Source organism: Brucella sp. GW823-FHT04E01, assembly GCF_058796175.1.
In genome coordinates, this window is sequence record NZ_JBXAIK010000002.1 from 970,816 (window position 1) to 1,028,486 (window position 57,671).

The following is a 57,671-nucleotide window of genomic DNA, read 5'->3' on the forward strand; positions in this document are numbered from 1 at the left end:
TACGGTTCGCGAGAATGTCAATCAGGACGAAGCAAAACGTCTGTTGCACGCTCATCGTATTGAAAAGCTTCTCGTTGTCGACGATCAGGGTCGTTGCGTTGGTCTTGTTACCGTCAAGGATATTGAAAAGTCGCAGCTCAATCCGAACGCCGCCAAGGACGCTCAGGGACGTCTGCGCGCTGCTGCAGCAACGAGCGTCGGCGAGGATGGTTACGAACGCGCCGAACGTTTGATTGAAGCCGGTGTCGATCTTCTGGTGGTGGACACGGCGCATGGCCATTCGCAGCGCGTTCTTGATGCAGTGGCCCGTATCAAGAAAGCCTATCCGAATATAGCAATTCTTGCAGGTAATGTGGCAACGACCGCTGGTACACAGGCACTGATTGATGCCGGTGCGGATGCGGTCAAGGTTGGTATCGGGCCGGGCTCGATCTGCACGACGCGTATTGTTGCCGGTGTCGGCGTTCCACAGCTTTCGGCCATTATGTCAGCCGTTGAAGCAGCGCAGAAGCAGAATATCCCGGTAATCGCTGATGGCGGCATCAAGTTTTCGGGCGATTTCGCCAAAGCGTTGGCCGCTGGAGCAGTCGCGGCAATGGCTGGTTCGCTGTTGGCCGGTACGGAAGAAAGCCCCGGCGAAGTCTATTTGCATCAGGGCCGCTCGTTCAAAGCCTATCGCGGTATGGGTTCGGTCGGTGCCATGGCGCGCGGCTCGGCTGATCGTTATTTCCAAGCGGAAGTGCGCGATGAGCTGAAGCTCGTACCGGAAGGCATCGAAGGACAGGTGGCTTACAAGGGGCCGATTTCCGCGGTCCTGCACCAACTTGCAGGCGGTTTGCGCGCTTCCATGGGCTATGTAGGCGCGAAGACGCTGGAGGAATTCCGCGAGAAAGCGACTTTTGTGCGCATTTCCAACGCCGGGTTGCGGGAAAGCCATTCGCATGGCGTTGCAATCACCCGCGAAAGCCCGAACTATCCCGGCGGCATGTAAACCTGTCTCATGGTATTCATGATAGGGCGGCTTTAGGCCGCCCTTTTATTTTGTGAATGCTGCCAGTTCCTTTGAACGAATGAAAAGCCCATTGGCGCTTTCCACGATACAATCACCAAGCGCCTGAAAATCTTTTCGGCGCATACTCTGTCGCCGCCAGAATAAGGCGATTTCCCGCTTTGGTTGCTCGCCGTCAAAGGGCACGATGCGCATATGATTGCTGCGTGCTTCCGCGCGCACCGCGATTTCGGGAATGAGAGTAAGGCCCATTCCATGACTCACCATTTGTAAAAGGGTGGTCATGCTGGTGGCACCATACTTTACGAGCTGGCGCTGAGAAGGCAGCGAACAAACAGCCAATGCCTGATCCCTCATGCAATGCCCCTCTTCCAACAGGAGTAAACGGTCGAGAGCGACGTTGTCCTGTGTCATAGGCGAAGCGAGAACCGTTTGATCATTAGTTGAGGTCGCAATCAGGAAGCGGTCATCGAACAGCTTTCTTTGGGCAAGCCGCTCATCATCAATGGGAAGGGCAGCGACAATTGCATCGATTTCACCCGCGTGCAGTTCATCAAGAAGTTTCGCGGTTACGCTTTCTCGCAATTGGAGGCGGAATGACGGATGCCGTTCGCGCAAAAGAGGGATGAGAACCGGGACCAAATACGGAGCAACAGTCGGAATGATGCCCAGCCGCAGCCGTGTTTGTAACAATCCCCGGCTTTGCGCGGCTATTTCCTCAAGTGTGTGGAGTTCGCGCAAGATGGTCTGGATACCCGGATAAAGCTGCTTGCCGAGCTCCGTCATGATCACCTGTCGCTGCGAGCGCTCGAAAAGGGGCGCGCCTGCAAGAGCTTCCATTTCCGCGATCTGGGCCGAAAGGGCCGGCTGGGACACGTGTGCCAGTTGCGCGGCTTTGCGGAAATGCAGCGTGGCGGCAAGCGCTTCGAAATAGCGCATTTGACGTACTGTAAACATGATAAGAAAAACTTATCGAAAATAATCGGAAAAGCAATTGGAGATTATGATTGGAATAGGTCTAATCTGAGCCAGTTACCTAGCCACGGCGCGACACGGACGAACTGTGTCGTGCTTATAGCAAGGCTAGTTGTATTCCAATATTGGCTTTTCAGGAGGGAATTCCCATGACAGATCGCCCAATTATGACGACGAGTGCAGGCGCTCCGATACCGGACAACCAGAATTCCCTGAGCGCAGGTGAGCGCGGCCCGCTTTTAATGCAGGACTATCAGCTCATTGAAAAACTAAGCCATCAAAACCGCGAACGTATCCCGGAACGTGCCGTTCATGCCAAGGGCTGGGGCGCTTATGGTACGCTGACCATCACCGGCGATATTTCGAAATACACCAAGGCCAAGGCACTGCAGCCGGGTGCCCAGACGCCGATGCTGGCGCGTTTTTCGACCGTTGCCGGCGAGCAGGGTGCTGCTGATGCCGAGCGCGACGTGCGCGGCTTTGCTCTCAAGTTCTATACGGAGGAAGGTAACTGGGATCTGGTCGGCAACAACACCCCTGTGTTCTTTGTACGCGACCCGGTCAAGTTCCCGGATTTCATCCACACCCAGAAGCGTCATCCCAAGACGAACCTGCGTTCGGCGACCGCTATGTGGGACTTCTGGTCGCTTTCGCCCGAAAGCCTGCATCAGGTGACGATCCTAATGTCCGATCGCGGCTTGCCAACCGATGTGCGTCATATCAACGGTTATGGTTCTCACACCTATTCGTTCTGGAACGATGCCGGTGAACGCTATTGGGTCAAGTTCCATTTCAAGACCATGCAGGGCCACAAGCACTGGACCAATGCTGAAGCCGAAGGTGTGATTGGTCGCACGCGAGAATCCACGCAGGAAGACTTGTTCACTTCCATCGATAAGGGCAATTTCCCGAAGTGGAAGGTTCAGGTGCAGATCATGCCGGAACTCGACGCCGACAAGACACCGTACAATCCGTTTGATCTTACCAAAGTCTGGCCGCATGCGGACTATCCGCCGATCGATATCGGTATCATGGAGCTGAACCGTAATCCGGAAAACTACTTCACCGAGATTGAAAATGCGGCTTTCTCGCCGTCGAACATCGTGCCGGGTATCAGCTATTCACCCGACAAGATGTTGCAGGCGCGTATTTTCTCCTATGCGGATGCGCATCGTCATCGCCTTGGTACGCATTACGAAAGCATTCCGGTCAATCAGCCGAAGTGCCCGGTTCATCACTATCACCGTGATGGTCAGATGAATGTCTATGGCGGTATCAAGACCGGCAATCCGGACGCCTATTACGAGCCGAATTCGTTTAACGGCCCGCTCGAACAACCGTCGGCCAAGGAACCGCCGTTGCGCATTTCCGGCGATGCCGCCCGTTATGACCATCGTGTGGGAAACGACGATTACTCGCAGCCGCGGGCCTTGTTCAATCTGTTCGATGACGGACAGAAACAGCGTCTGTTCTCCAATATTGCGGCGGCAATGGGTGGAGTTCCGGGCTTCATCGTCGAGCGTCAGCTCGGCCACTTCAAGCTGATCCATCCCGACTATGAGGCTGGTGTGCGTAAAGCCTTGAAGGATGCACATGGTTATGAAGCCAACACGATTGCTACAAATGAAGAGGCAACGGCAGCCGAATAAACCGTGTTTATAAGACAGAAAGAAAGCCGGAGCTCGTTGCTCCGGCTTTTTTGTTTTGATTTGCCGATTGCCTTTTCCCTGCAAGGAAGGCTATGCCCGAGCAGGCATTCGAGAAGGAGACACAATGCGGCTTGGCGGACGCCTGCAGGCGGCTATCGAGGTATTGGATCAGATTGAAGCGGGTACACGCCCGGCTTCTGACGTGCTGAAGGATTGGGGCGCTTCCCATCGTTTCGCAGGTGCGGGTGACCGCGCTGTGATCGGCAACATCGTCTATGATGCGCTGCGCCGCAAATTATCCATCGCATGGCGAATGGATGCCGATGACGCACGCGCTCTGGCTTTTGGCGCACTATTGGCCGACGGCGGCATGGATATTGCGACCATCGACGCCGCTCTCGATGGAGACAAGTTTGCGCCGAAAGTGCTGGAGCAGCCGCGTCGTATTGCTTGGGAAAGCAGGGATGTCACTGAAGCGCCTGCCCATGTTCAGGCGGATGTGCCCCAATGGTGTGCATCGTCGCTTGAGGAACTTTTCGGCGCGCGCTGGGTGGATGAAGGCAGGGCGCTGGCAACGCGACCGCCAGTCGATCTTCGTGTGAACAGTTTGAAGGCGACGCCGGAAAAAACGCTCACAGCACTTGAAAAGGCTGGTGCTGCACCCGCGCCGTTCCTTGCGCAGGCGCTACGCATCCCGCCGATTGAAGCACTTGGACGCCATCCGAATGTGCAGGGCGAGCAGGCCTTTCTCGACGGCTGGTTCGAGGTCCAGGATTTGGGGTCACAGCTTGCTGCCCTCTTTGCCGGTGCCAAACCCGGCCAGCAGGTACTGGACTATTGCGCTGGAGCTGGTGGAAAGACATTGGCTTTGGCCGCTGCGATGCAGAATAGCGGTCAAATTCATGCCTATGATGCTGAACGTGCGCGGCTTTCGCCCATGCATGAGCGGCTACAGCGTGCTGGGGTGCGTAACACGCAGGTCCATGGAAATCTCGATGCACTGGACCCACTGACAGGGCAGATGGATCTCGTGCTGACCGATGCGCCTTGCACTGGTTCCGGCACATGGCGCCGCCGCCCGGATGCGAAATGGCGGTTGAACGACCAGCAGCTTGAGCGGCGTGTTCAAGACCAGAAGGAAGTGCTGGAATCTGCCAAGCATTATGTGAAGCCGGGCGGACGTCTGGCCTATATTACCTGTTCATTGTTCGCAGAAGAAAACACGAGACAGATTGCACAGTTTCTCACAGGGAATGCTGATTTTACGGAAGTTGCGCCAGAGGCTTTGTGGGATACAATTGTAGCGGACGCTGGTGATGTGAAGCCAGTATTCTCGTCGCACGGCGCGGTATTCTCGCCATTGTCCACTGGCACTGACGGGTTTTATGTGAGCCTTCTGCAGAGATCAAACTAAAGCATTTCCAGCAAAAGTGCGAAGCGGTTTTGCGTTGGATAATGCGTGATAATAGATGGAAAGAACGGGGGGACGATGTCAGCGCATCGTGTAGCAGAACCGGATTTCAAAGAGCGCGTCGAGGAAAGTTTTGGTCGGCAGGCAGCCATGAAACTGATAGGCGCTGAACTGACACGGTGTGAGCCCGGTATCGTTGAAGTTGAGATGCCGTTTCGTGAGGAGCTGACGCAACAGCATGGCATTCTCCATGCGGGTATGATTTCTGCCGCTCTCGATTCTGCTTGTGGCTATGCGGCACTGACGCTGATGCCTTCCGACGCGGCTGTACTGACCATTGAGTTCAAAGTGAATCTGCTTGCTCCGGGCAAAGGGGAACGGTTCCTCTTTCGTGGCGAGGTCACCAAACCCGGGCGAACGATCATGGTTAGTGATGGACAGGCATTCGCCGTAACCGACACGGAAGTGCGCCTGATCGCAACCATGACCGGAACAATGATGGTCGTGCAGGACAGAAAAGGCCTGCAGGGATGATTAAAACTGTCGCCGGAAAGCGTCTCCTCTACGTCATGGCAGTGGATGCCGAATATGGACGTCATTTGGCGAAACTCTTTACGCCGGTCATGATCGGGGTAGGGCCAGTCGAGGCGACTGCCAATCTCGCATATGCTCTTGCAGGTCTGGCGCAGGCGGGAGAAAAGCCCGACCTCGTGGTCTCGCTTGGCTCAGCAGGCTCGGCCAGATTACCGCAAGCTGAAGTGTTTCAGGTATCTTCCGTATCCTATCGCGATATGGATGCTTCACCTCTCGGGTTTGAAAAAGGTGCAACGCCTTTTCTCGATCTTCCCAAAGTGATCGAGCTCCCGGTTTCTGTACCGGAAATCCCTGTTGCATCGCTCTCTACAGGTGCCAATATCGTTTCTGGCAAAGCCTATACGACGATTGATGCGGATATGGTCGATATGGAAACCTATGCCTGTCTGCGCGCATGCCAGCTCGCAGGAATTCCGCTTCTTGGGCTTCGCGGTATCTCCGATGGTGCAAGCGAGTTGCAGCATGTGGGGGACTGGACACAGTATCTGCACATTATCGATGAAAAACTGGCCCATGCTGTCGAGCGATTGGAGGCTGCAATTGCGGATGGTCTCCTGTCGGATCCTGACAATGGTATGTCAGTATAGGTCGATTTTTGGCAACGCACTTGTTGAGCACGATGCCTATAACCCATATAGGCATTGCATCCCGGTCACTTTTTAAATAGATGCTGCACATGAGCACCACGGCACATCCCGACACAATCCTAATCATCGACTTTGGCAGCCAGGTTACGCAGCTGATTGCGCGTCGCGTGCGCGAAGCCAGTGTCTATTGTGAAATCGTCCCTTTCCAGTCTGCGGAAGAGGCTTTCAAGCGGCTGAAGCCGAAAGGTGTTATCCTTTCAGGCAGCCCCCATTCGACGACTGATATTGGGTCGCCGCGAGCGCCGCAGGCCGTTTTCGAAGAAGGCATTCCGGTCCTCGGCATCTGCTATGGTGAACAGACGATGTGCGCCCAGTTGGGTGGTAAAGTCGAAAGTGGCCATGATCGCGAATTCGGTCGTGCTTTCTTGGATGTGCAGGAAGATAGCCCTCTCTTCGAAGGCATCTGGGCCAAGGGCACCCGTCATCAGGTCTGGATGAGCCATGGTGACCGTGTTACGTCGTTGCCTGATGGTTTTACCATTATAGGCACTTCGCCAAACGCACCTTTTGCGGCTATCGCTGACGAGAAGCGCAAATATTACGGCGTGCAGTTCCACCCGGAAGTCGTGCATACGCCGGACGGTGCAAAACTTCTTCAGAACTTCGTTCATCGTATCGTCGGTGTGAAGCCGGGCTGGACCATGGGCGCCTATCGCGAACAGGCAGTTGAGGCGATCCGCAAGCAGGTTGGTAGCGGCAAGGTTATCTGTGCGCTTTCCGGCGGTGTGGATTCTTCTGTTGCAGCACTCCTGGCGTATGAAGCCATCGGCGATCAGCTGACGTGTATTCTGGTTGATCACGGGCTGATGCGTAAAAACGAAGCTAACCAAGTCGTTGAAATGTTCCGCGAGCATTACAACCTGCCGCTCATTCTCGTTGATGCTGCTGATCGTTTCATCGGCGAGCTGGAAGGCGAAACCGATCCTGAAAAGAAGCGCAAGACGATTGGCCGTCTCTTCATCGAAGTGTTCGAGGAAGAAGCAAAGAAGCTCGGCGGTGCGGATTTCCTCGTGCAGGGCACGCTCTATCCGGACGTTATCGAAAGCGTTTCGTTTACCGGCGGTCCTTCTGTCACGATCAAGTCGCACCACAATGTAGGTGGTCTGCCGGAGCGCATGAAGATGCAGCTCGTCGAACCACTGCGTGAACTGTTCAAGGACGAGGTACGCTTGCTCGGCAAGGAACTCGGCCTGCCGGATAGCTTCATCGGCCGCCATCCGTTCCCGGGACCGGGTCTCGCTATCCGCTGCCCGGGCGGTATTACGCGCGAGAAACTCGAGATTCTGCGCGAAGCCGACGCGATCTATCTGGACGAAATCCGCAAGGCTGGTCTCTATGATGCCATCTGGCAGGCTTTTGCCGTTCTGTTGCCAGTCCAGACCGTCGGTGTGATGGGCGATGGTCGTACCTACGAATTCGTCTGTGCGCTGCGTGCTGTGACATCGGTGGACGGCATGACTGCTGATTTCTATCACTACGATATGAATTTCCTCGGCAATGCGGCAACTCGCATCATCAACGAGGTACGCGGCATCAATCGTGTTGTTTATGACGTGACGTCAAAGCCGCCCGGCACGATCGAGTGGGAATGATTTGGGTTCGCCTATCACACCAAATGTGATTTAAATCGCCGAAAACCCTTTGGATTTATGCCCGTCAGTTCTTGCTGGCGGGCATATCATTTTTATAGCTCAGCGTTGGCCGCTCCTGATCAGAACAACAACGACGCGATTAAAACTATGAGCGTTTCAAGTTCTGGACCGCGTAGGGATCGAGAGCAATCTTGGCGAACTGAGCGATGCTGACAGTCTGAGGCTGTGACGTGATGTTTACCAGCCAGAATTCTTGCTCCGTTGCAAAGGCCAGAACGTGGTCAGGCCGCGACGAAATAAGCTGCCGCCATTTTTTTCCTGCAAGCCGGGACAATATTTTTATCGTGGTGAAGAGTGGACGTTTCCCACCTGTGGGTGTCGGTTCGCCTTCATCTGCAGTAAGTCCGAAAGGTCCGGTGAGGGCTGAAAGCGTCAGGCTGTCAAGGCCAGCATTCAGCACAGATATGGCATATGCCATCGCGAAGCTCGCAGCGAATTTTCCATTGTGGCGAGGATCGCGATTGGCCATAGCAATGCGCTTGCCATTCGGGTTTTCCATCGTTCTGCTGCCATAAGGATTCTGGCGCATGGGGATGGTAGACGGCCCGATGCGATAGGGCTTATCGCCGTAGATCGCCCGCACCGAGCGGGTAATGAAAGGCAGAGCTTCCAGTGTTTGCATAACACTCAGGTCGTCCGCTGCATGGACAATCGGATTCGTGCAATGAGTGACGAAATCAAGATGCTCGCCCGGAACACGCTTGCGATTAAGCTCGGTGAAATAGCTCAGCATTCCGCCGCCAAGCTGCGCATTCAGGAATGCTGCTCTTGCTGCCGCATAAACATCTTCAAGCGGCGGGCAGGGCGGCCATTCGCTGCCGGGCGGTGTCGACTGCCGATCTATAGCCGGTGAAACAATGACCGCATCCGGGGTAAAGCCAGCCGCTTTCATGTCAGAAGCGATTGCTGTCGTCTCTTCGATGAGCGATTTCTCGCAAGGCAATGCAATTTCGAGCGAAACACGGCCTTTATGTCGGGCTGCAAGAGCTGCAAAGTCGGCAAAGGCTGAACCTTTGTGCCCTGCCAGTGGATCGTAATGAAATAACAAATCCTGCGGGCCAATTTCCTGCAACAGATCAATTGCGGCAAGGCTTGCTTTGGCTTCTTCCGGTGTGATGATGATGCCGATATTTGGCAATGTGCCGCTTGTGTCACCAAGCGTGATGCTCACCGGCTCTGCATACCGGGTGTTATTTGGTGTCGCCGCGCGCGTGTCGGAAATGTTGAGGACGATGCGCTGATGCTGGGGTTTGGCGGCTTCGATCTGGTAAGGCCATGGCAAAGCCAACGGACGTACATAGGTCTTGTAAGATGCATCGGACCAGTTGCGCTGATCTTCCATCTCAAAGGTATCGCCTTCCATGCGGCATTCGACCGTAACGCCGGGCATGGCCTCATGGGTGATCGCACGCATATCCTTGAAAGGCTGCCACGGTTCGATCAGATCGGGCAGGCGGGTCTTGTTGAGTGTGCCGTCTACATGCTCGACCCTCACAGGGGAGCCTGCCACGCCGACGATTGGATGCAGGATGCAAAAGCCGCAACGGTTGGTTTCAAAGCCTGTCGCTGTATTCGCTACGGCTTCGAAAGTGAGCGTACCACCAACACTCTCTGCCTGAATGCGGACATCAATGGTGAGTTTGGTCGCATCCGGGCCTTCGCAACGTGCCTGATAGGTGACGATGAAACCGCTGTCGCTTTGCTCGACGTTCAGATCATGGATTTGCGGATTATAGGTCCCCCAGTCGCGATCCCGCACCAGATAGGAGACGGCACGCAGAACTTCGACACCGTCGTAAGTGATGGTGCGAAGATTGCCGTCGTTCAAATCCAGGCTAAGCAAGCCCGCTTTCAGATGCGTCGGCTTAGCTTCGGTTTCACGCGTTCCATAGAGCAGGAAAAAATCGACGCTGCTCATTTGAGCAGCGCCGTAATGTCGACGCGGTTGCCGCTTGCGGCACTGTCATAGGCGGCTTCGACAAGCGCGAAAGTCTTGAGATTATCCGCACCCGATGTTGAGGTTTCTTCGCGAGTTTCCAGCTTGTCCACCCAATGCTGCTGAATGGCAAAGACGCTTTCCTGAATATTGTGCCATGGACGTGTGGCCCATGAGAGCAGTTTTGGTGAAACGTCGGAAACCGTGGTGCCGTTCGGCGTAATCACTTCAAGGCGATAACCCTGATAAAGACGGATAGAGCCTTCGGTGCCATCAATTTCAACGAGTGTTTCCGGGAAAGGATCGGTTTGGAGCTTGGTGGCGTAGCTCACATCGACAATGGAAGTAGCGCCATTTTCATGGTCCATGAGAATGGTGGCTACATCCTCGCCCTTGATTTTCGGGTTGACGCGCTTGGTGCGTGCGACGAGGCTTGTGACGTCGCCCAAGATAAAGCGCGCAATATCAAGCGTATGAATGCCTAAATCTTCGATGATGAAGCGTTCGCCTTCCGCAAGATAAGGCTGGCCGGAGAAAACATCAAAGCCCGAGCGGAAGGAAAAGCGTCCCCAGAACGGCGCGCCTATGACGCCGCTATCGAGCGCTTTACGCACGGCCTGAATAGGTGTCTGCCAGCGAAAGTTTTCATGCACCATGAGCGGAATGCCTGCTTCACCGCAGATCTTCACCATGGCCTTTGCATCATCAAGCGTTTTGGCAAAGGGCTTCTGGCAGATTGCTGGCACCTTGTGGGCGGCGGCAAGCTCCACCAGAGCACGATGGCTTGAAACTGTGGTGGCGATATCGACAAAGTCGATGCCGTCATCTGCAAACAGCGCCTCAGCATCTGTGTAGCGTCGTTCGATGCCGAACTGGTCGCCGACAATCTTCAACCGCTCAGGATCGCGGTCGCAGATCGCCACAATTTTGGCACCCGAAACGTCGTTCCATGCGTGCATCTGATTGATCGCGAAGAAACCACAACCGATGAGAGCGCCATTCAAGTCTGCCATTTTTATCCTGCTTTTGCCATTTGCATGAGTGTAACGCGCTGCTGGAGGCGGCGCTGTGCCTGATCAACTACCACGGCGATGATGATGACAAGGCCCTTGATGACCATCTGCCAGAAGGACGATACGCCCATCATGACCAGACCGTCGGAGAGAATACCGATGACGAATGCACCGATGATTGTGCCGCCAATGGTGCCGCGCCCGCCCGACATCGAAGTACCGCCGAGAACGGCTGCCGCAATGGCGTTCAGCTCGAATGAGTTGCCTGTTGCCGGATGCGACGACATTAGTTCGGATGAGATAATAAGCCCGGCGATCGCAGCACAGAAGCCGGAAAACATGTAAACGAACATCTTTACGCGGTCGACGCGGATACCCGACATGCGTGCCGCACGTTCATTGCCGCCGACTGCGAAAATCTGGCGACCAAGCGGTGTGTATCGCGCAATATAGGCTGCGGCCAGTGCGACGACGATCAGAATCCAGATCGAGACCGGAAGACCGAGAATGCTGCCCGATCCCAGGAAGGCGAAGCCGGTTGTGCCCAGGTCTTCACGGCCCACGAGGTTCGGGAAGGTCTGGCCGTCCGAGGACAGAAGAGCCAGACCGCGTGCCACATAAAGCGTGCCGAGTGTCGCGATGAAGGGCGCAACATTCAGTTTGGTTATCAATAGCCCGTTTATGAAGCCGACTGCGACACCAACGGCCAATGTGATCAGCGAGATTTCGATAATGTTGAAATAGATCGTGTAGCCGATGCCAAGATCAATCCCGTAGATCAGAAGACCGCCGGCAACCATGCCGCAAAGCCCGACAATGGAGCCGACCGAAAGGTCGATGCCGCCTGTGATAATGACGAAGGTCATGCCCATTGCAAGAAATGCATTAAGCGCAACGTGCTTCGACATCAGGATCAGGTTGGCGGCTGAAAGGAAGTTTGGTGCTGCGAACGAGAAGAAGATGAACACCGCGAAAAGCGCGATGAAGGTTCTCAGTTTCATCAGCGTCAGCAGGGCCGAGCCGCTGTTAAAGGTTGAGTCAGTGGCGGCCGTCGTCGTGTTGGCTGTCATGACGCGAGTTCCCTTGTTTGTTTGTTGTGGTCGTTGTCATGTGTGTGTCCGTGGCCCTTGGCCGATGCGGCAACAATGTCGGCTTCCGTCGCTTTATCGCGGTCGAATATGGCAATCAGCTTCCCATTGCTGAGCACCGCGATGCGATCGGAGAGCGCCATGACTTCTTCCAGATCAGAGGTTGAAAAAAGAATGGATAGCCCTTCGGCAGCAAGCCTACGCATGGTGCGGAAGACATCGGCCTTCGCACCCACATCGATGCCGCGCGATGGCTCATCCATCAGAAGAACTTTTGGATTGGTCATCAGCGCCTTGCCGATGACGACCTTTTGCTGATTGCCGCCTGACATCGAAGTGACTTCGAATTCGGGGTTTGGTGCCTTGATCGAAAGGTCTTTGATCGCCTGTTGAATGGCCTGTTTTTCACGCTTTGGCGTGATGTGGAAGACGCGAGCCAGACGGTCGAGACTTGCCAGTGTCAGATTGCTGGCAATCGACAAGATCTGCACCAGACCTTCGCGCTGACGATCTTCCGGTATGAGGGCAAGGCCGCGCCGGATGCGACGGGTCGTATCGCGTTCCTTCACTTGCCTGCCATCGATATAGATATGGCCGGTGGAGTGCCCATGCTGGCCCATCACACATTCGAAAAACTCAGAGCGCCCCGCGCCCATAAGGCCGTAAATGCCCAGAACCTCGCCCGCGCGCACGGTCAGGGAGACATCATCAACTGCAAGCCCGCCGGTTGCCCGGGGCAGGGTGATGTTTTCAGCACGAAACCGTTCGGCGCCAATCTTGTGGGTAACAGGCTTGGCAAAATCCTTGGCATCGGAGCCGATCATCGAACGCACGATCCATTGCGTATCGATATTTTTGATCTCTTCCTGGCCGGTGATTTTTCCGTCGCGCAGAACCGTGATGTAATCGCCAATCCGCATCAGTTCTTCAAGACGATGCGAAATATAGACGATTGCAACGCCCTGGCTTTTCAGCTCGGCAATCACCTTGAACAGAATATCGACTTCGGCTGCAGAAAGGGCCGATGTCGGTTCATCCATGATGACGATGCGTGCATCGAGCGAAATAGCCTTGGCGATTTCGACAAGCTGCTGCTGACCGATTGGCAGATCGGCGACGAGCGTAGTTGCACTGATGCCTGCGTCAAGGCGGTCGAGATATTCATTGGCCTTGACGACCTGCGCCTTGTGATCAATGCCACGCAAACCGCGTGTAATTTCGCGCGTGGCAAAGATATTCTCGGCCACCGTCATGTTTGAAAACAGGTTCAGTTCCTGAAAGATCATCGCAATGCCGCGCTTTTGCGCGTCGGCAGGGCTGTCGAATGACACTTCCTCGCCATCGAGAATAATCTTCCCCATGGTCGGACGCTCAACGCCCGCGATGATCTTCATCAGCGTTGACTTGCCAGCACCGTTTTCGCCGACAAGCACATTGACCGAACCACGGCGCAATTCAAGATTGGCGCGCTTGACCGCGACAATGCCTGAATAGACCTTGGAAACATCCTCAAGCTTGAGGACGATACCGTTTTTCTCGTTCAATTCCGTCTCCATGGCTTATTTCTCCAGAGAGATGGAAACAGGCGTCACAAGAGGAAGCTGGCCCTTCGATGGCAACGGGAAAGCACCTTCGGCCTTCAACTTCATGCCAACCAGATCCTCGCGCGGGAGCTTTGAAAGAACATCATCATTGACGCGGGTGTTGAAAGCCTTGCCAAATTGCGCCCAGTCGATCTGGTTGCGGAACTCGTTGAAGTTCACAAAGGACAGGCTGTCACGGATTGCGCTGCCGCGAACGGTCGGCCCGATCTGCACGCGTGCATCGGCCTTGCCATCGCCATTGCTGTCGACATCAACATAGGCTGCGCGCGACTTTGTTTCAGCGGCGACCACTGTGCCTTCAAGCTTGGCTGCAAAGGTCCAGGGGGCATTGCCCTGCTTTTCGCGATGACCGTATTTCGCTCCGGCTGCATCCGCATCTGTATTTGCAGCCTGCATCACTTCATCGAGCGTTGCAGTTTTCTCGGCAAAAAACGGCTTAACTTTTGAATCCCAGATGTCGGCAACCGAACGATCGGGATTGAAATTATCGCCGCGTGCTTCTGCGGCTTCTTCTGCTGTCGGCGTCTTGATGATTTTGCAACCCGAAAGCGCGACACCGCAGGCCAGCAGGATAATGGAAGCTGACTTCAGCACTGACATGAATTTATCCTCGGTATTAGGAGCATTTCGGGAGCGCTAATATTTGTCGGCGCTCCCGATGTCGCAAGCCTTGGGAGTTAGTCCTTCAAAGCGAAAGTTTCGAGCTTGTCTGCGTTGTCAGGATTGATGAGGACGCAGTCCATCAGCTGCTTTTCTTCAGCAGGGCCCTTACCGGTCTTGATGAATTCGTCAGCCTGAACGACAGCCATCTGTGCCTGAGCATAGGCTGGCTGAAGAACCGTTGCCTTGATGCCACCGGCCTTGATGGAGTCGCGGACATCGTTGGAGCCGTCGAAGCCGACAACGATGACGTCCTTGCGGCCTGCAGCTTCAAGCGCTGCCCACGCACCCATGGCCATGGTGTCGTTGCCGGAAATCACACCTTTGATGTCAGGATTTGCCTGCAAAATGCTCTGCATTTTGGAGAAGGCTTCGGTCTGGCTCCAGTTGGCCGACTGCTGCGCAACCATCTTCATGTCTGGATATTCATCGATGACGTCGTGATAGCCCTTGGAGCGGGTGCCAGCGTTGAGGTCGGATTCACGACCGAGCAGCTCGACATAATTGCCAGCTTCGCCCATTAGCTTCACGAATTCTTCCGCACCGAGCTGTGCGCCCTGATAGTTGTTGGAAACAATCTGCGACACTGCAACGCCTGAGGCATTGATTTCACGGTCGATCAGGAATGAAGGGACTTTGGCATCCTTGGCCTTCTGAACGGCGGCAATCGATGCTTCCGAGCCAGCATTGTCGAGGATGATTGCCTTTGCGCCACGACCGATGGCCGTATCGACAAGCTGCGACTGCTTGGTTGGATCGTCGTCATGCTGAAGGATCAGTGTTTCGTAGCCGAGTTCCTTGGCTTTGGCTTCAGCGCCCACGGCTTCAGCTTTGTAGAATGGATTGTCGTGCGATGGTGTGATGATTGCGATCAGATCAGCGGCCCATGCTGGCATGACAACACCGCCTGCCAATGTTGCCGAGATGGCTGCAATCGCAAAACCGCCCGCAATTGTCCTGCGTGTAAACTTCATATTTTCCTCCCAAATCAAGCCCCGTTTCCCAAGAGGCGGTAAAAAAGGGGAAGGCGCATTACGCCCTCCCGGATAACGTCACGTAATGCGACGAATGCTTTCTGCGATTTCTTCCGGTTCGAAAACGTTTTTCCAGTCGTCGCGCATCAGCGCAGGAATGCCGAATTCGATTGCCTTGTTGCAGGCATCGGAGAATACGCCCTGGACTTCGCCAAAGATGACGGCGCCGAGAACATTCATGTGGCCGAGCAGGAAGTCGCGCGCTGCTTCTTCAGGAACGCCGCGACGAACGGTTTCATCCATGGCCTGCTTCATGACAACGAGAAGCGAAGCTGCAACGGTTTCCGAAAGACCCGGTTCGAGGATTGCGAGTTGCTCAACGGTTACGCGATGCGAGCGCATCACTGGTGCCCAGATGACCTTGGCGATTTCTTCGCCCAGTGCATAAGCTTCTTCCGGTCCCTGCATCAGAGCCGAAACGATGTGCTGCTTTGCAAACAGACCGCCGAAGTGGTCCTTCTTTGCTTGCATATCCGTTTCGTCGTTGAAGATCGGCGGATGGCAAGGATGGGTCACGAAATAGGTGAGGTCTGCACGTTCTGGCAGATGGCCGGCAAATGGCGCGGCTGCGTCGAGTGCAACAACCATCGTGCCCGGCTTCAGCTTGTCAACGATGGATGAAGCAACTTTACCGATGATGGTATCCGGCACAGCCAGAATGACGACTTCTGCGCCTTCAAGACCCGCATCAACATCGATGGTGTCGATGCCGAGGTCGTTCTTCAGGCGTGCCTTGCCTGCGTCGCTGACTTCGATGTGACGGACGTCAAAGCGCGAACCTTTGAGGTTCTTGGCCAGACGGTAGCCCATCTTGCCGCCCGCTCCGAACAAAGCGATAGCTGTCATGATTGTAGTTCCTTCCCAGACTTTTGGTAGCTTAACTGGTATAACCAGTCAATGAGTATTCCAGATTCAAGCGGTCAGGCCGTCGCGAATCTGACTGAAATAACCGTCAGAACCGACCTGACCGCCCTTGAGGGCAATCTGGAGGCCGTTGGTGGCGGCGTGAGCGCCGTGTGCCGTGCAAAGCGGCGACCCCGGAGTTTGTGGAAGCGGCAAAAGCGTGGTGAGTGCATCGACATGCAATTCACGCAATGCGTGGCTGGAAGTGTCGCCGCCTGCAATGACTGCGCGGGTAAGACTTTCGCGCTCAACAAGGCTGCGGAGGATGAAGCCGAGGCTGCGGGCCAGCTGGTGGCGGCTGCCTGCAATCTTATCGATTTCTGTACCGCGATCAGCCGACGGACCAAGGGCGGTGTTGAGGATAACGCTGTTGCCCTGCTGGAGCGCTTTCTGGCCGTCAGCAATGGCAGCTTCGATTGCCTGATTGCCATTCTCACCCAGAAGATCGAGTGGGTTGAGATCAATGCCGGTAAAGCCCGATGCGGTCGCGTGGCGGATCTGACGTTCCGTCGTCGGTGAGACGCTTCCTGAAACGACCGCAATGCGGTCAGCCTTGCCGGGAAGCGGAAAATCTTTTTTCGTGCCGATCAGTTCGGCCTTGGCCCATGCGGCCAGAAGCGCATATTCAACGCCCGACGAGCCTGCAACGAACCAACCCGCATCAGGACGCAGACGCCAAAGCTGTTCACCTGCCTGCAACTGGCTTTCATGGCTGTCGACGTCGAACAGCAACATGCCGTCAGCATTTTTGGCAATGGTGTTTACGCGATCATTTGCATCTGCGGCTGAAAGCGCTACGAGATCAGCAAGCACTGTTTTCAGTACGGTCTGCTTTGCCAGATGCACGCGCAGGTCTGCTTCATGCATGGGCGTGACCGGATGGTGGCTCATGACCGGATGGCGGTCGATGCGGTAGGTTTCGCCCTGATAGGCCGCAAAGAGATTGCCGAAAGCGGTGTAACGCTTGAGCTGCGGCGCACCGACAATCAACGGCACATAGGCCTGATTAAAGATCGCTTTGCCGATTTCAACAGCCTTACCGATATTGCCGACATGTGGTGCGGAATCGAATGTCGAGCAGACTTTGTAATGCGCAATCGCAGTATTCAGGCTTTTAAGCCAGTTGAACGCTGGCGTGAGATTTTCCTGCATCCATTCCGGCGTTTCGCTGCGGCTGGTGCCTGCAAGACCGATAGCCTTGCAGTGTGAAAAGCGCGAAAGAAGTTCTTCATCCGGCACATTCATGAACAGTACAGTGTCGACGCCGTTGGAAGCCATGGCTTCCATAACATCGGTCGAGCCTGTGAGGTCGTCACCGTAATAAGACAACAGCAGTTCGTTGGAAGCCTGTGACATTACTCGCCACCTTTCCCGAATTTTGCGAGCGAGGCTGCAAGTTCGGGGTGATCTGCGGCGTAAGTTTCAAGCGGGATACCCGCAACTGCTGCTTCCCATGCTTGCTGCACAGCGCGAACACCGGCAGCTGGGCCACCTGGATGGCTGACAATGCCGCCGCCGCACAGATAAAGCAGGTCTGTCGTGCGGCCCGTGCGCTCATAGGTTTCAGGCGCCTGTCCACCCCATTGCCCGGAACCGGCGACAGGAAGCGGGCAATCTGACGGGTCGAACAGCGGCGTGCTGACAGCCTTGAACGAATTGACGAAGCTTTCGTCCGGCTCCCAATATTTGACGCGGATGCCGTTGATCTGGAACTGATCGACGCCGAGCAGCCGCCAGAACTGCTGATAAACGCGGAAATCCATACCGGCGCCCGGATTGCGGGTCAGGATGTCCCAACCGTTGCGATGGGCATGAAGCACGAGGCCCGAGCGCTTGCGCAAGAAGCTCATGCCCCCAAAGCCAACCGAGTTGATGTTGACCACAGCGCAATTGCCGCCAGCCTCTAGCACCATGTCGTGGTTGCGCATCATGACGTCAGGATCGGCATGGGAGATGCCGAAAGCATACATCACCTTTTTGCCGGTCTTCTGTTCGTGATTGAGAATGAGCGGCATGATCGCGGCGATGCGCTCTTTAAGCGGCGAGTAGGCCGGGCTCATCAGCTTTTCATCGTCCTTGATGAAATCGACGCCCGACTCAATGAGTTCGCCTACGAGTTCTGCTGTCTCATGTGGACGCAGACCGAGTGCTGGCTTGACGATGGTGCCGATGATCGGGCGCTTTTCAACGCCTGTCAGACGACGGCTTCCGGCAATGCCGAATTGCGGACCCGGATGCGCGCTTTTGAAGGCTTCCGGCAGCTTCATATCGACAACGCGGATGCCGGTCATGCCCTTGATCGAATAGACGCCGCCAACGGCAATTGTCATCAGCGCTGCTAAATCGGTGCCGATAGCATCAAGCGGAAAAGCAATATCGACGTCAGCGCGCTTGATCGGCCCGTGACCTGGCTCAAGCTCCGGCCATGTAGGCACCATTGCGTCTTCAAGCGGGCGAATTTCGAGAACACGTGCTGCAACCCGCGCCTTCAGTTCTTCCGTCTCACCCGGAACGGCGACGAAAGTGCCGGTCGACTGATCGCTCGCGATCTTGGCGGCCATCTGTTCGATGCTGCCGGTTGTCTCAATGCGATAGGTCAAACAGATGTTCATCGGAATTGTCGTCACTCACGGTTTTCGTTGCGCCTACAATAAGCGCATGGTGTTTGAGTGCGAACTGGTATAATGAGTATTCCAATATCTGCAAGCGGAAAATTGTTAACCGGTCGCGAGAGTGTGGGTAACGGCTTTCCTCAGAGCATTTGAAGATGCATAAGGGAGAAAAGCTCATGAGCAGTGAGACGCAATGACCCAAGCAATTGAACCCATCATTCGCCGCAAACTATCCGACGAAGTTTTCGACCGGCTCGAAAACATGATTACTTCCGGTGAATTGACGCCGGGCGACGAGATGCCGTCCGAGCGCGTTCTGATGGAGCGTTTTGGCGTCGGACGTCCCGCGATCCGCGAGGCGATGCAGTCACTTGCCAAGATGGGACTGGTCAGCATCTCGCATGGTGAGCGTGCCAAGGTTTTGAAGTTGACGGCAAAGTCGATTTTTCAGCAGGTGGATCCGACTGCGAAGATCATGATTGCGCAATCGATGGACACGCTGGAAGATTTGAAGAGCGCGCGAATTTTCTTCGAGCGCGGTATTGTTCGCGAGATTGCACAGAAGACAACGGAAGATGATATCGCCGAGCTGCGGGAGATCATCGAACGGCAGCGGAAATCGCTCGGTGATGCAGACGCATTCATCGCTGCCGATATGGAGTTTCATGTCCGGATAGCTAGAATTGCTGGCAATCCAATATTGGTCGCAGTAAGCGAAGCTATGCTGGCTTGGCTGAAAGAGTATCACACTCATATGCTTATCTGGACAGGCAAAGAGAAATATACCCTTGTTGAACACGAGGAAATATTGGATTGCTTGTCGGCTAAGGATGCGGACCGCGCCGAGGCTGCCATGCTCCGACATCTTGAGCGGTCGCGCACGCTATACAAGAAAGAATAGAGCTTCTCGCCTGAAAGCTATTGTCGTTTCATCAGGCAGTAGACCAAAAGCGAGGAGGCGATGGCCACGATTGCAGAAACCAGAATTGCAACCGAGAAGCCGGCAGAATAACCTCGCATGGCAAGTTCGGTTGCGGCGATCCTCGCTGAAGGTGCGACCATACCAAGTGCGTTGGGCAAGTCGCCCGCGACTATCGCGTCAGCAAAATTTTCACGGCATGTCGGATCGTTGCAGCCCGCCTGCATTAAGTGAGTCCGGACAGCACTTGCAAGCACTCCGCTCAGGACCGCGAAGCCGAGCAGAATGCCGGTAAATCGGGCGGTTGTGCTGATGCCCGATGCCATCCCGGCACGGTCGCGTGCAACGGTACTCATGATCGCTTTCTGGGTTTCACCATTCAGCAAGCCGCCACCGCTCCCAATCAGAAACATACCGGACATAACGATAGACCAGGCGCCGGAATGTGCGCCGAAGCTTGTCACAAGACTACCGATACCCACGATCATGAGTCCAAAGGACAGAATTTCCCGTGACGACATTCTCTTTCCGAGAAAACGCCCGACATTGGGGAAGATCAGCATCGCGCTTGCAAATGGAAGCATAGCAAAACCAGCTTGCAATGGCGGCTGACCGAAGCCGTTTTGAAGGAATAGCGGCAGCATGGACGCCATCACTTGAGCGCAGGCTGCATAGGCAAACATCGCCCAAACCCCGCCTATAAAGCGAGGATTGCGAAATAGGCTGAGATCGAGCATCGGACGCTGCTGGACAGTCTCCGCAACCAAGAAAATAGCCAGACCGGCCAAGCCGCCGACAAATCCTGCAATCGCGGTTGAAGAGGTCCAGCCATGTGCCTGTCCATTGATAAGTCCCCATGTGAGGCCGAACATTGTACTCGCAAATGCAACGATGCCGATTGGATCAACGCGCCGCGCATTTTCATCTTTTGAATCGGTGATGGAACGCAGCGTAGCCAGTGCCAACACAATGCCGATAGGTATGTTTATGTAGAATGCCCAGCGCCAGCCGAGACTATGGGCGATAAGGCCTCCGATAATCGGTGACAGCACCATGGTCAGGCCCATGATGCCGCCCCAGATTGACCATGCACGGTTACGTTCCTCATCGCGATGGAACGTATGGCCAATGATCGCGAGCGCAGGCGCGAGCTGGAAGGCGGCACTGGCGCCTTGCAACGCGCGAGCAAGGTAAAGTGAAGTGGCTGAATCTGCTACACCACAAAGCCAGGATGAGAATGCGAACGCACCAATTCCAATCAGAAAGACAGTGCGACGCCCGAACCGGTCGGCTAGAGCGCCAGCTGGCAAGAGCAGCGACGCGAAGCAAAGGACATAAGTGCTGATGACCCACTCTACGTCAGCAAAACTTGCCGAAAATTCCCGTGCAATGGTCGGTAGGACCATCGCGACAACATTTGTGTCCAGCACGGTCATTGCGCAACCGGTCGAGGCTGTCAGCAAAATGAAAGTTGAATTGGTAACGCGCGGCGCGGATGCGAGAACAGTTGTCATTTGATTGTCAATGCTGCTGCACCAGCCTTCGCAATCTGCTGGTCATGATCGGTTGTGTCGGCTGATACGCCAATGGCGCCAACAATCGTACCATTCACCGTGATTGGAACTCCTCCGCGCATGAGTACGAAACCGCGCGCCGTGATAGCGGCAGGGCGAGCCCCGTTGATAGCATCCTCGAGAGCGCCGCTTTCCCGACGGAAAAGCGCGGCTGTGCGAGCTTTGCCGGGCGCGAGCTCGACGCCAGCGGGTACTGACGCGTTATCCATGCGTATCGTGAGGATCGGCAGACCTTCTGCATCGACGACTGAGATCACGCAGGGCCAGCCGTTCGCTGTCGCTTCTTTTTCGGCAGCAGCTACGACGGAGCGGGCAGCTTCAAGGGTAAGATAAGGCTTTGTCGGCAATTCGATTGCCAATGCCGGGAAGGCTGCGGCGAGGGTCATCGTTGCGGTCAACGAGGCGAGGATTCTGACAGAATGGGCGGACATTGGACTTCCTTCATTACATTTGAGGTGCCAATAAACAGGATGTTTGAATTTCTTTCATTCGTGGTGTTTTGAGATAATATTAGTTTTTACCTAATTATTGGAGCCACTCATGGACCTCAGGCATCTTCGTTATTTTTTGACACTCGCTGAGGAGCTTCATTTTTCCAGAGCGGCAGAACGGTTGAACATTGCGGCTCCGACGCTCACGGTTCAGATACAGGAAATCGAGCGGCGGCTCGGTACGAAACTTTTCTTCAGAACCAAACGCTCAGTCGCAATCACTCCCGCGGGTGAGGTGTTTCTGAAGGAAGCGAGATTGGTGCTGGATCAATTCAATAAGGCGGAAAGTGTCGGCCGCAGAGCTGGACGAGGGGAGATCGGGCGGATCGAAATTGGCTATGTCGGCTCGGCGGCTTATGCCGGAGCCTTGCAGATGCAAATCAGTCGTTTCTCGCATGATTGGCCCCAAGTGGAGCTTCATTCGCGCGAATTTCCGATGGAGGATCTACCGAAGCTCATTGAAGGCGGGCATCTCGACATTGGCTTCGTCCGTATGCCGATGACGCTCCCACCGTCACTCGGCGCCTATGTTTTGCTACGAGACTATTTTTGTCTGGCGCTGCCCTCTGACCATCGGCTTGCGGTTGCTGAGGTGGAGAACCAGTACGCTTTTCTTGCAGAAAGCCGGTTTATTCTGCCGGAACAGGAGGCGGGCACATATGAAGTCGCGAAACGAGGAAGCTTCACTCCGAGGATTATTGCAAAGCCGGGCGGTCTTCTTGCTGTCCTGACACAGGTATCGCTGGGTGCCGGTATATCGGTCATACCGGGCGTGGTGAGAAACGTCGTGCACATGCCCAATACGGTTTTCCGTCCAATAATCGGAAAGCCGATCATGTCGGAAGTGGCCGCCATTTTCAGAAGTAAGGAATACGCGGTCAGTGTCAAAAATTTCATCGACCAAATATGCGCTTCGCCACCGATCCAGCTTGACTATAAGCGAAATGAACAAACAGTGTGAAATATATTTCATACACTGAATTATATTGACAGTCGCGTTTCTTTGCGATTAGCTATCAATACTGGTCTTCGAGGAGGAGGGCCGGTCTTCATAAAGATCAACGGCGTTTTTTGGGACGCTTTCCGCGCGTTTGGGAGGGGCTTTGGCCTCGAGGAGGACACTTGCGCAAATTTCTGAGCACGACCGCAATGGCGGTTCTTGCGGCAACGCTTCTGGCCGGTTCCGCAACGGCAGCCGAGACCGAGAATCCGTTCCGCTGTAAACCGGGCGAAAAATATGTGATGAACGTCATGGTTTCTGGCGTTGAATACTGGTTTCCCGTCTATGAAATGTTCAAGCAGGCTGGCCAGCAGTTCGGCTGCGAGACGGAATATACTGGCACACCGGAATATGACGTGAACAAGCAGATCGCCACGTTCGATCAGGCGTTGGCGCAGAATCCAGCTGGTATTCTTGTTCATCCGATGAACTCCGACCCGTTCATCGAGCCCATCAACCGGGCGATCGATCAGGGTACGGCGGTCGTCACATTTGCAGCAGATTCTCCGTTGTCGAAGCGTGTGTCCTTCATCACCTCGGACAACACACGAGAAGGCACCTATGCGGCCGATGCCATCGCCCAGAAAATGGGCGGCAAGGGCGAATATGCTGTTCTTGAAAATCCGGGGCAGGATAATCACGACAAGCGCATTGCGGCTTTCATCGCCCGCATGGAAGAGAAGTGGCCTGACATGAAGCTGGTTGGTCGTGCTGCTTCCAATCAGGACCCGACGAAGGCGTATCAGGGACTGTCGAGCCTCATTCAGGCCAACCCGAACCTCGGTGCGGTTTTCATGCCGGAGGCCAACTCCGCAATTGGGGCTGCTCAGGCGAACAAGGAAGCCGGTGGCAAGGTTCTCGTCATGTGTGCCGACGTCAACGCCAACATCCTCGACATGATCAAGGCTGGTGAAGTCTTCGGTTCGATCAATCCGAACCAGGGCATGCAGGGCTATATGGGCTTCATGCTGCTGTGGCTTGCCAAGCATCCGGAACTGATCGACCCGATGAATGACGCCAAGCGTTCCGGCTTCAACCCGATGAGCATTCCCGTTGTCGATAATGGCCTCTCGATTGTGACCGCAGAAAACGCGGACGACTTCTATTGGGACAAATATCTGAAGCGTCGCGGTACTAAGGGCATTGAGGAATAGGCTCCGTTCAAGAAGCCATCCGCGCCCTGTGGTGCGGATGGTTGGAATGGAGAGGGAGGAAAAAGATGGCTGAACCGGTGCTTACCATCCACGGTGTAACCAAGCATTTCGGAGCGGTGAAGGCGCTGACGCAAGTGGATTTCAGGCTTGAACGTGGTGAGGTCCATGCGCTCTGCGGCGAGAACGGTGCTGGTAAATCGACACTGATGAGCATTATCGCTGGCGTTTTGCAGCCGACTGAAGGTGAGATACGCATTGACGGCAAAACCGTTCACATTGCCTCCCCCGCCGTGGCGCAATCGCTTGGTATCGGTCTGGTGCATCAGGAAATAGCGCTTTGTCCGGACGCTACAGTGGCCGAAAACATGTTTATGGCGACGACCAATCGCCGTCGTTCGCCGTTCATGAATTACCGCGCGCTGGAACGTGATGCGCAGATCGTGATGAACCGCCTGGCGGCTATCGATGTTCGGCAGAAGGTCGCCAACTTGCCGATTTCTAGCCAGCAGCTCGTGGAGATCGCCAAAGCGCTGACACTCGACTGCCGTGTGTTGATTCTGGATGAACCGACGGCTGCGCTCACCGAAACCGAGGCACAGCAGCTCTTTTCGATTGTCCGTGATCTAAAGGCGAATGGCATTTCCATCATCTATATCAGTCATCGTATGGCCGAGATTTTCAGCCTCTGCGACCGGGTGACGGTTTTCCGCGATGGTCGTTATGTATGCACCGATCGCATTGCAGATGTGAAACCCGACGATGTGGTGCGTCGGATGGTAGGACGAGAGATCACGCAGCTCTACCCAGATAAGCTTGGATCACACGAGGCGGCAGGCGAAATTATTCTCGAAGTCGACGGCATTGGCGATGGCGTGCGCTTTAATGACGTAAGCTTTGCCGTTCGCAAAGGTGAAATTCTTGGTGTCGGTGGCCTTATCGGATCGGGGCGAACGGAGATTGCCGAAGGTATCTGCGGCCTTCGTCCACGCACCGCGGGAACAGTTCGCCTCCATGGCAAGACACAGAAGATCAGTTCATATTCCGACGCAGCCAAGGCCGGCATTGTTTATCTTTCAGAAGACCGCAAAGGTTCTGGCGTATTCCTGGAGATGTCCATCGCGCAGAATATTTCCGTGCTGGACCTGAAATCATTGACCAATGCCGCCGGACTTCTGAACGGTCGAGCCGAGGCTGCACTTGCAGAGGATTTTGCGAAACGGCTTTCCGTGCGCATGGGTGGCATCGAAGCGCCTGTGAAATCACTTTCAGGCGGCAATCAGCAGAAAGTGGCAATCGCCAAGCAACTGGCGGTAAAGCCCAAAGTCATTCTGATGGATGAACCGACACGGGGCATTGATGTCGGCGCAAAGGCGGAAATTCATCGCCTGCTGCGGGAGCTTGCGCGTTCCGGTATTGGCATCATCGTCATCTCGTCGGAAATGCCGGAACTGCTTGGTCTTGCTGACCGCGTGCTCGTCGTTCGGGAAGGGCACATCGCGGGAGAGCTTTCTGCGGACACCATGTCGGAAGAGGCAGTGATCCTTCTTGCTTCAGGCGTTGGCGCGGAACGGGCATCGCATCATGCCGCATGAAAAGAAAATGGGAGAGGGTGAAATGGCAATCGACACAATGGCAGCGGCTGCGCCAAAAAATTCGTCGATAAGGCGCATCGGAACCATGCGTGAAGCCGGTTTGATTGCGATCATTCTGGCATTGGCCGTGGTGATGAGTTTTGCGTCGCCGCATTTTCTGACGCTCGGCAATTTTCGTGCGATGTTGATGAGTTTCTCAGTGGAAGGCATCGTCGTGGTGGGGATGACGATCCTGTTGATTGTCGGGGGCATCGACCTTTCGGTGGGCTCGGTGGTCTGTTTCTCCATGGTCCTTTCCGGCGCACTCTTTCTGGCTGGGCTCGATCCATGGACGGCTTCGCTTGTAGGCATTGCGGCGAGCGCAGCCATCGGCGGTATTATGGGTTTCTTTGTAACCGTCGTTGGCCTCAACCATTTCATCACGTCGCTGGCAGCCATGGTAATTGTGCGTGGCCTCTGCCTTATCATCACCAAAGGAACGCCGCTGTCGCTTTTCACGCTGCCGCCAAGCTTTAAAGCGGTGGGGCAGGGCACATTCTATGGCATCCCCTATGTCATTTTGATTTTCGTCGTCGTCGTCATTCTGTTCGACTTCCTGCTCCGTCGCGCCACGGCCTTTCGCAAGGTGTTCTATACCGGCAGCAATGAGAAAGCGGCGCTCTATTCAGGCATCAAGACGAACCAGGTCAAATTCTGGGTTACGGTGTTGTGCTCGACGCTCGCCGGTGTTGCAGGCGTCATTTATATGTCCCGCTTCGGTGCTGCTACGCCTACTTTTGGTGTTGGCATGGAGCTGAATATTATCGCTGCCGCAGTCATCGGCGGTGCATCGCTCAGCGGCGGTTCAGGTACTATCCTTGGCGCTATTCTCGGCATGGCTCTGCTTTCGCTGGTCACATCCTCGCTGATCCTTCTCAATGTTTCGGTGTACTGGCAGGACATGATCAAGGGCTGCATTCTTCTTGCCGCTGTTTCGATCGACCATTTCCTGCACAAGCGGAAGGCGTCCTGATATGCCCATTGCTAAACTGAAACCAAGAACAACAGCGCCACGTGAGGAAATCGTCGTTGCCCGCCAGATGCATCAGGCTCTCGTCCTGCATTTTCTGGAAGGGTTGACGCAGGCGCAGATTGCGGACCAGCTCGGGATTTCTCACGCAACTGTCAACCGGCTCATCAAACGCGGCCGCCAGCTTGGCCTTGTAGAAATCAAGATCAAGTCGCCGGTTGAGCCTCTTATCGATCTGGAAGAACGATTACTGGCGCTTGGTGGCATTAGCCGCGCCATTGTTGTGCCGACCGCATCCGACAACCCGCAAACGGCTTTGCTGGCGGTGGGGGAAGCCGCTGCCCGCCTGCTTCTTGAAGAAATCGCCGATGGTGACACGATCTGCATCACTGGCGGAAAGGGCGTGAGTTCCGTGGTCGCTGGAATTCAGACCCCACGCCGTTTCGATGTCGAGGTTATTCCAGCAACGGGCTGTGTGCAGGGAAAGCACTATACTGACGTCAATCACGTCTCGACCTTGATGGCCGAAAAACTCGGAGGGCATTCCTATCAGATACATGCGCCCTTGTTCGCAGATGATGCTGCGCAGCGCGCTATGCTGATGAACATGCGCTCTGTCGCTGACGTGTTCCAACGGGCGAGGGAGGCCAAGGTGGCCATCGTCGGTATCGGCTCTATCGTCAGTACGGATTCGACCTATTACGATCTGCACCCGTCGTCGAGTGAAGACCGGACGGCTATCGAGCATTCCGGTGCCAGTGCGGAACTTCTCGCCCATCTGCTCGATGTGGAGGGACGGATTTGCAACTATAGCCTCAATCGTGCGCTGGTCTCGCTTACGCTGAATGAGTTTGCGCACATCCCGACGAAGATCGGTGTCGCCAGCGGATTGAACAAGGCCGAATCTATCCTGAGTGTTCTTCGCGGCAATCATCTCGATACGCTCGTCACCGACGAAGCGACTGGCGCCCGCATTCTCGAACTTGCATCCCAAGAAGGATATTTCGCATGAGCGGCGAACAGTTGATCCGCGAAATCGGGCGCTCCGGCGTCAGGGCGTCCGCAGTCGGTCTCGGTACATGGGCTATAGGCGGCTGGATGTGGGGCGGAACGGATGAAGCCCAATCCATCACAGCTATCCAGGCATCGCTGGATGCTGGCGTGACGCTGATCGATACGGCGCCGGCCTACGGCCTCGGACGATCTGAGGAAATTGTCGGCAAGGCAATTGCCGGATGCCGCGACAAGGCGGTGATCGCGACCAAATGCGGCCTCGTCTGGCATACCCGGAAAGGTAAGCACTTCTTCGATCAGGATGGAAAGCCAGTCCATCGCTATCTGGGGCGGGATGCGATCATCCACGAGGTGGAAGAAAGTTTGCGCCGCCTTGGTACCGATTATATCGATCTTTACATCACTCATTGGCAGGACCCGACGACACCAATCGAAGAGACCGTCGCGGCGCTTGATGACCTGAAACAGGCAGGCAAAATCCGGGCTGTTGGTGCCAGCAACGTCAATCGGTCGGAACTGGAGCACTATGTCCAGACTGGCGCGCTCGATGCGATCCAGGAGCGGTTCAGCATGATCGATCGGGAGATCGAGCAAGACTTGCTGCCGCTTACCACTGCAAACAATGTATCGACGTTGAGCTATTCCTCACTCGCGCTTGGTCTTCTGTCTGGCATGATCGGACCGGAACGTGTGTTTTCCGGGGACGATCAACGTAAGGACAATCCACGCTTTTCCGTTGCCAACCGGCAGAAGGCAAAGGATTTTGCGACGGCTATAAAGCCGGTCGCCGATCGCCATGGCGCGACGATAGCCCAGATCGTGATTGCTTGGACGCTGGCGCAGCCGGGAGTGACCTTCGCACTTTGCGGGGCGAGAAATCCAGCGCAGGCGCTCGACAATGCGCAGGCAGGAAGGCTCCGGCTTTCGTCCGATGACCTTGCGGCTATCGACACGGCCATTTCGGCACAACTGGTTAACATGGACGGATAACGGACGGCCATCATGAACCGAAAAGAGATATTAGACGGGCTCCGCCAGAGCCCGAAGGTGGACGTTTGTGTCGTCGGCGGTGGCATTAACGGGCTCAGCGTTTTCCGTGAGCTTGCGCTGCAGGGCGTGAACGTGCTGCTGGTTGAGCAGTCCGATTATTGTTCGGGCGCCAGCGCTGCGCTTTCACGTATGGTTCACGGTGGTTTGCGTTATCTGGAGAATGGCGAGTTCAGCCTCGTGAAGGAATCCCTTGTCGAGCGTGACAGATTGCTGCGCAATGCTCCCCACTATGTCGCGCCGCTACCGACAACCGTTCCGATCTTCGACATTTTCTCGGGGTTAGGAAATGGGATTGTACGTTTTCTGGGGCTTACGCGCCGTCCGAGCCGGCGTGGTGCAATCGCCATCAAAGCAGGATTAGGTATCTACGATTTTCTGACGCGCAAACGAGCGCTTATGCCAAAACACCGTTTTCGCAGTCGCAAAACGACACTTGCAAAATGGCCTTCGCTCAATCCCGCGATCCGCAGTTCCGCTACCTACTTCGATGCTTGGGTCAGCCATCCAGAGCGGATTGGGGTCGAGCTTCTGCGCGACGGCCTTTCAGCTGGACCGAATGCCAAGGCGCTGAACTATGCGGCAATTTGTGAAAGTGGCGGTGGTGATTTTCAGTTATTCGACGGTATTTCCAGCGAAACACTCTCTATCCAGCCGCGGCTGGTCATCAACGCGACGGGTGGCTGGATCGATATCGCGAATGGCACACTGTTTCCGAAAGAGGCACAACCTGCCCCGCTGATGGGGGTCACCAAAGGCTCGCATCTCATTGTCGATAATCCCGCTCTCAGTGACAGTCTTGATGGGCACATGATCTATTACGAGAACGAGGACGGACGCATCTGCATCCTGTTTCCCTATCTCGGCAAAGTTCTCGTCGGCTCGACGGATATCCGCGTCGACGATCCCGGCACCGTGCGCTGCGAGGCAGACGAACGGGACTACATTTTGCAATCGCTCGCTTTCGTGCTGCCAGAGATCAAAATACGTCCTGAGGAGATTGTCTTCCAGTTCGCAGGCGTGCGCCCGCTGCCAGCCAGCAACGACAGTTTTACGGGCCGTATCCCACGCGACCATTTCTGCACGGTGCTTGAAGGGCAGGATAACCGTCCTCCCGTACTCTGCATGATTGGCGGAAAATGGACAACTTTTCGCTCCTTTGGCGAAATGGCTGCTGACATGGCGTTGAAGCGGCTGGGGTTGTCGCGACGGATCGACACGACGGAACGTGCCATAGGCGGTGGACGCGCATTCCCGAAAGATCGTGCAATCTGGATCGAAAAATTGACTACCGCCACCAGACTTCCCGCAGACCGCGTTGAAATACTTTTCAAGCGCTACGGTACGGGTGCCACCGAAATCGCCCACTTTATCGCGGAGGGGTCGGATTATGCCTTGCCCAATGCCGCCTACAGCAGGCGGGAGCTTTCATATCTTATCCGTACCGAAGCGATCGAGCATCTCGATGACTTGCTTTTGCGGCGCACGACATTGGCGATTTCCGGCGAACTGTCTCTCGCCATGACCGAGGCCGTGCTTGATTTGCTGGCGACGGAGAAAAACTGGTCGCCAAAGTACCGCGACGCAGAGTTGATGCGATTTCTAACCCTCATGCGCGAGCGCCACGGCGTCGCCGCAGAAACCCTTTCCGCAAGGAACGAACAAAGGAGTGAATTATGCGAGAAAACCGCAAAGTCCGGATGAACCGGCTGTTCGGCAACGGTCGCTGTCTGGATGTGGCTGTCGACCACGGCGTGTGCAATGAGCCCTCTTTTCTCGACGGCTTGGAGAATATGCCAGCTGTCATCAAGGCATTGATCGACGCAAAGCCTGATGCCATCCAGATGAACTATGGTCAGGCCGATCTGCTGCAGGATGTTCCCGGCAAGGATAAACCGGCTCTGGTTATGCGTCTCGATATGGGCAATCCCTATAACCGCATTCGCCATCGCGACATGTGGGCTGTGCTGCAGAACGAGGCCGATCCGCTGATCGGAGCGTTGCAGATGGATGCGGCCTGCGTGGTGGTGAACCTCTTCATGCTGCCGGACGAGCCAGACCTCTTTCGTCAATGCGTGCAGAACATTTCCCGCGTCCGGGCAGATTGCGAAAAATACGGTATGCCGCTGATGATCGAACCGCTCGTCATGCAGCCAGTCACAGAGCGCGGCGGCTACATGGTCGATGGTGACGCCGACAAGATCGTGACGCTTACGCGGCTTGCCCGCGAAATGGGAGCTGACATCATCAAGGCAGATCCGACAACAAATGCAGAGGATTTCCATCGTGTCGTAGAGACGGCGCGCTGTCCGGTGCTGGTGCGTGGCGGCGGTAAGGAAGATCTCTCCGCAGTGTTTGCAAAATCTGCAGCCTTGATGCAGCAAGGTGCAATGGGCATGGTCTATGGACGCAACATATATCAGCATGCCAATCCAAGCGCCGTGGTGCGTGGGTTGATGGCGATTATTCATAAGAATGCGAGTGGCGAGGAGGCCTACTCGCTTTATCAGCAGGGCTGAGTTACTGGATTAGTTGGACCTTGGGAGGGGTTCTTCATGCAAAAATATCTGTTGGGGCTCGATGCGGGCAACACTGTCATCAAGGCGGTGGTTTTTGATCTTTCGGGACGGGAGCTCGCCCATGCAGGTGAAGAAGGACATAGCCGCATGCCACATCCCGGTCACGTCGAGCGTGACCTTGGCGAGCTCTGGTCCAATGCCAAGCGGGTTATTCGGGCTTGCCTTGATAAGGCGAGGATAACGGCGAGTGATATTGCCGCTATCGGCTGTGCCGGACACGGCAACGGGCTCTACGCGCTCGACCGGGAGGGAGATCCGCTCATAGGTATCCAGTCGCTCGACACCCGCGCGACCGGTCTCGTTGAAGAGTGGACGGCAAAAGGGGTGGGCGCAAAGACCTATCCGATAGCACGCCAGCGTCCATGGCCCTCCCAAACCCCGACGCTGCTTGCCTGGCTGAAGCGCTACCAGCCTGAACTGTTTGACCAGATAGGCACGGTATTTTTCTCCAAGGACTTCGTGGTCAATCGCTTGACGGGCAAACGTTTCAGCGAAGTTTCCGACATGTCGGGGGCGGGCTTGCTCGATCTTGCAACGCGCCGTTACGACAGTGCTTTGATGGAAGCTTACGGTTTGGGCGACTGTATGGATATCCTGCCACCGCTCATCGAAAGCGACAATATTGCAGGCAATGTAACTGAGGCTGTGGCGCGGGAGACCGGGCTTGCGGCGGGTACACCTGTTGTTGGAGGTCTCTTCGATGTCGTAGCTTCGGCGCTAGGTTCTGGTGTCTCACGCACAGGAAGTGCATCGATCATTGCGGGTACGTGGAGCATCAACCAGATTATTGTCGACGGCCCAGATCTCAAGGGGCCGGTCTTCATGACCTCTACTTTTGATCGCAGCCGTTACATGGCTATGGAAAACAGCGCTACCTCTGCGGCGAATCTTGAATGGCTGGTGCGGGAATTTTTTGAAGGAGACCATCATGCTGATGTCTCGCCATTTGATGTTTGTTGCAGTCTCGCCGCAGCCATCGAACCTGCAAGTGATGATCCGCTTTACCACCCTTATCTCTACGGAGCGCAACAGGACGGCCACGCCCGCGCAGGGTTTTACGGTATTGCGGGCTGGCATACGAAGGGGCATCTGATACGCGCTTTGCTTGAAGGCGTTGCCTTCGGTCATCGCCAGCATGTGGAAACCATCCGAAAAGCAGGCGCGACCTTCGAGGAGGCTGTGCTTTCCGGTGGCGGCTCACGCAGCCGTTTATGGCCCCAGATATTTGCCGATGTACTCGGCGTGCCAGTTTCTGTTGCCGTCTCACGAGAAACAGGCGCACTTGGCGCAGCCATTGCGGCGGGGACCGGTGTTGGGCTGTTCTTCGATTTCGCAGAAGGTGCCAATGCCATGGTGCGCACCGATCGGCATTACAAGCCGAACGCCGCGCTGGATGGACACTATAATCGCCGTTACGCGCTTTATGGAGACATCACAGCTGCAATGACGCCTCTATGGCGCCAGATACAGGCTAAACCGGTACAAAGCGTCCAGTTAGCGGAGACTGTTTAGTCAATCGTGAGTCAGGTGGGAATTGCCCAAGCTGCTTTACCCACCTCTTGGCTCGCCGAAACTGGTATAAATATCCGCTCTCGTCTGCGGCACAGCGGAAATGCCGCGTTTGCGTTTTGAAGCCACGGTCTGGTTAATCTGGACGGTGCCTCTCTCAAATGCCAGTGAACATCCCGCAAGATAGAGCAACCAGAGACGCGCTTTTGGATAACCGATTTCGGCAACGGCCTTGTCGAAATTGGAATAAAGTCGTTCGCACCATAACCGGCAGGTGCGGCCATAATGTTCGCGCAGATTTTCGACGTCGTGGACTTCGAACCCGCGCCCTTCGAGGTTTTCTACCGTCATCCCAAGATGATCGAGTTCCCCACCGGGGAAAATATACTTCACAAGCGCCTTATGTTCTGCACTTTTGCGTTTGAAGGATTTCTTGTCCTTCTTCATGCGCCGTGTGATTGCGTGGTGCATGTAAAGCCCACCGGGGCGCAGAAGCCGGTTCACGGCACTGAAATAGCTGTCGTAATTGGCGATACCAACATGCTCGAACATTCCAACAGACGAAATTTTGTCGAACTGCCCGTCAAGCTCTGCATAGGATTTGACGTGGATGGTGATCCTGTCTTCGAGACCTGCCTGCTTGATCCTCTCTCGGGCAAGTGCCGTTTGTGCCTCCGACAATGAAACGCCGGTTCCGATGACGCCAAAGTTTTGCACTGCATAGATCAGGAGGGCACCCCAACCGCAACCGATATCCAGAAGACGGTCACCTGGTTTCAATCGTAGTTTTCGGCAGATGAGTTCCAGCTTGTCCTTCTGGGCCTGATCGATATCATTGGCCCAGTCCGTGAAGTAGCCGCATGTGTAAACCATTCGCTCATCGAGGAATAAGCGATAGAACTCGTTGGACACATCGTAATGATGGGTAATTGCCTCCTTGCTCGACCCACTGACGAAAGGCTCCTTACCGTCAAGAACCTCGCGCGCATCGGTTTTGCCAGCGAGCAGAAGAGCCGGAAGATCCTTGAGTAGTTGCCATTTTGGCAGCTCTTTCAGCCTGTTCTTCACACTTCCATCGGTTTTGGCATTTGCGAGGTCGAAGATCGTACCATTGCTGATATCCACACGACCCGATGTCCAGATATCGATCAGAGAATCATAGTTGGGCTTGAGGAGAAGCTGTCGAACGATTGTCGGATCGTTGATTACCAATGATGGGCCATCGAATGCACCGATGCGCGTGCCGTCCCATAACTCCACGTTGAACTGTGGGCGCAGTGTTTCAACAACTGTCCGAATAATGCGAACGGACCTGGTTTCAACCGTCATGCCATGCCTCTCTATTGAGGTTTCAGAAGATAATCTTCCCGCGCTGACCCTAACCGAAGGCATCTGCGATTGCAGTCATAAAATCGTGACAGTTACTGCTATGCCTTCAACAGGAACAGCACCTGATATGCAGGATTGCTTGCGCGTTGCGTTTCGGTCAAAACAACGCCGTTGATTTACGATTCAGGAAAAGGAGCAGCCGATGGGTAAACGTTCGAATACAATTCGATGGCTTGTAATATTCTCGGCCATATCTTGTATTCTGAGTTTTCCAGCGGACTTGCACGCGCAACAGGCACCAGGTGCTGAGGTGTCGGCAGGGACTGAAGAGACATCGCATCATTCTGCACCGGCAACCGACACCTTTGGTCAGACCCAGTTCGTTCTGAGTGGCGATCCCGTTGTCCCCCCGCGCGATTATGCCAAAGGGCTGGAGATACCAAATCCTGATGAGTATGATCCTATCGAGTCCGGCACGATTTTTGACATCGTTTATTTGGGCGTCGCCGATGGCAGAATGTGTTTCGAGATTCGCGGTTATACCGCGACTGATCTGCAAAACCCGGATACGGGACAAACAGTCGATTTTCCGGTCGAGCAACAATCTATCGAAATCAGGAATATCCGGATTGACGTGGAGGCTGCCGAGTCGGGAAGCCTGATTTACAAGGCAAACAGGTTTTCTGAAACTTCAGGAAATTAGTTCTCTGATGTATCCCAACCTGGGTAGACGCCCGAACGTAAGTTGCCCCAGGTCGGATCAATGTCGTGATACTCGTGATAAAGTCTGATAATGATGGCAGTCACAAGGAAAACTGCGCATAAAGCCAGTATGATTTTAAAGAATAAGTCCGGCTTCAAGCTCTGCCTCGCCCATTGCTAAATGTAGCCCTCAGCGTTTTATATCCGTGCAGATCAATGTTTTCCGTTAACGGGTGCTGTCGAACGAAAATTTCGTTCAATGCGGCATTGTTGAGAAGTGCCTGCTATATTGAATTGTGAAACGATAGAAACAGCGGGTAACAGCTTGCGATTCGACGAGCCGAAATTTTTGCGCATTGAACCACGTGAAGAGGCAAACGGCATGGAATTTCCCCGTGATATTGAAGATGCGGCCAGAAATTTGTGGCTCGAAGTCTCAGAAGCGAACGAAAAAGTTGCACCCATCGATATAATCGCACTTGCTATCCTGAGGGAGAGGCAGCGATGTGCGACAATTGCGCTTTGCGTATTTGATGATGAAGAATGGTCGGATGAATACCGCATGGCAGGTGGATTGGCTGCGGATGCAATACTTGCAGGCAATAGCAATATTTCAGATTAAGCGGTGGCATCGCACGTGAAGCCTGTCGCATAAAGAAACGGAATGAAATGGTATTCGAACGTTTAGGGGCAGGGATTGCTGGCCTGCTGTCAATGACTTTGGTTGGATGCACGACATCGCCGCAGAATTATGCGTCTTCGCTTTCAATTCAGGATCCCAAATGGCAGTCGCCACAGTGCGAAGAAATTCGTGCGGAGGCCGCGAATTATGAGGCGAGAGAAAAGAAGGTTTCCGACCTGGCTCCCGGACTTCTCATCGGCCCGTATGGGCTGGGTATAGCGGCGGCAATAAAGGAGAATGACGAGAAGCGGCGAAAAGTGTTCGTTCGCGAGATGCACCTGCGCTGCTCAAGTTTGCCTCTTCCGAGAGAGCTCGAAAATACACAAAACGAAACGAACCAATCAAAACCAGCTGATACATTTCGATAGTTTGCGTACTTCTTCACATAATTCCGATCCGCAATAGCGACGTCAACAGCGAGTTAATGACGATGCCCGAATTTGTACCTGTCATCGCGTTGCATGGCGGCGCTGGAACCATTCTTAAAGCCAATATGACGCCAGAGAAGGAAGCAGCCTATCATGCCGGCCTGCGGGAATGCCTGCAGGCTGGACTGGATGTTTTGCGTAAAGGTGGCAAAGCACTCGATGCCGTGACGGCATCTGTGATTGCCTTGGAAGAAAATCCGCTTTTCAACGCCGGGCGTGGAGCCGTTTTCACGACGGATGAAACGCATGAGATGGATGCGGCCATCATGGATGGTGCAACGCGGGCATGCGGTGCCATCTCCGGAATTTGCGGGCCACGCAATCCTGTTCTGGCGGCACGTGCAGTCATGGAGCAGACCGAACACGTATTTTTCGCAGGCGAAGGGGCAAAGCGTTTTTGCGAAGCTGCCGGTCTGGAAATGATGGTGCCGGAATGGTTCTCGACGGAACAGCGTCGCAAGGCCTTGCACGACGAAATGGCACGTCGTCGCAGTGGTGTCGCCGACGATGGCGATCCTGCCCGCAAACATGGCACTGTCGGAGCAGTTGCACTGGATCGTTTCGGTCATCTGGCGGCAGCCACATCCACGGGCGGCATGACCGCCAAGACACCGGGACGCGTTGGCGACAGCCCGGTCATCGGTGCTGGAACCTGGGCGGATGACGAGACGGTAGCGCTTTCCGCCACAGGTCACGGAGAATATTTCATTCGCTGGGCGGTGGGTCACGAAGTGGATGCACGGATGCGCTGGGCAGGGCAATCGCTCAATGAAGCGGCTGGCGCGGTTGTCCGCGAGCTGGGTGAAATCGGTGGCTCTGGCGGTCTTGTTGCGGTGGATCGCAAAGGCAATGTCAGCCTGCCGTTCAACAGCCCAGGCATGTATCGTGCATGGTGCGGTTTGGACGGGGAGATAAATACGGGTATATATAGATAGGGTCGAAGCGCTTGCCTGTTTTTAACAGGGCTTGTTCAACAAGCGTCAGCTTTTCTATTCCATATTGGAATGGCAAGTCTAAAATTGCATTGGCCAAAGCCTAAATTTGCTGCCTATAAATTTCAAATAATAAAATTGACGGTCAAGGGAGATTACTCCTCGGCTTTTCTTCAAGCTCTTGAAAAAGCAAGAAGATTGGCTTCGGGTAACGATGGCTGGTGCGCCTTTCAAACGAGCGCGAAAATGGGGAAATGAATGACGGAAGCCAAGCGCGTTCTGGAGGGGAAGATTTACCCTTCTGACGAAAAGGCGCAGCTATTCAACAATATGGAGCCGCAAAGCAGTGCCAGTGGAGCGGCAAGTCTTGCGCAACCAGTGCAGGAATTTCGCTTGCCGGTCAGCGACCTGCATGAACTTTCCGTTTTGGAATATGGTAATCCAAAAGGGATCCCAGCTGTCTTTCTACATGGCGGTCCCGGTGCGGGTGTCTCGGCCAAGCAGATTGCCAGTTTCGATCTCAACACTTATCGTGTCATTACCTTCGATCAACGCGGTGCGGGCCGTTCCACCCCTATCGCGGAAATTGTTGAAAACACCACACAGCATCTGATCGCGGACATGGACACCCTGCGCAAAAAACTGGGTATCAAGCGCTGGCTTGTGGCCGGAGGCTCTTGGGGATCATGTCTTTCGCTTGCCTATGGAATAGCGCATCCGCAGCACTGTCTCGGGTTTCGGCTGCACGGAATATTTCTGTGCGGGCAGGAGGATGTTGACTGGTGGTTCCATGGCTGCCGTGCCATTTTCCCGGATCACTGGCAGGAATTCGCCGAATTCGTACAGGAAAGTGAGCGCGCCGACCTGCTCGCCGCCTACTATACGCGGCTAACGTCTGGGGATCCGGTACAAGAACAGACGGCGGCCCAGAGCCTGCGCGGATTTTCGGCGCGCACGCAGACCTTCGAACCGGACACGAACCACGTCTCCGAACTTCTGAAGCCGGAAGCGGCCTTGGCCGTATCACGCATTTTTACCCACTATTGCATCAACCGCGCTTTCTTGCCGGAGAATTATCTCATCGGGAGTATTGATCGTATTCGTCACCTGCCAGCCGAAATCGTGCAGGCGCGATACGATACGGTGACGCCGATGATGACGGCCTGGAAACTCAAGGAAGCCTGGCCGGAGGCCGGATTCACCATCGTCACACTTGCCAATCACCAGTCGACAATCGGCCCGATGGCTGATGCGCTAGCAGCTGCATCTGCCCGGCTGGCGCGGCAGTTGGTGTAATCCAATTCATCAATGCTTGGAATTGAGGACAATTCGATGTTCGATACAAGGACCGCCGATACATCGCTTTCGATGACGTACTACGTCGATATCTGCAAGGCGGTGAAGCCCGCCGTGTCGCCGGACGGTGAACTTCTGGTCTATCTCAGCGATGAAAGCGGTACGGCACAGGTTTGGGCGCGCTCGCTTGCAGGTGGCAAGCCACGCCAACTCACCAATCTGCCGGAACCGGTCGGCAATCTTGCCTTCAATCCCAAGAACCGTGATCTGCTGATCACCACAGACTGGGGTGGCGACGAACGTCACCAGCTGTGGCTGATCGAAGACGCCGAAGGTGAGCCGCGCCTCCTCACCACCGATACTACGGTGGTGCACGCCTGGGGCTGCTGGTCGCCGGATGGCACCCGGATCGCCTATAGCGCTAATTATCGCGACCGTTCGCACATGGATATTCATGTGATGACCGTTGCGACGGGCGAGACGAAATGCGTCTACGAGGGTATCGGCTGGCGCAGCCCGGCAGCTTTTGCGCCCGATGGCAAGTCGCTTCTGGTCAATGATTGCCAGCGTGCCATGACGGATCAGGACTTCTGCCGCCTCGATCTCGAAACAGGCGCCTATGAAAATATTCTGCCGCATGAAGGCCGGGCGCACTATCAGGCGCCGAAATTCTTCAAGGATGGCTCCGGTATTCTGTTGATTGCCGATCAGGAACGCGAATATCTCTCGGTCATGGTCAAGCCGCATGACGCGGCATGGCTGACCGAACTCGCCGCTTTTGAAGGGCAGGATGTTGAAGCGCTCGCAATCTCACCTGATCAGAACAGGATAGCACTCGTCCTGAACCGTCAGGGCTGGAATGATCTGGTTCTGATCGGTCGCGACGGAGCGGTGCTGAAACAGCTAGAGATGCCGGTTGTTGGGGTCGTTGCTTCGATTGCATGGACGCCCGATGGCATGTCGTTGATCATGCCTGTGGAAGGTGCTGCGACGTCGGGCGATATCTGGCGCTGCGATGTTGAAAGCGGTGTTTTTACACGCCTGACAGATGCGCCGAAAGCCAAGGTGAAATTACCGGCCTTTCTGGAACCAACGGTAACGAGCGTTGCAAGTTTCGACGGTCTGGACGTTCCGTATTTCGTCTACAAGCCGGAGCGTGCACCGGGTCGTGATGGTTATCCAGTTATGATCATTGTGCATGGCGGTCCTGAAGCCCAGTGGAGGCCGGATTTCCGGGCGGACATCCAGTACATGCTGGCACGGGGCATCATGGTCATCGCGCCGAATATTCGCGGCAGCACCGGTTATGGCCGCGACTACCAGCATCTCGACGACCGTGAACTACGCATGGACAGCGTCGCCGATCTCAAAGCGGTGCGCATGGCGGTCGCAGCACGTAGTGACGTAGATGAAAGTCGTATTGGCGTGTTTGGCCGGTCTTATGGTGGATTCATGGTCCTCTCGGCCATGACGGAATATCCCGACCTGTGGAAGCTTGGTGTCGAATATTACGGGATCGCCAATTTTCTCACTCTGCTGCAGACAACGGGACCGTGGCGCAAGGAACTGCGCGCCATCGAATATGGTGATGTCGAAACCATGCGGGATGAGCTGGAGCGGTTCTCGCCCATCAATCGCATAGGCAATATCGCCGCGCCATTGATGATCGCGCATGGTCTGGAAGACCCGCGTGTCACGCCGTGCGAAAGCGAGATGGTTTATTCGTGCCTGCGCGGCCTCGGCAAACCGATCGAATATCTGCGTGTACCGCATGAGGGCCATGGCTTCGCGCGTATCGAAAATCGGCGCCGCGTGTTTGGCGCGCTGGCCCGTTTCATTGACGAGAATCTTTAAGACATTGTTGGGAGAGAACACCGTGAAGAATGGTGAAGATATCTGGGATCTGGTGGACGCGAAGAAGGCTGATTTTGAAGCCTTGAGTGACCGCGTCTGGGGCATGCCGGAGATCGCTTATACCGAATATAAGTCCTGTGCCGAGCATACTGCAATGTTGAAGGAACAGGGGTTCCGTATTGCCGAGAACGTAGCGGGCATTCCCACCGCCGTGATGGGTGAAGCCGGGGATGGTGGACCGGTCATCGCAATCTTGGGTGAATACGATGCCCTTCCGGGCCTCAGCCAAGAAGCGGGTATTGCGGAACCCCGTCCGATCCCTGGCACGGGACATGGCCATGGTTGCGGCCACAATCTTCTGGGTTCCGCCGCCATTTTGGCTGCGACGGCGGTTAAGGACTGGCTGGAACAGACCGGCAAGAAGGGACGTGTACGCTATTACGGTTGCCCGGCGGAAGAAGGTGGGGCGGCGAAGTCGTTCATGGCGCGTGCTGGCGCTTTCGATGATGTCGACATTGCCATCTGCTGGCATCCGGCTTCGTTCACCCAGGTAGACGACGCGCAGTCGCTCGCCAATACGCGCATGGATTTCGAGTTTACCGGACGGGCCTCCCACGCCGCCGCGGCACCGCATCTGGGGCGCTCGGCTCTGGATGCGGTGGAGCTGATGAGCGTCGGTTGCAATTATTTACGTGAACACATCCCTTCTGATTGCCGTCTTCACTATGCCTATCTCAATGCGGGCGGTATCGCGCCGAATGTCGTTCAAGCCAAAGCCAAGGTGCGCTACGCCATCCGGGCAACCGATCTTCCGGGTATGTTCGCTCTCAACGACCGGGTGAAGAAGGTTGCAGAAGGCGCTGCGATGATGACGGAAACGACCGTCAACATCTCCATTATGAGCGCGGTGTCGAACTTGCTCGGTAATACGCCGCTGGAAATCGCGATGCATTCGAACATGGAACGTCTGGGCGGTGTGCCGTTTGACGATGTGGACCGTGCCTTCGCAGCCGAGATTCAGGCAACGCTTTCGAAGGAAGACATTGAAACCGATTACTTGCGCGTCGGCCAGCCGCTGGCAGCAAATGAACCTCTTTGCGACTACGTCTTGCCACGTGAACAGAAGGGCGTGCCGATGATCGGCTCCACCGATCTGGGCGATGTAAGCTGGGTCGTCCCGACCGTTCAGGCGCGCGTGGCAACACATGCGATCGGCTCGCCCGGTCATTCGTGGCAGATCACGGCACAAGGCAAGATGCCAGCCGCGCATAAGGGCATGGTCTACGCCGCCAAGGTGATGGCGGGCACTGCGCTTGATGTTCTTCAGAACGAGAAAACCCTGAACGACGCCAAGGCTGATCACAAGGCTCGTACGGCAACGACGCCCTATACCTGCCCGATCCCGTCAGACGTCAATCCGCCGCTCCAACCGCGTCCAGCAGACTGACTGGCTGAATAATTGCATTTCGTGCCGCGCGGACTCGCGCGGCACCTTTCGAAAATGCTCAACCATAAAAGGGGATAATAATGCAAAAACAAAAGACAACCATCTTGCGCCGTACCACAGCACTCGCACTTGTCGCCGGTATGAGTGCTGCGACGTTCCCTGCTGGGGCCGCGTCGCCACCGAACGCGCTTGTCATGGCGTGGAACATCGACGCTATCAGCACTTTTGACCCAGCACAGATCGGTGAGGCGGCTACCAACGAGATCATCCAGAATATCTGCGACCCAATGGTTGATTTCGATCCGGCTGACGAGACCAAGATCATGCCGCAACTCGCCAAAAGCTGGGACGTCTCGCAGGACGGTCTGCAGATCACGTTCCACATGCGCGATGACCTGAAGTTTGACAATGGCGACAAGGCGACGGCGGGCGATATGGCATGGTCGCTCCAGCGCGCAGTCAAGCTCGGTTTCGGCAATGCTGCGACACTGACGGAGTACGGTTTCACCAAGGAGAATGTGGATCAGACCATCTCGGCGCCAGATGACAACACGGTCGTTTTCAAGCTGGACAAGCCTTATCCGGTCAATCTCATTCTGGCGGCGATCGCCGCCAACCGGGTTGCCAGCCTTCTTAATCAGAAGGTGTTGATGGAGAACCAGGTCGATAATGACATGGGCAACAAATATCTGGCCACTCGGTCGGAATGCGTCGGCCCCTACAAGCTGGTGCGGTGGAACCCCGCCGAAGTGGTTATCCTTCAGGCGACCGACAATTACTGGGGAGAAGCACCGAAGCTTAAACAGGTGCTGATCCGCCATGTTTCAGAAGCGGGAACTCAACGGCTTCTGCTTGAAAAAGGTGACATAGACATTGCTCGAGATCTGACGCCGGAGGACCTGCGCGATCTCGAAGCCCAGCAAAAGGTGACCGCTTCACGCTCGCTAAAGCCTTCGCTGTTCTATTGGAATTTCAACAATGCCGATTCGATCTTCGCCAATGAAAAGGTGCGCCTCGCGATGCGCTATCTCATTGATTACGAGGGCCTCGGCAAGACGGTCATCAACAATGTCGGCGTGCCGCGTGCGAGCTTCGTGCAGCTAGGTGCTTTCGGTGCACTGGATGAGAAGGAAGGGCAGCCCTTCAAACTCGATGTGGAAAAGGCTCGTGAACTACTGAAGGAAGCCGGTTACGAGAAGGGCTTCGAGACGACGATGTTTATCAGTACTGCGCCTTATGCGGCTCCGATTGCCCAGAGCATTCAGGATGCCGCCACCAAGGTCGGCGTGAAGATCAAGATCGAACGCATGGCCAACGCGCAATTGTTCAGCCGCATTCGCGGTCGGGAGTTCCAGACGTCGCTGATGGGCTGGCAGACCACCGTTCCGGACGCGCATGGCAATGCTTCGCGTCAGATTTTCAATCCTGATAACCGGGCTGAGGCCAAGCAGACCATGTATCCGAGCTGGCGCGCGAGCTACTTCAACGAAGCCGTAAACAAGGAAGTCGACACGGCTTTGTTCGAGAAGGACGAGGCCAAACGCAAACAGATGTATATCGATCTGCAGAAGGAGATGATGGAGAAGGGGCCGCACGCCTTCATTTTCCAGATCTATAATGTCGCTGGCGTTAACAAGGCTATGAAGAACTGGAGCTGGAACGGCTTCCGCGTCTACTACGATCTGGCCGCGAAATAGCGAGAATAGCGTTCCCGGTGGCTTCCTCGTAGTCGCCGGGCGTTCTTCGCTTCGATGGATGACCGTGTGACCGCTTGTGGCTCGCAGTGCGATCCTGGCCCGGCATCCCGTTTTTCTCTTTTGGGAATTTGCAGATGACGACGCACGAAATCATGGAAGACGTGGAGGAGGCGGACCGCGACAGGGAAGCCGGTCCGGTGCTTCAGTTTCTCGCCGCCACAGTGCGCCTGATCATTTCAGTGGCGATTACGCTTCTGGGACTGGTCACACTGACCTTTTTCATCAGCCGCCTTTTGCCGCTCGATCCGGTTATTGCCATGCTGGGGGACAATGTTTCCCAAGAAGCCTATGACACGATGTATCGTAAGTTGGGTCTCGACCAGCCGTTGATCGTGCAATACGGCCTATACCTCAAGAATGCGCTTATGTTTGATTTTGGCAACGCGCTGACTTCCGGTCGTCCGGTACTGGAAGATATTGCACGCGTCTTCCCCGCCACCATCGAACTGGCGACCGTGGCCATCGCCATCGGTACCACGCTTGGTATTCCGCTTGGTGTTTTCTCGGCCATGTATCGCAATTCGCCGCTGGACCATGCTGTGCGTATGGTCAGTTTGCTTGGTTATTCTACGCCGAACTTCTGGCTCGGTTTGATGGCGCTGCTGATCTTCTACGCCACGTTGGGTTGGATCGGTGGGCCGGGGCGGATCGACTTCATCTACGAATATTCCGTCGAACCGACGACCGGATTCTTGCTTCTCGACAGCGCAATGCAGGGGCAGTGGGATGCTTTTTGGAACGCTGTAAGCCATATCATCATGCCGGCCCTGATCCTCGCTTTTGGTTCTATGGCTTATATCAGCCGCATGACGCGTGGCTTCATGATCGAGCAGCTCAATCAGGAATATATTATCACTGCGCGCGTCAAGGGGCTGTCCTGGGCGCGCACCGTTTGGGGTCATGCATTCCGCAATGTTGCGGTTCAGGTCGTGACGGTCGTGGCGCTATCCTATGCCTTTCTGCTGGAAGGCGCTGTGCTGACTGAAACGGTGTTCGCATGGCCGGGTTTTGGGCGCTACCTCACCAATGCGCTTCTGGCTGGTGACATGAACGCGGTGGTCGGCTGCACGCTGATTGTTGGCATCCTGTTCGTCGGTATCAACCTGATCAGCGATCTTCTGTATCGCGTTTTTGATCCTCGCACACGATAGGACACTGCCGATGAACACCCACACCAGCACATCGTCGGCCCAAACTTCCAATTCTCTGCGGGGTTGGCTGACTGCCCCCGTGCCTACTTCCGCTTTTCAGGCCAATATCCAGCAGTTACGCCGTTCCTGGTTCAAGCTGATGGCCAATACGTCCGCCGTGTTCGGTCTGGCCGTAATCGTACTTTTGGTACTGGTAGCTATTTTTGCGCCTCTAATCGCCACGCACGACATTGGTGCCAACAATCTCGCTAACCGGCTTCAACCACCGTCATGGGGGCATTTCTTTGGTACGGACGAACTGGGGCGCGATATTTTCAGCCGCCTTGTCTATGGCTCGCGCATCACGCTTTACATCGTGACGCTGACTGCTGTCATCGCTGCGCCTATTGGTCTCGTCGTTGGCACCACCGCAGGCTATATGGGCGGCTGGGTTGATACGGCACTGATGCGTATTGTCGATATCTTTCTTGCTTTTCCTAGTCTCGTGCTCGCGCTGTCCTTTGCTGCAGCGCTTGGGCCAGGCATCGAAAATGCCGTTATCGCCATTTCGCTCGCCGCATGGCCACCGATAGCCCGTCTTGCACGTGCCGAAACACTGACCATCCGCTCGTCTGACTATGTGGCCGTCATTCGTCTGCAGGGGGCTTCCACGATGCGGGTGATTACGAAACATGTCGTGCCGATGTGCATTCCGTCGGTGGTGATCCGCATTACGCTCAACATGTCTTCGATCATTCTGACGGCCGCCGGCCTTGGCTTTCTCGGTCTTGGCGCACAGCCGCCAAGCCCGGAATGGGGCGCGATGCTTTCCAGTGGTCGCGAATTCATGATGACTTCGTGGTGGCTTGCCGCTGTACCCGGCACTGCAATCTTGATCGCGAGCCTCGCCTTCAACTTGTTCGGCGACGGTTTGCGCGACGTTCTCGACCCCAGAAACGGATAAGATCAATGACAAAACCATTGCTTGAAGTTGACGATCTTTGGGTGTCGTTTCCCGGTGCCGATCACAACATCGATGTCGTTCGCGGCATCAGCTTTTCCATAGGGCGTGAAAAAGTCGGTATTGTAGGCGAATCCGGTTCCGGTAAGTCGATGACTGGGCGCTCGATCCTCAAGCTGACACCAAAGGCGGCACAAATCCGCGCCAAGAGCCTGCGTTTCGGCGAGATTGACCTGCTGTCAGCCAGCGAACGTCAGATGCGCGGTGTACGTGGCAACCGCATTTCGATGATCCTTCAGGACCCGAAATATTCGCTCAACCCGCTGATCCGTATCGGTGATCAGATCATGGAAGCCTATCGGCTACACCATCGGGTGAAATCGGCGGCGGCACGACAGAAGACAATTGCCATGCTGGAGGCCGTGCATATTCGCGATCCCGAGCGTGTCATGCGTCTGTTCCCGCATGAGATTTCCGGTGGCATGGGCCAGCGGGTGATGATCGCCATGATGCTGATCCCTGAACCGGACATGATTATTGCTGACGAACCGACCTCCGCGCTCGACGTGACTGTGCGGCGTCAGGTTTTGACTGTGCTCGATGAATTGGTCAGCCGTTCAGGTACTGGGTTGATGTTCATCAGCCATGACCTCAACCTGGTGGCGGACTTCTGCGACCGGGTACTGGTTATGTATGCGGGGCGCATCATGGAAGATCTGCCGGCCAAGGACCTACACAAGGCCCGCCATCCCTACACGCAGGCGCTTCTGGCAAGTCTTCCTCGGCTGGATCAGCCGGTCGATATGCTGAAGGTGCCCGAACGCGACAAAAGCTGGCTCACCGAGCCGACGCTGGTGGGAGAAAACTCATGACACATGCCGCCAACTCTCCATTTGTGGATGTTTCAGACCTTTCCATCAGCTTCGGCAAAGGGCGCAAGCGCGCCACTGTCGTCAGGAAGGTAAAGTTTCATATCGAGCGCGGCGAGGCTTATGGCCTGATCGGTGAATCCGGTTGTGGCAAGTCCACGATCCTGCGCGCTCTCGCAGGCCTCATCCCGCACCATCAAGGCAATTTCGTTTTTGATGAACAGAAGATGGGCGGCGAGCGCGACAAAGCGTTTTTCCGTCGTGTCCAGATGGTGTTTCAGGACCCTTATGCTTCGCTGCACCCGCGCAAGCAGGTGCACAAGGTGTTGGCAGAATCGCTTGCCATTCACGACATGGATCGCAAAGACGAGCGTATTCGTGACGTATTGCAGGCGGTCGGTCTCGGCCCAAGTTTCCTTTATCGCTATCCGCATGAATTGTCCGGTGGTCAGCGTCAGCGCGTCGCAATAGCGCGTGCGCTTATCATCGAACCGGATGTGCTGCTTCTCGATGAACCGACATCCGCGCTTGATGTTTCCGTGCAGGCGGAAATTCTCAATCTGCTCAAGGTACTGCGCCGCGAGCGCAATCTCACTTATCTCATGGTTTCGCATGACCTCGCCGTAGTGGCGCATATCTGCGAGCGTGTCGGGGTCATGCACAAGGGCATCATTCTGGAAGAACTGACGGCAGACGATCTTCGTCATTTGCGCGCCAAGGCTGAATATACGCAGGAATTCCTGCAGGCCAGCGTGGAAGCCGTCGCACATAATCAGGCTGGGGAAATACGGGTATGAACTATCATTCGGTGGCCAATCCTGGACAGGAATGGGAACGTTTGAAGAGTCCTGCTGCGGCGGGTTGGTCGGGAGCTGGACTTCGTGCTGTTGATGCTTGCGCGGACCAACAGGAAACCGATGCATTGATGGTCGTCCAAGGTAATAAGATCGTCCACACATATGGTGACATCACACACAAATATCTCTGCCATTCCATTCGCAAGAGCATCCTTGCTGCACTGATGGGGCAGGATGTGGCTGATGGCACCATCGACCTCAGTCTGACGCTGGAACAGCTAGGTATTGATGACAGTGAAGGCTTGAGCGAAGTCGAGAAGCAGGCGACGGTTTATGATCTCCTGACTGCGCGTTCCGGCGTCTATCATCCCGCGGGCTACGAGACGCCTTGGATGCGGATGATCAAGGAAAAGCGCCATTCCCATGCGCCAGGCACCTTCTGGTGTTACAACAACTGGGATTTCAATGCGCTCGGCACTATTTTCGCGCAGTTGACCGGCAAGACCGTACACCAGGCTTTCGATGAGCGTATCGCAAAACCGCTCGGGCTTGAAGATTTCAGACTGGATGGTGACAAGCCGGATGGCTGGCATGATCGCTTTACGGAAAGCCGGCATGCCGCCTACCCGTTCCGTCTGTCGACACGCGATCTGGCGCGCTTCGGCCAGCTTTATCTGCGCAATGGCCGCTGGAACGGTGTATCCGTTCTACCTGACGGGTGGGCGCAGGAATGTGTGATGCCTTACTCTCATGCTGGTGCACGTGGCGCTTATGGCTATATGTGGTGGCTGGAGCGAGACGGCGTGTTCTTCCCCGGTGTGGTGACACCGAAAGGCAGCTATGCAGGCTTCGGCGCTGGCGGCCATTTCTGCATCATATTGCCCGCGCTTGATATGGTGATCGTGCATCGCGTGGATACCGACATTGCTGGGCGCCAGCTCAATCGACACAAGTTCGGGCGTCTTTTGAAGCTCATTCTTGATGCTTTTCAGGGGTAACGTCATGCAGCAGAAGGAGATGACAGTCGCACTGGCGATTGCTTCGGCATGTGCAAAACCAGTGTTGAGTGCCAATGCGCGGGAACTGGCGCGCGATGCCATTTTAGATACCTTGGCCTGTATGGTGGCAGGCCGTGACGACGTCAGCACGAAAAGCGTTGTGAAAGCCTTTGCAGAATTCAGCGCTGGTGGAACTGCTTTGTTGGTTGCGGGAGGAACAGGCAGCCCGATGTTCGCTGCGCTGGTCAATGGTACAGCAGCGCATGCGCTCGATTTCGACGATAATTTCCTGCCCGGTATGAGCCATGCCTCGGCGGTGATCGTGCCCGCTATCCTGGCGCTGACCGATTTAGATGAAACCGCAGGGGGGCGTCTGATCGACGCCTATCTGGCAGGACTGCAGGCGCAGGCGCTGGTAGGCGAGGGCCTGGGACAGGCACATTACACAGCTGGCTGGCACGGAACCTCAACCGTGGGGAGTATTGGCACTGCTGTCGCCACGGCTCATATGCTCGGTCTCGACATCGACACGACCACACAGGCGATCACTATCGCTGCCAGTTTCGCATCCGGCACGAAAGGTCAGTTCGGCACGCTGATCAAGCCGTTTCATGCGGGCATGGCCGCACGCAATGCTGTTGAGGCTGTATTGCTCGCAAAAGCTGGAATGGAGGCACGGCACGATATTCTGGAAGGGGAGCAGGGTATTCGTGAGTTATTTGCAGGGGATCCACGTCTCGGTTGGGATATCGATGATATCCTCACCGATAAGGCGCATGTGATTGAAACGGCCGGTGTCATGCCGAAACGGCACCCTTGCTGTGGGTCAACCCATATGATCGTCGACTCATTGCTTGATCTTAAGGAAGAGCACGGGTTTGATGCCGAGAATGTTGTGGCTGTAGATACATTGGTTGGGATCGCGAACTATCGCAATCTCGCATATACGCAGCCGACCGACCAGATGCAGGCACGCTTCTCAATGCAATATTGCGTCGCACGCGCCTTGCGGCAGGGACATCTGGCACTTGCAGATTTCACCCCAGAGGCTGTGGTTGCTTTCCGGGACGATCCACTGCTCGATGTTATCGCCATGCAAAGTTATTCGATGGAGGAAGAACGGGTATCAGCGGAAAAGCTGCCGCATGTCGCAACCGTTACACTGAAAAACGGACGTGTTTTGCAGGCGTCGCGCAGCTTCGCTGTTGGTACTCTGCAGCAACCTTTCAGTGCCGATGACCGGACGCGGAAATTTCTGGATTGTTGTGCGGCGATTCCGGCCGCAGATAAGATCTTTTTGGATTTGCACGGTCTTGACGATGCGGCAAACCTGAAAGCTGCCGCGGCACTTTTTCCTCGGCCTTGATGTCTTAACTCGGCGCAAGACTTCCGGCGTCGTGGCCACTTTTCTGGGAAACCAGTTGTGAGGCGCGGCGCCAGAAGAGTTCCGCCTGTTTGTTCCTGAATTGGAGTGTTCGGTAAACACGGATTTCGATCAACAAATCGGTGTTTGTTTCACCGGCGCGGACCAGTACGCCGCGCTTCAATTCATCGTCGACAAGGCTTTCCGGTATCCATGCAACACCGTGTCCGGAGACCGCCATTGCCTTGAGCGCAACAGACATTCCGTTTTCGTAAACAGTGTTCAATTGGAAGCCATGTTTCTCAAACAGCCAGGGCAGAGCGAGAGAAAAGAACGAGTTGCCACGATAGCTGAGGAAGTCGATCGGTAGCGACTTTTCCTTCAGGCTATGCAGGGCCTGTCCATTCGGCGTGGGGGCAGAGACCGGAATGACCCTTTCGGTTCCTAATGATAGGAAGGGGTAGTTGCCAAGATCGTCCATCTGCGGAACAGCGGGATGCGCATAAGTCAGGAAGAAGTCGCAATGCCCGCTGACGAGTGTGGAGATATTACCGACGAACGATGAATGCGGATCGGCAAAACGGGCACGGAATGAAGCCCCAGAAGCTTCAATCTGTGCCATCCAATGCGGGAAGAATGTGAGCGACAACGTGTTGAGTGTTGCGAAAGAAATGATTTCCCACGTTGCGCTGTAGCCATCGCTGACACTCTTGCGAGCACTGAGCAACATTTCGAGAGCATCTTGTGCCCGCGGAAGAAAGCATTCTCCTGCCTTTGTCAGGCTTATTGGGTTGGATGACCGATCGACTAGTGGCAGACCAACCCAGTCTTCCAGTTGCTTGATGCGCTTGCTGAGAGCGGACTGCGTGATATTGCGGTCACCTGCAGCACGGGAGTAGCTCCTGTGTTCCGCGAGGCTGACGAAATCTTCCAGCCATTTTAGTTCCATAGTCTGTACCAATGCATCGGATAAGCGAAAATGATCCCGCCCTGATCTGTAACGCGATCCGGCTCGATTAAGTTAGAACCCATCCGATGTTCTTGATCAAACGATAATCTGACTGATAGTAATAAACAGATAGAATTACCCACCTGATTGCCTTTACATCGAGTCGCGTACGCGCTCCCATGCCTTGGTCAAATGGCGTCCCAATACTTCAGACAGTCGGGTCGCGTCGCGGGCTTCCAGCGCCTCGATCATTTCTCGGTGCTCAGATACAGCCGCCGCCCATTTCTCGGCGCCTTCGTGGCCGACGAAACGAATCCGTTTCAATCTCGTCTGCAGCATCTGGTGAATGTCAGCCAGCGTGGGGTTCTGGGCAAGGCGAACGATGGCGAGATGAATCTGCTGGTTCAGTTTGTAATATTGCAGTCGGTCAGCATGCTTGTAGCGTTCGATCATTTCATCGTGCAGCGAACGAACCTCGGCGATTTCCTTGTCGGTCGCAAGCTCGCAGGCGAGTTTCCCAGCAAGTTCTTCCAGAGTACGCAGGACGGTGAGCATGTCCCTGACATCAGCTGCACTGAACCGTTTCACAACAGCACCGCGGCTTGGAACAAGCTCGACGAGTCCCTCGCTGGCCAGATACTTGATCGCCTCACGCAACGGTGTCCGGGACACGCCGAGTTGTTCTCCGAGCTGGCCTTCATGCAGGCGCGTGCCTGGCTCCAGCTGCCCTTCGATAATCATGTCGCGCAGATGGTTGACGAGCATATCGTGCAAGGCAGTGCGGCGGAACGCTTGTGAGCCGTTGTCGGCTTGCCCGGTTTTCTGAATTTCGTCCATCGGCCTTTTTCTCAAAGAGTGGTTTCGAATCCTCATCGCACCAACTGAGGCGAAGATGGCTGGCCAGCTTTCAACCGTCAACATAAAATGCTGCATACAGAATACAAAATGCTTGCGTCGTACGGAGGGCTGTCCTATGAATGCTGTATACAGAATGCAGACGAGGAGGATGCTAATGACCGTTACTGGCGCTGAACCGAGCGTGATCGCGCTTGCAATGGGGGATCCAGCTGGTGTCAGTCCAGAGCTGACAGCCCGTCTGCTCGCTTTGCCGGATGTCAGAAAAGAAGCGCATATCATCGTCTTCGGTGATCGCCGCATTCTGGACGAAGGTGCGTATATCGCAGGTGTTAAACTTGATCTGCAGGATGCCAACCTCGAAAATGCACCTAACATGCCGGTCGGCAAACACGTCTTCGTTGACTTGAAGAATCTCGATCCGAAGGATGTTGTGCGTAGCGAAGCCACGCTGGTTGGCGGAACTTTCGCAACCCAGAACTTTCGTACCGCACTGAAATTTGCCGATGCTGGACATGCGCAGGCTGTTTGTTTTACGCCGTTCAACAAGCAGGCGATGCGGTTCGCTTATCCGGGTTACGACGACGAAATCCGCTTTGTTGCCGATGTGCTGAGCTTCACAGGCAAGGTGCGTGAGTTCAACGTTCTGGAGAAAGTCTGGAACGCGCGCGTGACGTCGCATATTCCGCTCAAGGATGTAGCCTCGACCCTGACTGTTGAAGGAATTCTCGCCGAGCTGGAACTGGCTTGGGCGTGCCTGAAGAAAGCGGGATACGACAATCCGAAGATTGCAGTGGCCGGGCTCAACCCACATGCCGGTGATGGCGGCAGCTTTGGCATGGAAGAAATCGACATTATTGAGCCTGCTGTAAGGGCAGCGAAGGCCAAGGGTTTCGACGTCGATGGCCCGTTTCCGGCTGACACAGTGTTCCTGCGTGCGCTGAAAGATGATTTTCAGGCGGTGCTGACCATGTATCACGATCAGGGTCAGATCGCGATGAAGCTGATGGGCTTCGACAAAGGTGTGACAATGATGGGCGGATTGCCATTCCCGCTTTGCACGCCGGCCCATGGAACAGCGTACGATATTGCTGGAAAGGGCATCGCCGACGTGGGAGCCACGCGCGAAGCGATCCTGCTCGCGGCACGAATGGCGAAAAGAGCAGCAGCACTTTCAGACGCTGCCTGATTTTTGTCATTTTGACACTATCGGCATGGGGGGAGGCCCATGCCGCTTAACTGGGAGGATAGACCATGAAGAAGTCTTTGCACATTGCCTGCCTGGCAGCAGGAGTGGCAATAATCGCATCATCCGCTCTGGCATTCGAGCCGACACGGCCGGTGGAGTTTGTCGTGACTGCAGGACCGGGCGGCGGCACAGATATTTTCGCGCGTACGATCCAGTCGATCATCGGCAAGTATGACCTGATGAGTGCGCCAATCGTCGTCACAAACAAGGGCAGCGCGGGCGGAGCAGAAGGTTTTGTCTACACTGCCGGCTATAAGGGCGATCCATACAAGCTCGCTTTCGGCACGAACAACGCCTATCTTTTGCCGGTGCGCGCAAAGGTTCCTTATAAATCGGCAGATCTGGTCCCAGTTTCGGCACTGGCTTCGGATGAATTCATTCTTTGGGTCAACGGAAAGTCTGAATTCAAGACAGCCGCAGAGTTCATCGCCAAGGCGAAAGATGATGCGGGCCTGAAGGTTGGCGGCAGCCAGTCCAAGGACGTTGACCAGATTTTGACATCCATGATCAACGATGCCACGGGCTCGAAACTCGGCTACATCCCGTTCAAAAGCGGTGGCGAAGCTGCCGTCCAGCTCGCGGGGGAGCACATTGCTGCCAACGTCAACAATCCCAGCGAGAATCTTGGCCAATGGCAGGCAGGCATGGTGAAGCCGCTTTGCGTTTTCAAGGGCGAAAAGCTCAAAGGTGACGGCAAGATTGCTGGCGATATGGGGTGGAGCGATATCCCAACCTGCAAGGAAGCGGGGATTACAATCGAAAATTACGCCATGCCGCGTACTGTATGGCTTCCTGCGGGCGTTGATCAGGACGTCGTTGATTACTATGCAGGCGTACTCAAGAAGGTTGCCGAAACACCTGAATGGGCGAAGTATCTTGCCGATAGTTCGCAATCTGCCGCCTATATGAGCGGTAATGAACTCTCATCCTTTATCAAGAACGATGAAACAGCGGTAACGGCCGTGCTGAAGCGTGAAGGCTGGCTTGCCAACTGACGTTTCGTGTATTTGTGCAGACGCCGCCGGCGTCTGCACCATTCATTGAAGGAGCTTATCCAATGAGTGACAAAGGCGAGGCCGGAATTTCCCGCTTCATCGTCGAGGCGAGCGTAGCTCTTTTGACGGGTGGGTTGGGAGCGGTGGTCTGTTATGGCTCACTACAGGCTGGTACAGGCTGGACGGAAATGGGCCCGGATGCAGGTTATTTTCCGTTCTACATCGGGCTACTGATCATGTTCGGAAGCACGGTCAATCTCGTTCTGGCATTTGTAAAACATCGTGGTAGCGGAGAAGTATTCGTTGAACTCTCTCGGTTGAAACCTGTTCTCGGTTTCGCCTTGCCGCTGGTTGCCTTCGCTGCCATATCGACGGTTCTCGGACTATATGTCGGTACCGCGCTCTACATCGCTGCAGCGATGATGTTTCAGGGGCGCTACAAATGGTGGGCTTCATTGCCAGCCGGTATTGCCGTTTCCCTCTTCTTTTTCGTCATTTTTGAAATCGGCTTCAAGGTTCCGCTCCTTAAAGGTCCGGTGGAGGCTTTCTTCGGCATTTATTGATACCGGAAAGTCCGATGTCTTGGGAGGAAAGACATGGAAAACTTCAGTCTCCTGATGGATGGCTTCGCCCACATACTCAGTTTCAATCATGTTTTGCTGATGATGCTGGGTGTAACGCTTGGAATTTTGGTTGGTGTCCTGCCGGGATTGGGTGCGCCCAATGGTGTTTCCCTGCTTTTGCCACTGACTTTTACAATGGACCCCATCTCCGCGATCATTCTGTTGTCCTGTATGTATTGGGGGGCATTGTTCGGTGGATCAACCACGTCCATTCTTTTCAATATTCCGGGCGAGCCTTCGTCCGTTGCCACCACTTTCGATGGATATCCGATGGCGAAGGCCGGACATGCGAGCCGCGCCCTGACGCTGGCATTCGTTTCGGCTGGCATCGGCGCGCTGGCTGGTGTGGTGATGATTACACTGCTCTCTAGTTGGGTTGCCAATTTCGCCCTGCGATTTTCATCGCCAGAGTATTTCGCTGTTTATTTTCTGGCTTTCGCCAGCTTTATATCCATGGGTGCTCAATCGCCCTTCAAGACGCTCGTTTCCATGATGATCGGTTTTGCCTTTGCCTCGGTGGGCATGGACACTATCTCCGGCAATTTGCGCCTGACATTTGAAATACCGGAACTCATCAAGGGTATCTCCTTTCTGATTGCAGTGATGGGCCTGTTCGGGATCGGCGAACTGTTGCTGACGACGGAGGAGGGGCTGCGCTTTGATGGCATCAAGGCACGGGTGCGTCTCGGTGAGATCGGGCGCACGCTACTGGAGATACCGCGTTACTGGTTCACGCTTGCACGCTCAACGCTGATCGGTATCTGGATGGGCATAACGCCCGCCGGACCAACGGCTGCATCCTTTATGAGCTATGGCGTGGCTCGTCGTTCTGCCCGCGATAAATCGAAGTTCGGCAAGGGGGACCCGCGCGGTATCGTGGCTCCGGAAACCGCTGACCATTCTGCCGGTACATCTGCGCTTCTCCCCATGCTGGCACTTGGTGTTCCGGGTTCGGCTACCGCTGCTGTGATGATGGGCGGCCTAATGATCTGGGGCCTCACTCCCGGCCCGACATTGTTCACGGATCGCCCGGATTTCGTCTGGGGTCTGATTGCATCCATGTATCTCGGCAATATTGTCGCCGTTATTCTGGTCATTGCGACCGTGCCGCTCTACGCATCTATTCTGCGCGTGCCGTTCTCGATCATCGGGCCGATCATTGTCGCGGTCATTTTCTCCGGCGCTTATCAGGTCGCCAACTCGATAACCGACGTCTGGCTGGTGATCGCATTTGGCGTGCTGGGCTATATCTTCAAGAAACTCGACTATCCGCTGGCACCGTTGGTTCTAGCCATGGTTCTCGGAGACAAGGCAGAAGATGCATTCCGTCAGTCGATGATGATGTCCAGCGGTCAGCTTTCGATATTCTGGTCGAATGGCCTGGTTGCATCGCTGATGACGCTCGGCGTCTTCCTGCTTGTTTCACCCGCCATCTTCTGGGGCATTGGCAAACTGCGTAGCCGGAAACCCGAAATTCCCTCCGGTAACGGCAACGTGGCCTGATGTCGATGGATCACGCAAAAGAACAGGAATGTAAGTTGCAACAGACGATTTCCAAATGGACACGCGAAACCTGGCCAATTGCAGCAGCGATGATCCAGTATCCCAATATGCTGCCGGACGGCAGTTCGGTGCAGGATCAGTCGGTGGAAGATTGGGCCCGCACTTTGTCCGATGTTGCGGATGCAGGGTTTACCGAACTTGATCCGACCGACAGCTGGCTGCGACTGGCTGACTTGTCATCGATTCGTCTCAGTGAATTTATGGCGGTCGTCAAATCGCTCGGCTTTACTATTCCTGCAATTTCGACGTCGCGACGCAGCGTGATCGACGCACAACACGGCGACGAATATCTGGCTTATGGTCACAGGGTCATCGACACCGCTAAGGAAATTGGCGCGAGCTGCGTTTCCTTCGGGCTTTTTGAACCGCTGACGGACGCTCAAAAACAGGCATTGTGGTTCTGGACGGTCGATGGTGCTAAGAACCCGGACGATCCGGCTGTGTGGAACAAGGCTGTTGAGCGAATTCGTGAACTCGGTCGCCATGCGGATGAGCTTGGTATAGAGCTGTCGCTTGAAATGTACGAAGATACCTATCTTGGCACTGCGGACAGTTCAGTCCGTTTCGTTGAGGAAGTTGGCCTCGACAATGTCGGGATCAATGCCGATCTTGGCAATCTCATCCGTCTGCACCGTCCGGTCGAACATTGGCAGAAGATGATGGAGAAGGTGGCGCCTTACGCAAAGTTCTGGCACGTCAAGAATTACACCCGTACGGAAGACCCAGCATCCGGTGTGACCGTCACGCATCCAGCTCCCCTTGAAAGCGGGATCATCAATTATCGCACAGCTATCAGGATGGCGCTGGATCACGGTTTTGCCAGCCCCTTCTTATGCGAACATTATGGTGGCGACGGGCTCTCCGTTTCGGCTACAAATCGTGACTACCTGCGCCGCATCCTGCCACGCGGCTAATGACCCAGACCAAGGACTGTTTCAATGACGACGATTTTCGACGCGCCGGAGGAGTTTGCCTCGACCGCTCTTGCCGGGTTTGCCAGTATCTATAACCGCTATGTTCGCCACGTGCGTGGCGGCGTTGTTCGTTCCACAAAGGTGCCTCAAGGTAAAGTTGCTGTGGTTGTCGGAGGTGGCTCGGGTCATTACCCGGCATTTGCTGGTTACGTCGGGCCGGGCTTGGCGGATGCAGCAGTTGCTGGTGACGTATTTGCTTCGCCTTCCACTGCGGCAGTGGCGCGCGTCTGCCGACAGGCGCACAAGGGCGGCGGTATTCTGCTGGGATTCGGCAATTACGCCGGAGACGTTCTTAATTTCGGCGTTGCTGCCGAACGCTTGCGTGCCGAAGGTATTGATGTCCGTATCGTACCCGTAACCGACGATGTGGCTAGCGCTCCGGCTGATATGCATGAGAAGCGGCGCGGCATTGCCGGAGATCTGGTTGTGTTCAAAATCGCGGGTGCCGCTGCCGAAGCCGGTCTGTCACTGGACGAAGTCGAACGGCTGTCACGCCACGCGAACGCGAACACTGTCTCCTTTGGCGTTGCCTTCAAAGGCTGCACCTTGCCGGGCGCACCGCACCCGCTCTTTACGGTACCGGAAGGCCAGATGGCGCTTGGTCTCGGCATTCACGGCGAACCGGGGATCAAGGAGGAGGCGATCCTGCCTGCCTCCGGTCTGGCAAGCCTGCTGGTGGAAAAACTTCTGGCGGAACGTCCAAAAGGAACGCAAAAAGTTGGCGTTATCCTGAATGGCCTCGGTGCGACCAAATACGAAGAACTGTTTGTCCTGTGGACGGCGATCGCATCGCTGCTGGAAAAAGCCGGTCTCGATACTGTAGCACCGGAAGCGGGTGAATTTGTCACCAGCCTTGATATGCAGGGCTGTTCACTGACCCTTCTTTGGCTCGATGACGAACTCGAGCGCTACTGGACCGCAGCTTGCGATACTCCGGTTCTACGTCGCGGCGAAGCGATCGCAGTCGAGCCTGCGAACAATGTCATTGCCAACGAGGATGCAGCCCCCGATTTTGCTAAGGCGGATGAAGCCGGGCGTGCCGGTGGCGTTTGCATTCAGGGAATTTTGCACGCCGTCGCAGACGTGTTGGTCGAGGCTGAAGAAGAACTGGGCCGCATCGATGCCTTCGCCGGCGACGGTGATCACGGTCAGGGCATGCGACGTGGCTCTGCAGCTGCAAAAGATGCAGCTGATCAGGCCGTCAAGGCTGGGGCCGGGACCGCAAGCGTATTGGCTGTTGCAG

The 57,671-nt window shown here is 55.3% G+C and carries 51 protein-coding genes (2 of these 51 only partly in view); 36 read left to right on the forward strand and 15 right to left on the reverse strand.

Translation table 11 applies throughout. The features are described from left to right. Positions 1 to 991: the 3' portion of an IMP dehydrogenase gene (guaB, locus tag AC1RHM_RS09905; RefSeq protein ID WP_010661016.1), read on the forward strand. The gene continues 503 nt to the left of window position 1, outside the view; 991 of the gene's 1,494 nt are visible here — the last part of the coding sequence; its start codon lies beyond the left edge, outside the window; the stop codon is at positions 989 to 991. A 45-nt stretch (positions 992 to 1,036) separates the two neighbouring features. Here the strand turns inward: guaB and AC1RHM_RS09910 are convergent, their stop codons facing one another. After that, positions 1,037 to 1,966: a hydrogen peroxide-inducible genes activator gene (locus AC1RHM_RS09910; protein ID WP_029376224.1), complete on the reverse strand. Its 930-nt coding sequence runs from the start codon at positions 1,964 to 1,966 to the stop codon at positions 1,037 to 1,039. Between the two features lie 167 nt (positions 1,967 to 2,133). Between AC1RHM_RS09910 and katA the strand changes: the two genes are divergently transcribed. The 5 genes from katA to guaA all read left to right on the forward strand — a co-directional run bounded on the left by katA (position 2,134) and on the right by guaA (position 7,877). Next, complete coding sequence (gene katA / locus AC1RHM_RS09915; protein WP_010661018.1) at positions 2,134 to 3,633, forward strand: catalase KatA; 1,500 nt, start codon at positions 2,134 to 2,136, stop codon at positions 3,631 to 3,633. A gap of 124 nt (positions 3,634 to 3,757) precedes the next feature. After that, positions 3,758 to 5,047, forward strand: coding sequence for an RsmB/NOP family class I SAM-dependent RNA methyltransferase (locus AC1RHM_RS09920; protein ID WP_010661019.1), 1,290 nt, complete (start codon positions 3,758 to 3,760; stop codon positions 5,045 to 5,047). Positions 5,048 to 5,122: 75 nt separating this feature from the next. Continuing rightward, positions 5,123 to 5,578, forward strand: a complete 456-nt coding sequence (locus tag AC1RHM_RS09925) for a PaaI family thioesterase (RefSeq protein ID WP_010661020.1) — start codon at positions 5,123 to 5,125, stop codon at positions 5,576 to 5,578. After that, positions 5,575 to 6,225, forward strand: a complete 651-nt coding sequence (locus AC1RHM_RS09930; protein WP_010661021.1) for a 5'-methylthioadenosine/S-adenosylhomocysteine nucleosidase — start codon at positions 5,575 to 5,577, stop codon at positions 6,223 to 6,225. Before AC1RHM_RS09925 ends, AC1RHM_RS09930 begins: the two co-directional genes overlap by 4 nt. Positions 6,226 to 6,314: 89 nt before the next feature. Next, entirely contained in the window at positions 6,315 to 7,877 is a 1,563-nt protein-coding gene (gene guaA / locus AC1RHM_RS09935; protein ID WP_010661022.1) for a glutamine-hydrolyzing GMP synthase, read from the forward strand. 145 nt (positions 7,878 to 8,022) lie between these two features. On the opposite strand, the gene apnL is transcribed toward guaA, so the two are convergent. The 9 genes from apnL to oiaX form a co-directional block, all read right to left on the reverse strand. Continuing rightward, positions 8,023 to 9,855 (reverse strand): D-apionate lactonase, encoded by a 1,833-nt coding sequence (apnL, locus tag AC1RHM_RS09940; protein WP_010661023.1) that lies wholly within the window; start codon positions 9,853 to 9,855, stop codon positions 8,023 to 8,025. Beyond that, on the reverse strand, positions 9,852 to 10,886 hold the full coding sequence (locus AC1RHM_RS09945) for a Gfo/Idh/MocA family protein (protein ID WP_010661024.1): 1,035 nt from the start codon (positions 10,884 to 10,886) through the stop codon (positions 9,852 to 9,854). Before AC1RHM_RS09945 ends, apnL begins: the two co-directional genes overlap by 4 nt. Positions 10,887 to 10,888: 2 nt before the next feature. Beyond that, positions 10,889 to 11,956 (reverse strand): ABC transporter permease, encoded by a 1,068-nt coding sequence (locus AC1RHM_RS09950; RefSeq protein ID WP_010661025.1) that lies wholly within the window; start codon positions 11,954 to 11,956, stop codon positions 10,889 to 10,891. Next, entirely contained in the window at positions 11,953 to 13,530 is a 1,578-nt protein-coding gene (locus AC1RHM_RS09955) for a sugar ABC transporter ATP-binding protein (RefSeq protein WP_010661026.1), read from the reverse strand. Before AC1RHM_RS09955 ends, AC1RHM_RS09950 begins: the two co-directional genes overlap by 4 nt. Positions 13,531 to 13,533: 3 nt before the next feature. Continuing rightward, positions 13,534 to 14,178: a DUF2291 family protein gene (locus tag AC1RHM_RS09960; protein ID WP_010661027.1), complete on the reverse strand. Its 645-nt coding sequence runs from the start codon at positions 14,176 to 14,178 to the stop codon at positions 13,534 to 13,536. A gap of 77 nt (positions 14,179 to 14,255) precedes the next feature. Further along, positions 14,256 to 15,212, reverse strand: a complete 957-nt coding sequence (locus AC1RHM_RS09965) for a D-ribose ABC transporter substrate-binding protein (protein WP_010661028.1) — start codon at positions 15,210 to 15,212, stop codon at positions 14,256 to 14,258. A gap of 78 nt (positions 15,213 to 15,290) precedes the next feature. Continuing rightward, positions 15,291 to 16,118 carry a phosphogluconate dehydrogenase C-terminal domain-containing protein gene (locus AC1RHM_RS09970; RefSeq protein WP_010661029.1) on the reverse strand — a complete coding sequence of 276 codons (828 nt, stop codon included), beginning with the start codon at positions 16,116 to 16,118 and terminating at the stop codon, positions 15,291 to 15,293. 66 nt (positions 16,119 to 16,184) lie between these two features. Further along, positions 16,185 to 17,531 (reverse strand): four-carbon acid sugar kinase family protein, encoded by a 1,347-nt coding sequence (locus AC1RHM_RS09975; protein ID WP_010661030.1) that lies wholly within the window; start codon positions 17,529 to 17,531, stop codon positions 16,185 to 16,187. Then, complete coding sequence (gene oiaX, locus AC1RHM_RS09980) at positions 17,531 to 18,787, reverse strand: 3-oxo-isoapionate-4-phosphate decarboxylase OiaX (RefSeq protein WP_010661031.1); 1,257 nt, start codon at positions 18,785 to 18,787, stop codon at positions 17,531 to 17,533. The genes AC1RHM_RS09975 and oiaX overlap by 1 nt, the downstream gene beginning before the upstream one ends. Before the next feature lie 193 nt (positions 18,788 to 18,980). Between oiaX and AC1RHM_RS09985 the strand changes: the two genes are divergently transcribed. Beyond that, positions 18,981 to 19,688 carry a transcriptional regulator NanR gene (locus tag AC1RHM_RS09985; RefSeq protein ID WP_010661032.1) on the forward strand — a complete coding sequence of 236 codons (708 nt, stop codon included), beginning with the start codon at positions 18,981 to 18,983 and terminating at the stop codon, positions 19,686 to 19,688. Between the two features lie 17 nt (positions 19,689 to 19,705). Here AC1RHM_RS09985 and AC1RHM_RS09990 read toward each other — a convergent pair whose 3' ends face one another. Together AC1RHM_RS09990 and AC1RHM_RS09995 are read right to left on the reverse strand one after the other, a co-directional pair. Further along, positions 19,706 to 21,220 carry an MFS transporter gene (locus AC1RHM_RS09990; protein WP_010661033.1) on the reverse strand — a complete coding sequence of 505 codons (1,515 nt, stop codon included), beginning with the start codon at positions 21,218 to 21,220 and terminating at the stop codon, positions 19,706 to 19,708. Beyond that, positions 21,217 to 21,711 (reverse strand): GlcG/HbpS family heme-binding protein, encoded by a 495-nt coding sequence (locus AC1RHM_RS09995; protein ID WP_010661034.1) that lies wholly within the window; start codon positions 21,709 to 21,711, stop codon positions 21,217 to 21,219. Before AC1RHM_RS09995 ends, AC1RHM_RS09990 begins: the two co-directional genes overlap by 4 nt. A 109-nt stretch (positions 21,712 to 21,820) precedes the next feature. Between AC1RHM_RS09995 and AC1RHM_RS10000 the strand changes: the two genes are divergently transcribed. The 9 genes from AC1RHM_RS10000 to AC1RHM_RS10040 all read left to right on the forward strand — a co-directional run bounded on the left by AC1RHM_RS10000 (position 21,821) and on the right by AC1RHM_RS10040 (position 32,678). Further along, complete coding sequence (locus AC1RHM_RS10000; protein WP_010661035.1) at positions 21,821 to 22,732, forward strand: LysR substrate-binding domain-containing protein; 912 nt, start codon at positions 21,821 to 21,823, stop codon at positions 22,730 to 22,732. A 161-nt stretch (positions 22,733 to 22,893) separates the two neighbouring features. Further along, positions 22,894 to 23,925 (forward strand): substrate-binding domain-containing protein, encoded by a 1,032-nt coding sequence (locus AC1RHM_RS10005; RefSeq protein WP_010661036.1) that lies wholly within the window; start codon positions 22,894 to 22,896, stop codon positions 23,923 to 23,925. 65 nt (positions 23,926 to 23,990) lie between these two features. Continuing rightward, the gene (locus AC1RHM_RS10010; protein ID WP_010661037.1) at positions 23,991 to 25,517 is read left to right on the forward strand and encodes a sugar ABC transporter ATP-binding protein; all 1,527 of its coding nucleotides are present in this window, start codon (positions 23,991 to 23,993) and stop codon (positions 25,515 to 25,517) included. 22 nt (positions 25,518 to 25,539) lie between these two features. Further along, the gene (locus AC1RHM_RS10015) at positions 25,540 to 26,529 is read left to right on the forward strand and encodes an ABC transporter permease (protein WP_010661038.1); all 990 of its coding nucleotides are present in this window, start codon (positions 25,540 to 25,542) and stop codon (positions 26,527 to 26,529) included. A 1-nt stretch (position 26,530) separates the two neighbouring features. Further along, positions 26,531 to 27,538: a sugar-binding transcriptional regulator gene (locus AC1RHM_RS10020; protein ID WP_010661039.1), complete on the forward strand. Its 1,008-nt coding sequence runs from the start codon at positions 26,531 to 26,533 to the stop codon at positions 27,536 to 27,538. Beyond that, complete coding sequence (locus AC1RHM_RS10025) at positions 27,535 to 28,530, forward strand: aldo/keto reductase (protein WP_010661040.1); 996 nt, start codon at positions 27,535 to 27,537, stop codon at positions 28,528 to 28,530. The genes AC1RHM_RS10020 and AC1RHM_RS10025 overlap by 4 nt, the downstream gene beginning before the upstream one ends. Positions 28,531 to 28,542: 12 nt before the next feature. Beyond that, positions 28,543 to 30,291 (forward strand): glycerol-3-phosphate dehydrogenase/oxidase, encoded by a 1,749-nt coding sequence (locus AC1RHM_RS10030; protein WP_010661041.1) that lies wholly within the window; start codon positions 28,543 to 28,545, stop codon positions 30,289 to 30,291. Beyond that, positions 30,264 to 31,106: a class I fructose-bisphosphate aldolase gene (locus AC1RHM_RS10035; RefSeq protein WP_010661042.1), complete on the forward strand. Its 843-nt coding sequence runs from the start codon at positions 30,264 to 30,266 to the stop codon at positions 31,104 to 31,106. The genes AC1RHM_RS10030 and AC1RHM_RS10035 overlap by 28 nt, the downstream gene beginning before the upstream one ends. Before the next feature lie 36 nt (positions 31,107 to 31,142). Then, positions 31,143 to 32,678, forward strand: a complete 1,536-nt coding sequence (locus AC1RHM_RS10040; protein ID WP_010661043.1) for an FGGY-family carbohydrate kinase — start codon at positions 31,143 to 31,145, stop codon at positions 32,676 to 32,678. Positions 32,679 to 32,714: 36 nt separating this feature from the next. Here AC1RHM_RS10040 and AC1RHM_RS10045 read toward each other — a convergent pair whose 3' ends face one another. Beyond that, entirely contained in the window at positions 32,715 to 34,004 is a 1,290-nt protein-coding gene (locus AC1RHM_RS10045) for an SAM-dependent methyltransferase (RefSeq protein WP_010661044.1), read from the reverse strand. Between the two features lie 202 nt (positions 34,005 to 34,206). Here AC1RHM_RS10045 and AC1RHM_RS10050 point away from each other — a divergent pair, with 202 nt between their 5' ends. The 14 genes from AC1RHM_RS10050 (at position 34,207) to AC1RHM_RS10115 (ending at position 49,223) form a co-directional block, all read left to right on the forward strand. After that, positions 34,207 to 34,707 carry a hypothetical protein gene (locus tag AC1RHM_RS10050; RefSeq protein WP_010661045.1) on the forward strand — a complete coding sequence of 167 codons (501 nt, stop codon included), beginning with the start codon at positions 34,207 to 34,209 and terminating at the stop codon, positions 34,705 to 34,707. Positions 34,708 to 35,031: 324 nt separating this feature from the next. Next, positions 35,032 to 35,328, forward strand: coding sequence for a hypothetical protein (locus AC1RHM_RS10055; RefSeq protein WP_226622670.1), 297 nt, complete (start codon positions 35,032 to 35,034; stop codon positions 35,326 to 35,328). Positions 35,329 to 35,375: 47 nt separating this feature from the next. Further along, on the forward strand, positions 35,376 to 35,756 hold the full coding sequence (locus AC1RHM_RS10060) for a hypothetical protein (protein ID WP_010661047.1): 381 nt from the start codon (positions 35,376 to 35,378) through the stop codon (positions 35,754 to 35,756). Positions 35,757 to 35,818: 62 nt separating this feature from the next. Then, entirely contained in the window at positions 35,819 to 36,751 is a 933-nt protein-coding gene (locus AC1RHM_RS10065) for an isoaspartyl peptidase/L-asparaginase family protein (RefSeq protein WP_105529419.1), read from the forward strand. A 255-nt stretch (positions 36,752 to 37,006) separates the two neighbouring features. Next, positions 37,007 to 38,044, forward strand: a complete 1,038-nt coding sequence (pip, locus tag AC1RHM_RS10070; protein WP_010661717.1) for a prolyl aminopeptidase — start codon at positions 37,007 to 37,009, stop codon at positions 38,042 to 38,044. A gap of 36 nt (positions 38,045 to 38,080) precedes the next feature. After that, positions 38,081 to 39,898: a S9 family peptidase gene (locus AC1RHM_RS10075; RefSeq protein ID WP_151577130.1), complete on the forward strand. Its 1,818-nt coding sequence runs from the start codon at positions 38,081 to 38,083 to the stop codon at positions 39,896 to 39,898. A 22-nt stretch (positions 39,899 to 39,920) separates the two neighbouring features. Then, a complete protein-coding gene (locus tag AC1RHM_RS10080; RefSeq protein WP_010661719.1) occupies positions 39,921 to 41,345 on the forward strand; it encodes a M20 family metallopeptidase in 1,425 nt (474 codons plus the stop codon). An 80-nt stretch (positions 41,346 to 41,425) separates the two neighbouring features. Further along, positions 41,426 to 43,042, forward strand: coding sequence for an ABC transporter substrate-binding protein (locus AC1RHM_RS10085; protein WP_010661720.1), 1,617 nt, complete (start codon positions 41,426 to 41,428; stop codon positions 43,040 to 43,042). 134 nt (positions 43,043 to 43,176) lie between these two features. Next, positions 43,177 to 44,253 (forward strand): ABC transporter permease, encoded by a 1,077-nt coding sequence (locus AC1RHM_RS10090; RefSeq protein ID WP_010661721.1) that lies wholly within the window; start codon positions 43,177 to 43,179, stop codon positions 44,251 to 44,253. Between the two features lie 10 nt (positions 44,254 to 44,263). Continuing rightward, complete coding sequence (gene nikC, locus AC1RHM_RS10095) at positions 44,264 to 45,196, forward strand: nickel transporter permease (RefSeq protein WP_010661722.1); 933 nt, start codon at positions 44,264 to 44,266, stop codon at positions 45,194 to 45,196. Positions 45,197 to 45,201: 5 nt separating this feature from the next. Beyond that, positions 45,202 to 46,065 carry an ABC transporter ATP-binding protein gene (locus AC1RHM_RS10100; RefSeq protein ID WP_010661723.1) on the forward strand — a complete coding sequence of 288 codons (864 nt, stop codon included), beginning with the start codon at positions 45,202 to 45,204 and terminating at the stop codon, positions 46,063 to 46,065. Then, positions 46,062 to 46,859 (forward strand): ABC transporter ATP-binding protein, encoded by a 798-nt coding sequence (locus AC1RHM_RS10105; protein WP_010661724.1) that lies wholly within the window; start codon positions 46,062 to 46,064, stop codon positions 46,857 to 46,859. The genes AC1RHM_RS10100 and AC1RHM_RS10105 overlap by 4 nt, the downstream gene beginning before the upstream one ends. Then, positions 46,856 to 47,857, forward strand: a complete 1,002-nt coding sequence (locus AC1RHM_RS10110) for a serine hydrolase domain-containing protein (RefSeq protein ID WP_010661725.1) — start codon at positions 46,856 to 46,858, stop codon at positions 47,855 to 47,857. The genes AC1RHM_RS10105 and AC1RHM_RS10110 overlap by 4 nt, the downstream gene beginning before the upstream one ends. Positions 47,858 to 47,861: 4 nt before the next feature. Further along, positions 47,862 to 49,223: an MmgE/PrpD family protein gene (locus AC1RHM_RS10115; protein ID WP_151577131.1), complete on the forward strand. Its 1,362-nt coding sequence runs from the start codon at positions 47,862 to 47,864 to the stop codon at positions 49,221 to 49,223. A 4-nt stretch (positions 49,224 to 49,227) separates the two neighbouring features. Here AC1RHM_RS10115 and AC1RHM_RS10120 read toward each other — a convergent pair whose 3' ends face one another. Then, positions 49,228 to 50,169, reverse strand: coding sequence for a LysR family transcriptional regulator (locus AC1RHM_RS10120; RefSeq protein ID WP_010661727.1), 942 nt, complete (start codon positions 50,167 to 50,169; stop codon positions 49,228 to 49,230). A gap of 153 nt (positions 50,170 to 50,322) precedes the next feature. Beyond that, positions 50,323 to 51,006, reverse strand: a complete 684-nt coding sequence (locus AC1RHM_RS10125) for a GntR family transcriptional regulator (protein ID WP_010661728.1) — start codon at positions 51,004 to 51,006, stop codon at positions 50,323 to 50,325. 175 nt (positions 51,007 to 51,181) lie between these two features. Here AC1RHM_RS10125 and AC1RHM_RS10130 point away from each other — a divergent pair, with 175 nt between their 5' ends. From AC1RHM_RS10130 to AC1RHM_RS10155, 6 genes are all read left to right on the forward strand, one after another. Next, entirely contained in the window at positions 51,182 to 52,213 is a 1,032-nt protein-coding gene (locus AC1RHM_RS10130; protein WP_010661729.1) for a 4-hydroxythreonine-4-phosphate dehydrogenase PdxA, read from the forward strand. A gap of 65 nt (positions 52,214 to 52,278) precedes the next feature. Continuing rightward, a complete protein-coding gene (locus AC1RHM_RS10135) occupies positions 52,279 to 53,268 on the forward strand; it encodes a Bug family tripartite tricarboxylate transporter substrate binding protein (protein ID WP_010661730.1) in 990 nt (329 codons plus the stop codon). A 62-nt stretch (positions 53,269 to 53,330) separates the two neighbouring features. Beyond that, positions 53,331 to 53,831 (forward strand): tripartite tricarboxylate transporter TctB family protein, encoded by a 501-nt coding sequence (locus AC1RHM_RS10140; protein ID WP_010661731.1) that lies wholly within the window; start codon positions 53,331 to 53,333, stop codon positions 53,829 to 53,831. A 33-nt stretch (positions 53,832 to 53,864) separates the two neighbouring features. Further along, positions 53,865 to 55,394 carry a tripartite tricarboxylate transporter permease gene (locus AC1RHM_RS10145; RefSeq protein WP_010661732.1) on the forward strand — a complete coding sequence of 510 codons (1,530 nt, stop codon included), beginning with the start codon at positions 53,865 to 53,867 and terminating at the stop codon, positions 55,392 to 55,394. Beyond that, positions 55,394 to 56,368, forward strand: a complete 975-nt coding sequence (locus tag AC1RHM_RS10150; RefSeq protein ID WP_010661733.1) for a sugar phosphate isomerase/epimerase family protein — start codon at positions 55,394 to 55,396, stop codon at positions 56,366 to 56,368. Before AC1RHM_RS10145 ends, AC1RHM_RS10150 begins: the two co-directional genes overlap by 1 nt. Before the next feature lie 24 nt (positions 56,369 to 56,392). Then, positions 56,393 to 57,671 carry the 5' portion of a dihydroxyacetone kinase family protein gene (locus tag AC1RHM_RS10155; protein WP_010661734.1) on the forward strand. It continues 428 nt past the right edge of the window, so 1,279 of the gene's 1,707 nt are visible here — the first part of the coding sequence; it begins with the start codon at positions 56,393 to 56,395; the stop codon falls past the right edge of the window.

Coding starts and splice junctions, on each gene's coding strand:
- AC1RHM_RS09995 (WP_010661034.1), bottom strand. CDS start 21,711: ATGTCCGCCCATTCTGTCAGAATCCTCGCCTCGTTGACCGCAACGATG.
- oiaX (WP_010661031.1), bottom strand. CDS start 18,787: ATGAACATCTGTTTGACCTATCGCATTGAGACAACCGGCAGCATCGAA.
- AC1RHM_RS10025 (WP_010661040.1), top strand. CDS start 27,535: ATGAGCGGCGAACAGTTGATCCGCGAAATCGGGCGCTCCGGCGTCAGG.
- AC1RHM_RS10090 (WP_010661721.1), top strand. CDS start 43,177: ATGACGACGCACGAAATCATGGAAGACGTGGAGGAGGCGGACCGCGAC.
- AC1RHM_RS10135 (WP_010661730.1), top strand. CDS start 52,279: ATGAAGAAGTCTTTGCACATTGCCTGCCTGGCAGCAGGAGTGGCAATA.
- AC1RHM_RS10015 (WP_010661038.1), top strand. CDS start 25,540: ATGGCAATCGACACAATGGCAGCGGCTGCGCCAAAAAATTCGTCGATA.
- AC1RHM_RS10075 (WP_151577130.1), top strand. CDS start 38,081: ATGTTCGATACAAGGACCGCCGATACATCGCTTTCGATGACGTACTAC.
- AC1RHM_RS10035 (WP_010661042.1), top strand. CDS start 30,264: ATGCGAGAAAACCGCAAAGTCCGGATGAACCGGCTGTTCGGCAACGGT.
- AC1RHM_RS10130 (WP_010661729.1), top strand. CDS start 51,182: ATGACCGTTACTGGCGCTGAACCGAGCGTGATCGCGCTTGCAATGGGG.
- AC1RHM_RS09975 (WP_010661030.1), bottom strand. CDS start 17,531: ATGTCACAGGCTTCCAACGAACTGCTGTTGTCTTATTACGGTGACGAC.
- AC1RHM_RS10040 (WP_010661043.1), top strand. CDS start 31,143: ATGCAAAAATATCTGTTGGGGCTCGATGCGGGCAACACTGTCATCAAG.
- AC1RHM_RS10110 (WP_010661725.1), top strand. CDS start 46,856: ATGAACTATCATTCGGTGGCCAATCCTGGACAGGAATGGGAACGTTTG.
- AC1RHM_RS10010 (WP_010661037.1), top strand. CDS start 23,991: ATGGCTGAACCGGTGCTTACCATCCACGGTGTAACCAAGCATTTCGGA.
- AC1RHM_RS09950 (WP_010661025.1), bottom strand. CDS start 11,956: ATGACAGCCAACACGACGACGGCCGCCACTGACTCAACCTTTAACAGC.
- AC1RHM_RS10105 (WP_010661724.1), top strand. CDS start 46,062: ATGACACATGCCGCCAACTCTCCATTTGTGGATGTTTCAGACCTTTCC.
- AC1RHM_RS10065 (WP_105529419.1), top strand. CDS start 35,819: ATGCCCGAATTTGTACCTGTCATCGCGTTGCATGGCGGCGCTGGAACC.
- AC1RHM_RS09925 (WP_010661020.1), top strand. CDS start 5,123: ATGTCAGCGCATCGTGTAGCAGAACCGGATTTCAAAGAGCGCGTCGAG.
- pip (WP_010661717.1), top strand. CDS start 37,007: ATGACGGAAGCCAAGCGCGTTCTGGAGGGGAAGATTTACCCTTCTGAC.
- AC1RHM_RS10085 (WP_010661720.1), top strand. CDS start 41,426: ATGCAAAAACAAAAGACAACCATCTTGCGCCGTACCACAGCACTCGCA.
- AC1RHM_RS09945 (WP_010661024.1), bottom strand. CDS start 10,886: ATGGCAGACTTGAATGGCGCTCTCATCGGTTGTGGTTTCTTCGCGATC.
- AC1RHM_RS09965 (WP_010661028.1), bottom strand. CDS start 15,212: ATGAAGTTTACACGCAGGACAATTGCGGGCGGTTTTGCGATTGCAGCC.
- apnL (WP_010661023.1), bottom strand. CDS start 9,855: ATGAGCAGCGTCGATTTTTTCCTGCTCTATGGAACGCGTGAAACCGAA.
- AC1RHM_RS10115 (WP_151577131.1), top strand. CDS start 47,862: ATGCAGCAGAAGGAGATGACAGTCGCACTGGCGATTGCTTCGGCATGT.
- AC1RHM_RS10060 (WP_010661047.1), top strand. CDS start 35,376: ATGGTATTCGAACGTTTAGGGGCAGGGATTGCTGGCCTGCTGTCAATG.
- AC1RHM_RS10020 (WP_010661039.1), top strand. CDS start 26,531: ATGCCCATTGCTAAACTGAAACCAAGAACAACAGCGCCACGTGAGGAA.
- AC1RHM_RS10120 (WP_010661727.1), bottom strand. CDS start 50,169: ATGGAACTAAAATGGCTGGAAGATTTCGTCAGCCTCGCGGAACACAGG.
- AC1RHM_RS09910 (WP_029376224.1), bottom strand. CDS start 1,966: ATGTTTACAGTACGTCAAATGCGCTATTTCGAAGCGCTTGCCGCCACG.
- katA (WP_010661018.1), top strand. CDS start 2,134: ATGACAGATCGCCCAATTATGACGACGAGTGCAGGCGCTCCGATACCG.
- AC1RHM_RS10140 (WP_010661731.1), top strand. CDS start 53,331: ATGAGTGACAAAGGCGAGGCCGGAATTTCCCGCTTCATCGTCGAGGCG.
- AC1RHM_RS09920 (WP_010661019.1), top strand. CDS start 3,758: ATGCGGCTTGGCGGACGCCTGCAGGCGGCTATCGAGGTATTGGATCAG.
- AC1RHM_RS10100 (WP_010661723.1), top strand. CDS start 45,202: ATGACAAAACCATTGCTTGAAGTTGACGATCTTTGGGTGTCGTTTCCC.
- guaA (WP_010661022.1), top strand. CDS start 6,315: ATGAGCACCACGGCACATCCCGACACAATCCTAATCATCGACTTTGGC.
- AC1RHM_RS10125 (WP_010661728.1), bottom strand. CDS start 51,006: ATGGACGAAATTCAGAAAACCGGGCAAGCCGACAACGGCTCACAAGCG.
- AC1RHM_RS09970 (WP_010661029.1), bottom strand. CDS start 16,118: ATGACAGCTATCGCTTTGTTCGGAGCGGGCGGCAAGATGGGCTACCGT.
- nikC (WP_010661722.1), top strand. CDS start 44,264: ATGAACACCCACACCAGCACATCGTCGGCCCAAACTTCCAATTCTCTG.
- AC1RHM_RS10045 (WP_010661044.1), bottom strand. CDS start 34,004: ATGACGGTTGAAACCAGGTCCGTTCGCATTATTCGGACAGTTGTTGAA.
- AC1RHM_RS10145 (WP_010661732.1), top strand. CDS start 53,865: ATGGAAAACTTCAGTCTCCTGATGGATGGCTTCGCCCACATACTCAGT.
- AC1RHM_RS09985 (WP_010661032.1), top strand. CDS start 18,981: ATGACCCAAGCAATTGAACCCATCATTCGCCGCAAACTATCCGACGAA.
- AC1RHM_RS09960 (WP_010661027.1), bottom strand. CDS start 14,178: ATGTCAGTGCTGAAGTCAGCTTCCATTATCCTGCTGGCCTGCGGTGTC.
- AC1RHM_RS09930 (WP_010661021.1), top strand. CDS start 5,575: ATGATTAAAACTGTCGCCGGAAAGCGTCTCCTCTACGTCATGGCAGTG.
- AC1RHM_RS10030 (WP_010661041.1), top strand. CDS start 28,543: ATGAACCGAAAAGAGATATTAGACGGGCTCCGCCAGAGCCCGAAGGTG.
- AC1RHM_RS09990 (WP_010661033.1), bottom strand. CDS start 21,220: ATGACAACTGTTCTCGCATCCGCGCCGCGCGTTACCAATTCAACTTTC.
- AC1RHM_RS10150 (WP_010661733.1), top strand. CDS start 55,394: ATGTCGATGGATCACGCAAAAGAACAGGAATGTAAGTTGCAACAGACG.
- AC1RHM_RS09955 (WP_010661026.1), bottom strand. CDS start 13,530: ATGGAGACGGAATTGAACGAGAAAAACGGTATCGTCCTCAAGCTTGAG.
- AC1RHM_RS10000 (WP_010661035.1), top strand. CDS start 21,821: ATGGACCTCAGGCATCTTCGTTATTTTTTGACACTCGCTGAGGAGCTT.
- AC1RHM_RS10050 (WP_010661045.1), top strand. CDS start 34,207: ATGGGTAAACGTTCGAATACAATTCGATGGCTTGTAATATTCTCGGCC.